Raw genomic sequence first — 55,663 nt, 5'->3', positions numbered from 1 at the left:
GTGCCGGACCTGCTGAGCGGCGGCCCGCAGGAAATAGAGCTGCCGGCCAAGCTGCCGAGCGCCGGCACCGTGATCCTGATGCTGCTGCTGCCACTGATTCTGATTTTCGGCAACACCGGGCTGGACCTGCTGACCAAAGCCGGCAGCGTGAATGGTGACGCCGAATGGGTCAAGTTCGTGCGGCTGCTGGGCAGCACGCCGGTCGCCCTGCTGATCTCGGTGCTGGCAGCATCTGTGGTGCTGGGGCTGCAGCGTGGCCGCGACAAGGTGACGGTCGAGAAGCTGCTGGATTCCGCCCTGCCGGGCATCGCCTCGGTGATTCTGATTACCGGCGCAGGCGGGATGTTCGGCGGAGTGCTGCGGGCCAGCGGCATCGGTGACGCCATCGAGAGCAGCCTGAGTGGGCTGGGTATTCCGGTGATTCTGGCGGCTTTCCTGGTGGCGGGCATCTTGCGGGTAGCGCAGGGCTCGGCCACGGTGGCGCTGCTCACAGCCGCCGCGCTGATTCAGCCGTCGGTCGCGGCGGGAGGCTTCAATGCCGGGCAAACGGCCGCCATCGTGCTGGCGACGGCCGCCGGCTCGGTGATCGCCTCGCACGTGAACGACTCGGGCTTCTGGCTGGTGGGCCGCCTGATGAACATGGACGTGCCCACCACCCTGCGCACCTGGACCGTGATGGAAACCCTGATCGGCGTGATCGGCTTCCTGTTCGCGGCCTTGCTGTTCCTGCTGTTCTGAGCGAGGCGGCTGGCGCGGCCGGGGCTAGCAATGCCCCCGGCCGCGCCGCTTCACTGCATGAGCGGTGGTCCCGCCCGGCAGTGTTACAGGCGCACCACGCTACAGGTGCAGCGGGCCAGGCTGGTGGTCTTGCCGCGCTCATCTTGAATCTCGATTTCCCAGACCATCATGCTGCGGCCGCGGTAAGCCAGCCGCGCCGTGCCGGTCACCAGGCCGCCGGTCACGCCGCGCACGTGGGTGGCACTGAGATCCACGCCCACCGCCACCTCGCGGCGCACGTCCAGATTCAGCCAGCTGCCCACCGAGGCCAGTTCTTCGGCCAGGGCCAGGCTGGCGCCACCATGCAGGCGCCCGGCCGGCTGCCGGTTGCCCTCCACCGGCATGGTGGCGGTCAGCTCGGTGCGGGTGGCCCGCAGCATCCGCAGGCCCAGCTTGCCTCCCAGCGTGCCGCTGAGGCCCTGACCATCCGGGCCGTTCAGGCGGACCGCCAGCTGCTCGGGGCTCAGGGCGTCGAATTCCTCGGGAGACGGCAGGTTGATATCAGGATGCAGGGTCATGCCTCTGAGCATAACCGAGCCTTAAGGCCGCTAAGCCAGAGCGCTTATGACGCCGGCGCCCGCAGCTGACAGACTGAGGGCCCTGGCCAGAGGGCCCCGTGCGGGCCTTTCTCGGACCTCCAGCACCACAGCCGGACAGGCAGACAAAGGATGAATACCTTGAACGGAAAGCACATCACCAAACTGGGTTTTGACGGCCGGGCCATAGGACTGGCCCAGCAGGCGGGCCGCCTGCGCGAACAGGCGGGCCTGAGCCGCCAGGACATTCTGGACGAACTGCGTGCCGTGCAGCAGGCGCCCGAGCAATATGCCGCCGGAGGCGTCTATGCCGAGCTGGCCGCCGAGATTTTGGCGCAGCGGGCCGCCGCGCAGCAGAACAGCACAGTTGCTTTGCGAGAAGCACCTCTCCCCTACGGCGTCTGGGGCGCCGAGCTGATCGACGCTGGCGCTGCCGAGCAGATGGACCTGGCGATGCGGCTGCCAGTATCGCGGGCCGGAGCGCTGATGCCCGACGCCCACATCGGCTACGGCCTGCCCATCGGCGGGGTGCTGGCCACCGAGAACGCCGTGATTCCGTATGGCGTAGGCGTGGACATCGGCTGCTCGATGATGCTGAGCGTGCTGCCGCTGCCGGCCGGCGACCTGGGCAGCGACGAGGCCCGCCGGCTGCTGCTCAAGCACACCCGTTTCGGTGCCGGCGTGAGCTTTGAAAAGCGCCAGCGTCTGGACCACGCCGTGCTGGACGAGAACACCTGGCAGGACCAGGGCATTCTGAAATACCTGCACAGCAAGGCCGCCGAACAGATCGGCACCTCGGGCAGCGGCAACCATTTCGCAGAATTCGGGCGGCTGTACGTGGCAGACACGCAGCTGGGGCTGGAGCCGGGCGAGTATCTGGCCCTGCTGAGCCATTCCGGCTCGCGCGGGTTCGGGGCACAGGTGGCCGGGCACTTTACCCGGCTGGCCGAGGACCGGCACAAACGGCTGGATCCGGCAGCCCGCCGGCTGGCCTGGCTGAGCCTGGACAGCGAGGAAGGCCATGCTTACTGGCAGGCCATGAACCTGGCTGGCCGCTACGCCCTGGCCAACCACGACCAGATTCATGCCCGGCTCAGTCAGGCGCTGGGCGTGCAGCCGCTGGCGCAGGTCAGCAACAGCCACAACCTGGCCTGGAAACAGCAGGTGAACGGCCAGGAGCTGATTGTGCACCGCAAGGGCGCCACCCCGGCAGAAAGCGGGCGCCTGGGCCTGATCCCGGGCAGCATGGCCGATCCCAGCTTCGTGGTGCGCGGCCGGGGCAACCCGGAGTCACTGAGCAGTTCCAGCCACGGCGCCGGCCGGCAGTTGGGCCGTAAGGCCGCCGAACGCAGCGTAAGCAAGGACCAGATGCAGAGCTACTTACAGGAGCGCGGCGTCACCCTGATCGGCGGCGGCCGCGACGAGGCACCGCAGGCCTACAAACGCATTGAGGAGGTGCTGGCCCGCCAGCGCGACCTGGTGGACGTGGTGGCCGAATTCACCCCGCAGGTGGTGCGGATGGACAGCGGCAAGCAGGACATCTAAGGCCGGAAATCAGAACGAAGCCGGGAGCCATCCATCTACATAGGCTCCCGGCTTCGCTTCGTTCTTCCGGTCAGGACCGCGCCGCGTGGGCGCGAACCTGCCTGACTCTTACTGCATCAGCCAGTTGAACAGCTGCCCGGTCAGGACATTGCGGTCCTGAGGCGAGAGGGCTTCCAGGCCAAAGCCCAGGTTGACCGTCTTGAAGGTGCCCGGACTGAACAGCACGATAGAGCCGTTCTCGGCCGACTGCGCGCGCACGGCCGGCCGGCCCTTGGCGCGGGCGCGGCGGGGGTCAGGGTCGCGCAGCACGCTCTGGGCGCTGCCGTGGCCGTCCCAGGTGCCGGCCACGGCAGCGCCACGGGTGGCAGCCAGCACGTCCGGATAAACCTGGTTGCCGGCGCTGCCGGGGGCATTCAGGCGGTAAGAAGCCGTGCCCAGCGGCGCGCTGGTCTTCAGCGACAGGGTGCCGCTGGAATCGCCCACAAAGCGGCTACCCAGGTACTGGTCATAAAAGGCGGTGTGGCCGATGTCGTAGCCGATGTCCTGGCCAGTCAGCAGCAGCCGGCCGCCGCCCTGCAGGTACTGGGCCAGCGTCTGCTGGTCCTGGGCGCTGAGGGTGTTCATGTAACTGTCGCCGGTGGCCCACACCACGATATCGGCGCGGCGCATTTCCGAAAGCGGCACCGAGCCACGGCGGGTATCCCACAGCAGGGCGCTGCCTTCCAGGGCGTTGGCCTTGACGGCGTCACGCAGGAAAGTGGTCACATCGTTGCGGCTGCCCATATCGTCGTCCACCAGCAGCACCCGGGGCTTGGCGGCCGAGCGGCCGGGAGCCGGCTGAGTCGGTGCCGGTTGAGCGGGGGCAGGCTGGGTTGGGGTGGGCTGAGTGGGGGCGGGCGCCGGAGCGCCGGGCAGATTCTTGATAAAGCAGCCCTTGGTCACGCCGGGCGCCGGGTCAACCCCCCATTCCTGCACGGTACACATGAAGCCGTCGGTGCCGGTGCCGTTTACATAGCGGCCAGCTGTACCGAAGTAGGCGTCGCGAACGCCAGTAAAGTCACACTTGCTGCCTTCCACCGCGCAGAGGCTGTAGCCAGAGGGGCCTGTCGGAGCCGGCTGGGCCGGTGCAGGCTGAGTGGGAGCGGGTTGAGAAGGTGCTGGCTGGGTCGGTGCGGGGGCAGGCGCAGGAGTCGGGGTGGGCGCAGGCGCGCCGGTGGTCGTAATGTTCAGCGTCACTTCCCGGGTGCGGGCCGGGGCCTCAGCGGTGGTGGCGGTCAGCGTGACCGTCTGCGCGCCGTCCGGGGCCGAGACGTTGGTTACGGTGATCACACCGCCATTGGCGGTGATCTGGAGACCATCCGCTGCCTTGACTGTAATGCCGACCGACATATTGGCCGACAGCTGCACCGCGCGCGACTGCCCACGGGCCAGTGAGAACTGGTTGGGGGTGGCCGCAAACGTCAGCTCAGACGCCGGAGCAGGAGTGGGCGCGGGGGTCGGAGCCGGCGCCGGGGCGGGGTGGGGTAGGGGCGGCGCAGGCGCCGGGGCTGGTTCAGGGCTTGACGTCGGGGCCGGAGTTGGCGTAGGCGTGGGGGCTGGGGCCGGCTGATTCAGGCTCACACCGAGCTTGCTCAGGGCACCGGGCAGGCTGATCTGGCCGAAGCCCACGTTGTTGTTCTTGGCACCGGCGTTGCTGGCGCTGGTAAACAGGGCATTCTTCACGGCGTCCACCGAGCTGCCGGGCTTGGCCTGCAGCATCAGGGCCACTGCGCCTGCGGCAATAGGGCTGGCCTGGGAGGAACCGCTCAGGGCGCCGTAGCCACCGCCGGGGAAAGCGCTGGTGATTTCCACGCCCGGCGCGGCAATATCCGGCTTGGTGACCTGCACGTTCTGACCGTTGATGTTCCAAATGGCCGGGCCACGGCTGCTGAAGGAAGCCACGTTGCCCGCGCTGTCCACAGCACCCACGCCGATCGCTTCGGGGAGGTTGCCGGGGCTGCCGGTGCTGCCGGCGGCCGGGCCATAGTTGCCGATGGCGAAGACCGGCACGATGCCGGCGTTCAGCATGTTGGTGACCGGTACCCGGAATTCGTTCCAGCTGCCGGGAATGCCCAGGCTCATGTTGACCACCTGCGCGCCGTCGTCGGTGGCTGGGTTGCCGTCGGGGTCAATTACGTACTGCATCCCGGCAATCACCTGCGCGAAGGTGCCGCTGTTGTTCGGCAGCACCAGGGCGCTGATCACCTTGGCATCGGGGGCCACGCCCACCGTCTTGCCCACCAGCAGCCCGGCGGTGTGGGTGCCGTGGTTGGTGGTGTCGTGCGGCGCAGCACCGTTCACGCGGTTGCCTTCGGCATCGAACTCGGCAAAGCTGTTGAGTTTGCCGGCCAGCTCAGGGTGCGAGGCGTCGATCCCGCTGTCCAGGTGCCCGATCCGGACGCCTGCGCCCTTGTAACCGGCCGCCCAGGCCTGTGGCGCCCCGATCTGCTGCAGGTGCGCCGGGGTGCCGGCCGGGGCCGACGCCGCACTCAGCGCCACGGCGCGGGGCACTTCCACCTGGAAGTTCTCGAACACTTCGCGGACGTTGGGCAGCGAGGCCAGCGCCAGTGCCTGCCGGGGGGTCAGCGGCAGGTAGACGCTCTGGTCCAGCCACAGTTCACTGCCCTGACCGCTGCGAATCGCCTCGTTCAGGATGCGGGCCGACGGGCCCAGGCCGCTGATGCTGCGGGCCAGCTGAGAGCGCAGCTGCCCCAGGTTCTGGCGACCACGCTCGTTGTTGGCAAACTCGAAGCGCACGATGACGCCGACAGGTTCCTGGTCACCAGCCTGGAGCTTTTTCTGCAGCCCAGGCGACAGTTTGAAGGTCTGGGCCTCAGCCTGTGTGCCCAGGCCCAGCATCAGGCCGGCGCTCAGCACCAGGGCCAGTGAAGTCAGACGGGTCCGTTTCATAGCCCCAGCCTAAAGGCCCCGGCTGTCCCTCCCCTGACGGTCGCGTGAGGAAGTCTTCAGACAAAGTCAGTTCCAGATCAGTCTGAAGCGGCCAGCCCCAGCTGCGCGGCCGACCTGACCGCCGCGGCCACTGCCCGGCCGGTCAGGTCGGCCAGCTGCAAAGGGTCAGCGGGCGGCTGGGTACCGCTGCTGAGCATAAACGCCGTATCGCCGTCCCAGCCGGTGTGGCTGGGAGCGATGACCCGAGCCAGTGCCGCGCAGGCGGTATCGGCCAGCCGTCGGCATTCCGCCTTGGTCAGCGCATGCTCGGTGACGACGGCCAGCAGGGTGGTGTTCTGCACCGGGGTGGCCGGGGCCTGCAGAAACGCCGGCCAGTCCGGGGCCTGTCCCAGCGGTTGCCCCTGTTCGTCCAGCACATCGCCCACCGGGTTGACCACCGCCAGCACGCCCACTCCGGTGCCACCCTCTTCCAGAAAAACACTGCCCAGGCCGCCGGGCCGGGTGCCGTCCGGACCACGCCATTTGCCGATGGTGGCGCCGGCGCCGGCTCCCACCCGGCCGCAGGGCACCGGGTCAGCGCTGGCCGCCAGCAGCGCGGCGCGGCCCGCTTCAGCGGTGGGGCGGGCCTGCGGGTCGCCGCAGCCCAGGTCGTAAATCACGGCCGCAGGCACGATCGGCACCCGCGCAAATCCTGTGTCCACTCCCCGGCCCCAGCTTTCCAGCTCGCGCATCACGCCGTCGGCGGCCGCCAGCCCAAAGGCACTGCCGCCGGCCGGTCAGCACTACGGCGTGCACCCGCTCTACCGCTTTTTCGGGCGCCAGCAGGACGCCCTCACGGGTGCCGGGGCTGGGACCCAGAAAACTGGCAGAGGCCACCGCGCCCTGCGGCGGGCAGAGAATCACCGTGCAGCCGGTGCGGCCCACCGGGTCGGTCCAGTGGCCCACCTGAAAACTGGGCAGCGCGGTCAGGGTGGTGTTGGCCCCGGAGGTCATCTCGGCAGTCTAGAGAAAACGCCTAGGGCGTCTTGAGGGCGTACCCGATGCCGCGCACCGTGCGAATCAGGCCGTAGCCGTCGAGGTCGCGCAGTTTGGAACGCATGTTGGCCATGTGAACGTCTACCACGTTGGAATTGCTGGGCAGGTCGCCGCTCCAGACCTCGCGCTCAATCTCGGCGCGGGAATAAACTCGGCCCGGCTGACGCGCCAGGAAAGTGAGCAGGTCGAACTCGCGGGGCGAGAGCCGCACCTCGTGGCCCTTGAAATAACACAGCCGCTTCTGGGGATGGATTTCCATATCGCCCACTCGGATCACGTCACCGTGTTGCTGATGGCGCAGCTGCACCTTGACCCGCGCCACCAGTTCCTCAGGGTAAAAGGGCTTGGTCAGGTAGTCGTCGGCACCGGCTTCCAGCAAGGCCACCTTGCGGTCCAGCGCGTCCATGGCGGTCAGGATAATGATGGGCATTGAGCTGTTCTTGCGCAGGCGGCGGGTCACCTCGGCACCGTCCAGATCGGGCAGACCCAGGTCCAGAATCACCAGATCGGGGTGCTCCTCGCGGGCCAGCGTCAGCCCACTGATGCCATCGGCCGCCGTCAGGGCCTCGAAACCGGCCTGCTCCAGTTCATACTGCACCACCCGGCTGATGTCGGGATTGTCCTCAATCACCAAAATGCACTGCTCCATGCCTACTCTCCCTCCGCGCTCCTACGGCCCTGCCGGCTGCCGGCCAGCGTCCGGACAGCCCGGGGACCGGCGTCACTCATGAAAATGTGAAATAAGTCTAACGAGGTCGGAACAAGAGTAACCACGCTCAGTTTTAAAGTCTCTTTATGCTGCTGCACGGTGCCCGGCGCCAGTGGCCGCCGGCTGCGTGAGCTCTCCCGGAAGCGCCGCACTCTAGACTGCCCGCATGACCGATTTCTTCGCAGATTCCGCGGCAGACGGCAGCACCGCAGTGCTCAACGGCGCCGAGCTCTATTTTGCCCAGCAGCCGGGCAACCCTGAGCGGCCCCCGGTGGTGTTCCTGCACGGCGGACCCGGCTACAACAGCTTTTCCTTTCAGGAGATTTTCGGTGAGCGGCTTGAGCAGCTGGACTGGCCGGCCATTTACCTGGACCAGCGCGGCTGTGGCCGCAGCGCCCCGCTGGAAGACACCGAACAGGGTGACCAGCTGGACCTCGATACCCTGGTCGAGGACCTTGAAGCCCTGCGCCAGCATCTGGAACTGGAGCAGATCATTCCGCTGGGCCACGGCTTTGGCGCCCTGATTGCCCTGGAATACGCCCGGCGCTACCCGCAGCACACGGCGCGGGTGGTGACGGTCAATCCCTGGGTACACTTTCCGCAGCTGGCCCTGACCCTGCTGGCCGAAGCCAGCGCCCTGAAAGATCAGCCGCTGAACGACCCGGCCGAAGAAATCCGCGCCCAGACTCCGGAGGACGAATACCCGGCGGTAGGCGGGGCGCGGGTACAGGCGGCTTTTGACCTGCTGAACGCCCGCGACCTGCTGAACGCCCTGCAGTTCCCCGACCCACAGGCCCGGATGCGGCTGGAGTTCGTGGACGCCGAGGGCCAGCTGACCGGCCGCGCCGAAGTGGGCGAGGCACTGGTGTATCAGGGCCTGTGGGAATTCGAGTACCCGCCCTTCTTGCAGGACATCACCCGGCCCATCTTTGTGATTGCCGGGGTACATGACCGCAGCTCATACCCTGAGCAGACCGACTGGCTGCAGGACCTCGGGGACGCCGACCTGACGGTGCTGGACAGCGGCCACTACCCCTGGCTGGATGATGAGGACGCTTTTGCTGAAGCGTTGCAGGAAGCGCTGACCCGCTGAGACCCTGAGCTATGCTGCCAGACATGAGCGACAAGCGCGACCCGGCCCAGCCCCCGACCGAACAGGGCGGCCTGCCCAACGAGTACGCTCCCCGGACCGGCACGCCGGTGGAGCAGGGCCGGCCCGAAGAAGGCCTGGACAACGGCAGCCTGCTGATCAGCGGCGTGAACACCGGCCCGCGCCGCGAGGAACGCGACAGCCGCTCTCCTACCGAGGAGCGCGCATACCTGAGCATCCGCACCGAAGAGCACGAGCCGGAGCTGAGTACCGAAGCCGACCCTGCAGCGCTGATTGACCGCGGCGACTGAACCTAGACCCAGACCCGCCAGAACACAGACCGGCGACGGCTCTCTGAAAGCCGCGCCGGTCTGCTTTTTGCTGTTCTCTGGTTTGTTGATCTCTGTTGAGCTGACTCCAGGCCTCAGCTCAGGAACTCGGTCAGCAGGTTGCTGACACGCACCGCTTCATCGCGCAGCACCCAGTGGGTGGCCTGCGGGAAACGCACCACCCGCAGGTCCGGCACCCAGGGTTCCAGACCCTCGGTCAGCTCGGGGACCAGAGCGGTGTCCTGCATACCCCACATCAGCAGCGTGGGCGCCTGCACCTGGGTGCCCCTGACATTGCCAAAGCGGATCAGCGCGCGGTAGTAGTTGATCATGGATGTGGCGGCGCCGGGCAGCGCCCAGGCCGCCTGATAACCGGCCAGGTCCGCCGGGCTGAAGCTGCCGGGCCGCGCACCTTCCAGAGCCTTACGGCCCAGCGAAGGCAGCACTTTTTCCGGCAGCCAGGGCAGCTGGAAAAAGCCCACGTACCAAGAGCGCTTCTTCTGCTTGAGGCCATGCAGCTCGCGGCGGGCGGCGGCCGGGTGCGGCGAGTTGAGAATCACCAGGCGGTCCACCACCTCGGGGTTGCGGATCGCCACGGCCCAGGCGACGATGCCGCCCCAGTCGTGCCCCACCACATGGGCGCGGTCATGGCCCAGCGAGTGAATCAGCGCCACCACATCATCAATCAGGTGATCGATCTGGTAGGCTTCCACCCCGGCCGGCTTGTCGCTAAGCTGATAGCCACGCATGTCGGGGGCCACCACCCGGAAGCCGGCGCGGGCCAGCGGGCCAATCTGATGTTTCCAGGCGCGGCTGTCCTCGGGAAAACCGTGCAGCAGTACCGTCAGCGGGCCATCTTCGGGACCGGCTTCCAGGCAGTGCAGCCGGACTCCGTTGGCGGTCCGCAGGCGTTCAGTCCAGGGCGGGGTTTGGCTGGTCATGCGGACATTCTGCACCCCGGGGCCGCCGGTAACAGCAACCTGCGACCCGCCCGCCCGCCGCGTTACAATGGGCCCCGCGTCCCACGGCCGCGCGCAGCTGTGCCGGGTTATGCAGCGCAGCTGTATCAGGCCCCAGGCCAGGCTGGGCAAAAAGCACACGGGGCCACGCGCGCGGCCGCCTTCACCTCAAGGAGCAAACTGAACAATGGCTGGTCACAACAAATGGTCTCAGATCAAGCGGAAAAAAGGCGCCAACGACAAGAAGCGCAGCGCCATCATCTCCAAGCACCTGCGTGCCATTACGGCGGCGGTGCGCTCGGGCGGCAGTGAAGATCCCAGCGGCAACCTGGCCCTGAAAAACGCTATTGCGGCGGCCAAGGCCGACACCGTGCCGGTGGACAACATCAACGGCGCCATCAAGCGCGCGGCCGGCAGCGCCGACTCGGCGCAGGACTTCAAGGAAGTGACCTACGAGGGCTACGGCCCCGGCGGCACCGCCATCTATATCGAAGCCCTGACCGACAACGTGAACCGCACGGTGGCCGACGTGCGCGCCGTGTTCAACAAGCGCGGCGGGTCGCTGGGCAACTCCGGCAGCGTGGCCTGGCAGTTCGAGAAAAAAGGTGTGATCGTGCTGCCTGACGCCTCGGAAGCCGCGCAGGAAGCCGCCATTGAACACGGCGCTGAGGACCTGCAGGTCTCTGACGACGGCCTGGAAATCACCACCGACCCCACCGAGCTGTATGCGGTGCAAGACGGCCTGGCCTCGGCGGGCTTCAGCACCGAGAACGCCTCGCTGAGCCGCATTCCCAGCAACACGGTGGCGGTCAGCAGCGAAGACGCCGCCAAGCTGCTGCGGATCGTGGACGCCCTGGAAGAGCTGGACGACGTACAGAACGTCTTTACCAACGCCGAGTGGCCCGACGACTTCGACCTGGAGTGATGGCTGGCATGTGGGGCTCAGGCAGAGGCCGGCGGCTACGGAAGCTGGGCACCCATGCCTGACCTCTCGCTGCTGCCCGGCGTCCCACTGACCCAGTTGCAGTCGGGGCTACGTATCTTCGACCTGCTGGGCACCCTGGCTTTTGCGATGTCGGGGGCGCTGCTGGCCGTGCGCAAGCGTTTCGATATTTTTGGGGTGCTGGTGCTGGGCGCGGTGACGGCGGTGGGCGGGGGCGCGGTGCGCGACACCCTGACCGGACAGACTCCGCCGCTTTTCCTACGCGATGAGCTGTATGCCTGGCTCTCGCTGGGCGGCGGCCTGCTGGCCTTCGCCTTCGGGGAGCGGCTGGCCCGCTTCGAGCGCACCATTCAGATTTTCGACTCGATCGGGCTGGCGGTGTTCGCCTCGTCCGGGGCGCTGGGTGCACTGGCGCTGGGCCTGGGGCCGCTGGGCGTGACCTTTGCGGGCATGCTGAGCGGGGTGGGCGGCGGCATCATCCGCGACCTGATCGCCAACGAGGTGCCGGAAGTGATGTACCGCCGTGACCAGCTGTATGCCACGGCGGCGGCGCTGGGCGCGGCGGCCGTGTACCTGACCGTGCCGCTGCTGGGTATGGTGGGTGCACAGCTGGCCGGCATCGCCACCGTGCTGCTGCTGCGAATCGTGTCGCGCCGGGGCTGGGTGCAGCTGCCGGTGCGCCGCCTGCCGGGCGAGTAAGCCGGGGGGAAGGGCGGCACCCCGTATGCTGGAAGGTGATGACGCCCGAACGTTACGCCAAGATCCTGCGTGTCCTGCGCCTGCGCCAGCCCACCCTCAGCGTGCTGATGGACGAGGTCAACAAGCCTCATAACCTCAGCGCCATCCTGCGCACCTGTGACGCGGTGGGGGCCATGACCGCCCACGCCGTGCCGCCCAAGAGCCTGAGCCTGGGGTCCTTTCGCTCGCGGATGTTTGAAGCCAGTTCCGGCAGCGCCCACAAGTGGGTGACTGTGCAGCAGCACGCCTCGGCGCTGGACGCCATCCGCGAGCTGCAGGGCCAGGGGGTGCAGGTGCTGGCCACCCACCTCTCGCAGCGCTCGGTGGACTACCGCGAGCCCGACTACACCCGCCCCACCTGCGTGCTGCTGGGGGCCGAGAAATTTGGCGTGAGCGACGCCGCTGCCGAGGCCGCCGACGCCAACATCGTGATTCCGATGATGGGAATGGTGCAGAGCCTCAACGTCTCGGTGGCCGCCGCCACCATCCTATTTGAGGCGCAGCGGCAGCGGCTGGAAGCCGGCATGTATGCCCAGCCACAGCTGAGCGAAGAGGACTTACGCCGGACCGCCTTTCAGTGGGCTTACCCGGACCTGGCCGAAACCTACGACGAACAGGGCCGCGCCTACCCCGAACTGGACGACCAGGGGCAGATGCTGGGGGCGAGCTAACCGCCGCCGCTCTCTGCTCCGGCATCACAAAAAACCACGGGGCAAACCCGTGGTCTTTTCCTTTGCGGCTGTGCCGGTGCTCAGGCCGGCAGGCGCAGCTCAGGCGCCGTATTTTTCCAGCTTCAGCGCGTTGGCCATCAGGAGTGGCATCAGTGCGGTGCCGTGGCGCAGGCCCAGGCTGCCCTTGGCGGCTTCCTTTTCGGTAAAGCGCAGGGCATCGTCGTTGCGGCCGTGCGAGCCGTGAATCAGCACAGGCACCGGGTGCCAGGAGTGGCTCTTGAGCTTGCTGGGGGTAGAGTGATCGCCCACCACGGCCAGCACGTCGGGATTCAGGGCCAGGATTTCAGGCAGGATGGAATCAAACAGCTCGATCTTCTTCACCTTAGCGTCAAAGTTGCCGTCCTCGCCGGTCGAGTCGGTCTTCTTGACGTGGAAGAAGAAAAAGTCGTAGTTGTCCCACTCGCGCTTGAGGGCTTCCAGCTTGCCTTCGGGGGCGTCTTCCACGCTTTCCACGTCCAGCACGTTCATGCCCACCAGGCTGGCCAGGCCCTTGTACATCGGGTAGGCGGCGATGCAGGCGGCAGTCAGCTTGTAGACGTCATTGAACTGCGGGAAGTGGGGCACGTCGCTGTAGCCGCGGAACAGCACACCGTTCACCTGTGGTTCGCCCTGCAGCGCAGCCTCGGCACGCTCCACAAACTGGTTGACCAGGTTAGCGGTCTTCTGGCTGGCTTCATCGTCGGCCTGGGCGATGCGGGGAGCCACGCCGGTCACCTGCGGGTCCACGTCGCTGATATTGGCGCCCAACGGCTCGGTGCCGGCACGGAACACCACCACGAAGCGGTGCTCGGATTCGGTGTAGATCTCCACCGGGGTGGCGTCGATCTCGGTGATGGCCGCCCGCAGCTTCGCCACGATTTCCTCGTTCTTCTCGGTCGAAGGCCGCCCGGCGCGGCGGTCCAGAATGATGCGGTCCGGGGCCAGGGTGGCGAAGTTGCCGCGCACGGCCACGTCGCCGGCATTCAGCTTCACGCCGATGCCCACCGCGCTCAGGGCGCCGCGCCCCACAGTGTACTGCAGCGGTTCATACCCGAACAGGCTGAGGTGCCCGGGGCCGCTGCCGGGGGTGATCCCGGGGCCCACCAGCTCCAGCTGACCCAGCTGGCTCTGCGCCGCCAGCGCGTCCAGGAAAGGGGTCTTGGCCGCTTCCAGTTCGGTGGGGCCACCGGGCGTCATGGGCAGGCCGCCCACGCCGTCCAGCACGACCAGCACGATCTTGGTATCGGTCTTTTTCGAGAGGTCACTGATGACTGGAATCAGGTCTGTCATGCGCTCACTGTAGCGCCGGACGCCAGCGGTGTGGCGGGCCGCCAGCCAGCAGCGGCGGTGCCCTCCTGCAAGAATTCTGCTCATGCGGCCTCTGTATAGTGGGCAGCAGAACTTCCCGCTCGTCCCTGGCCCGCTGCTCAGACCTGCTTTTACCCAAACGCCGCCCGCAGCCGGCCCTCAGACCGCCCAGAAAGGACCCCGCGCCACTCCCTTGAACTTCCTGCAAGAATTTCTGCCCTCGGTCGGCCTGCTGGATCTGGTCGACATCGCTCTGGTCACTTTCGTGCTGTATCAGGGGTACCGGCTGGTGGCCGGCACCCGCGCGGTGAACCTGGTGCGGGGCATTGCTGTGTTCCTGGTGGTGTGGTTCGTGGCGCAGCTGCTGGGGCTGGTGGCGCTCAGCAGCCTGCTGGGGCAAGTGGGGACCATCGGGATTTTCGCGCTGGTGGTGCTGTTTCAGCCGGAGCTGCGGGCCGCGCTGGAGCGCATCGGCCGCCCACGGGTGCGCGAGGACGACGGCAGCGGCGCAGTGCTGCAGGACATTTCGCGGGCCATGGAACGCCTGGCCGAGCGCAAAATCGGCGCCCTGATCGCCATTGAGCGCAGCACGCCGCTGGGCGAGACGGCCGCCAGCGGCGTGGAGCTGGACGCCCGGGTCAGCGTGCCGTTTCTGGAAGCCCTTTTTGCCCGCAACGCCCCGCTGCACGACGGCGGCGTGATTATTCGCGGCAGCCGGGTGGTGGCCGCCGGCTGCCTCTTTCCGCTGCAGGCCAGCGACGGCACCTACCGCCGCTACGGCACCCGGCACCGCGCCGCCATCGGCCTCTCGGAAGTCTCCGATGCCGTGGTGCTGGTGGTCAGTGAGGAACGCGGCTCTATGCGTATCGCGCTGTCGGGCCGGCTGGGCCCCGACCTGAACACCACCGAACTGCGCGAGCAACTACGGGTGCTGGTCTATGACCGCGAAGTGCAGTCGCTGAGCCACTTTGGCACCCCGCCTGAGGCGAGCACCGAGGCGGCCGGCAGCGAGCCTGCAGACGGCAACACAGCCACCATGCCCAGCACCGAGTCAGAAGTGGCGCCGGTTTCAGCCGCGCCGGAAAGTGCCGTGCCGGCAGTGCAGCCGGCCCCCCCTATCAACCGCCCCCCGACCCCAGCGGCCTCTGGCTCAGGTACAACGCCGCAGGCTGCTGACCCCGCGCCCACCTCCACACCCGCCAAGGAGCAGCCATGACCGCGCCCGGATCCGTGCCGCCGCCTGCGCCCGGCAGCCCACCAAACCGGCAGCAGGCCCGCGAGTCGCTGCGCCGCAGCCTGACCCGTGACTGGGGCGCCAAGCTGTTGGCCTTCGTGGCCGCCTGTGTGCTGTGGTACGCCGCTTCGGAGGACCGCCGCGCCATCATTGAGCAGACCTACGACGTGCCGGTCAACGTGCGCGACAATACGGGTGAGGGCGCCGGCGAGAAGCGGGCAGTCAGTGGCCTGTCGCCGAGCACCATCAAGGTGACCCTGAGCGGCCGCCCCGAACGGTTGCGGGAACTGCGCGGCGACCGGATCGAGGCGGTGACCGATGTGACCGGCCTGCCCGAAGGCACCTTCAACACCGCCGTGACGGTGGCCGCACCCGACAACACCACGGTGGTGCGCACCACGCCCGACCGGGTACAGGGCCTGGTGGACACCGTGCAGACCCGCACTCTGCCGGTCACGGTGACGGTATATGCGCCGGGCAGCACCCTGATGCCCAGCTATCAGGTGCAGCCGGCCGAGGTCACGGTCAGTGGCCCCAGCCGCACCGTAAACGAGATCGAACAGCTGAGTTACGCGCCGGTGAACCTGGAACCGGGCCAGAGCCGTACGGTCAATCTGCTGGCCCTCAACAGCGCTGGCCAACCGGTGCAGGACGTGACCCTCTCCCCGGCCACTGCCGAGCTGACCCGCCTGGACGCCGGGCAGCCACCGGCCCGCACCCTGCCGGTGCGGCTGACTGCGCCGCCCGCCGGGCTGCAGCTGGTATCGTCTGCCCTCAGCCCTGCGCAGGTGCGGGTGATCGGGCCGGGCAAGACGCTGGACACCCTGACCGAAATCTCCGGCACCCCTGACTATCACGCCGGCACCTACCAGACCGAGGTGCGGCTGCTGCCACCCGAAGGCGTCCAGGTGCTGGACCGGGTGACGGTCAAGCTGCAGGTGCGTGCCGCTGAAGCAGCTGAAGCAGCTTCACAGACGGCCACCTCCGGGACCAGCACGGCACCGGGAGGCACAGCCACCAGTGGGCCCTGAGTCGCCGAGTGGCAATCCTGCTGCCCGCCTTTGTGGGGTGCAGAAATCTTCGGAGCAGGCGGCGGCGTTATAGTGGCTGCCATGTTGCGGTTAGCGCCTCCCCCCCGCCCCTGCTCCACCGTGCCGACCTCTGCCCCGCGCCCTGATGGCTCCGCCCCCCACGCCGGATGATGCCTTTTTCCCTGCTGATCACGCAGCCTCAGGCACCTGAAGCAAGTCAGAGCGGAGAACTCCCGCTGTGCAGCGACCTGGGCGAACTGCCTCTACCGGATAACCTCGCCGGGCAGGTCACCACTCAGGGCGAAGCTCTTCCCGACTGGATGAGGGCCGACTGGCCCCGCTGGGCCCAGGAAGTGCAGTCGCGCGTTACCCCGGCCCGCTGGGCGCACGTCAAGCGGGTGGCGCTGCTTTCGGCGCAGATCGCTTACGCGGCGGGGCTGGACACCCGCCGGGCCTACGCCGCCGGCATCCTGCACGACCTGGCCCGTGACCTCAGCAACGACGACTTGCTGCGGCTGGCCCCGCCTGAGTGCGACCTGGACCGCCGCTGGCCGCTGGCCCTGCACGGCCGCGCCGCCCGCAACGTCCTCGAAGCGCTGAATTTCCCCGACCAGACAGTGCTGGAAGCTGTGGAAGACCACGTGACCGGCCCCCGCCCGGGCCATGCCATCGCCGCCTGCGTTTATATAGCCGATGTCTCTGAGCCCGGCCGGGGCGTCAACGGCGATATCCGCGAGCTGGCTTTCCGGGACCTGCCGGCAGCCCTGGCGCTGGCCATCAGTTCCAAGGTGCACTACCTACAGGGCAAGGGCACCGAGGTTCACCCCCGCACCCTGAAGCTGTACGACTGGCTGGAACACGAGGGCAGCGCCGCCTGGGCCAGGACAACCGCTCCGTGAAGCGGCCGCAGCGCCGCCCCCCTGTCCCGCCGGGCAGCGGCCGTACTCCCGCTGAGCGGCGCCGGTCATGGCTACGTGGCCTGCAAATCGGTGGGCTGGTGCTGGGCGCGCTGTCGTGGGGCGGGGCGGCCTGGCTGACTTTTGGCAGTAGCAGCGCGGTCAGCTATGAAACCGCCAAGCGCCCCGAATTTACTTTTCTGCTGGCCGGACGCGACGTGGCCTACTGCGGCTACTATCAGCGCTGCGAGGACCAGACCCAGCGCGAGAACCTGTTTCAGGAGATCAACACCGACACCATCATGTTGATCAAGGTCTCGGGTCCCCGGGTGGAAGTGCTGAACATCCCCCGCGACACCAACGTGGGCGACTATGACCCTGACCGCTCCGCCACCGACCAGAAAATCAACCACCAGTACTGGGCCGGCGGCCCGTACGCCCTGACCCGCGGGGTAGAGCGAATCACCGGCAGCCCGGTGGACGCTTATGTGATCGTGAACGAGGATTACGTGGCCGAGCTGATTGGGGCGCTGGGCGGCCTGGACGTAACGGTGCCGCCCGGCGGGATTCAGTGGGAAGACAAGGCCGCCGGCATTCACCTGGACCTGCCGCCCGGCGAGCAGCATTTGGACGGCCGCACCGCCGCGCTGTACCTGCGGGTCCGCAAGGGCGTGGGAGACGACTGGGGCCGCATTGACCACCAGAAGCAAGCACTCACCCAGCTGATCAATAAGCTGCGCTCACCGCAGGGACTGCGGCTGATTCCCACCCTGATTGCCGGGTTCGGCAAGAACATCGAGACCGACCTGAACCCCGACCGGCTGACCGGTCTGTTGCCGTACCTGTCGCAGCTGAACCTGACCTTTGCCACCCTGCCCACAGCGGCCATTCCCGGCAGCTACAACCTGGCGGTGGACCGCGCCGCGCTGAGCCGGGTCTGGGACAACCCCTCGCTGCAGGCCGAGCGCCAGGCCGCGCAGCAAGCAGAAGCCGCCTCCGGAACGACCGCGGCCGCCGAGGGGAATGAAACGTCCACAGAAACAGGAGAGGAGAACGCTGGCGCTGACCCGGACGGCGCCGCACTGGCCGAGGTGCCGGTGACCATCCACGACGGGTCCGGGGCCCTGATGGGCCCGGCGCTGGCCCGCAGCCTGTGGCAGGTGGGCTACAGCAACATTCAGTTGGTACTGGAACCGTCCGACCCCATGAGCAGCCAGGTGCTGACCCTTGACGCACCAGAAGAAGCCAGCGCCCTGGCCCAGCAGCTGGGGCTGCCCCGGTTACAGGGCGAGCGCTTCGAGCTGCGCAGCGGCGAGGTCGCCGTGTGGCTGGGCAACGACGCCCGCAGCCAGCTGGCCGCCCTGCTGCCCCTGCGCCGCCCCGGCGACGGCCGCCAGCTGGGCCTGAGCGACCACGACACCGCCGCGCTGCTGCAGGACAGCCCAGCGCCCTGAACCTCTGCCACCGCTAGGCCAGCTTTAAGCGAACGCTCAACCGTGCCGCAAAGCAGCCACGCCGGGCCTCTGCTATGGTCAGGACACTCCCTGGCCGCGCCGGCGCCCCAGTTTCTTAAGCCCCCGGCGCCGCCCCGCTTTACCCTGACCTCTTTGACCCTCTTTGTTTTCTTCTCCCCTAAGGAGTCACCATGACCAGACAAAAAACCCAGGACCGCCGCCAGCTGCAAGCGCTGGTCGAAGCCGCCCGTGAACGCCGCGCCGAAGACGTGCGCGTACTGGACCTGACCGACGTCAGCTCCTCGCTGGATTACTTCATCATCTGCACTGCCACGGCCGGGTTGCAGCTGAACGCCGTGCAGCAGAGCATCCGTGACCGCGCCGAGGAAGTGGGGCTGCCTGCGCCCAGCGTGGAAGGCCCCAGCGAACGCTGGCTGCTGCTGTCGTTCGGTGCGATCACCGTGCACATCATGACCAAAGAAGCCCGCGAATATTACGACCTTGAAGGGCTGTGGAGTGACGCCCAGGACATCGATTTCCCCGAGAAAGTGCCGGAACATCTGAGCTGATCCCGGCTCTGTTCTGCTCCAGCGGGCCCGTCTGCGTAGTGCAGTGGGCCCGCTTTCTCTGGACATACGGAGGCCGGACAGGCGCACCCGGCAGAGCTGACAAGACGCTGACGAAAAGAGCCGGCGGCTGGGGCACAATGACAGAAATGAATCATGTCGTCGTGATCGAAGACGAGGCCACCGTCCGGGAGGTGCTGCGTTTTCACCTGGAACGGGCTGGGCTGGCCGTGGACGCCTACCCCGCCGTCGCTGAAGCCGAAGAAGCGCTGAGCAGTGCCGACGCGCTGGTGCTCGACTGGATGCTGCCCGGCGAAAGCGGGCTGGGACTGCTGCTGCGGCTGCGCTCGGACCCGGAGCTGCGCCGGCTGCCGGTGCTGATGCTCACCGCCCGCGCCGCTGAGGCCGAGCGGGTCGAGGGCCTGGAAACCGGCGCCGACGACTACCTGACCAAACCGTTCGGGGCGGCGGAACTGGTGGCGCGAGTGCGGGCCCTGCTGCGCCGCACCCAGCCGGAGCAACCCCAGCACCTCAGCAACGGGCCGCTGCAGATTGACCTGGCGGCGGCCGACACCCGGCTCGCGGGCAAGCGGCTGAACCTGACCCGCCGCGAGTTCGACCTGCTCACCTTTCTGACCCAGAATGCCGGCTGGGTGTACTCGCGCACCGAGCTGCTGGACCGGGTCTGGGGCGCCGATTTTCTGGGCGGCGAACGCACGGTAGACCAGCACGTGACCCAGCTGCGGGCCCATCTGGGAGATGCCCCCGGCACCCCGGCTTTTCTGGAAACGGTGCGCGGCAAGGGCTACCGGATGCGCGCCTGGGAAGGCGAGGACTAAGCCATGACAGGAAATTACGAATATGATCCCGACTTCAGCGCCGCCGCGCCAGGCCCGGAGGCCGCTGTGAAGGGCGCGGCAGACGGGAACGCCCCAGCCTGGATCAACGCCCTGCCAGAAGCGGTGTTGCTGTACCGCCGCGAGCCGACTGAACTGGGCGAGATGCTGGTGGTCAGCGGGCTGAACCACGCCGCCAGCGAGCTGTGGGGAGTACCCGAGTGCCGCGCCCTGGGCCGGCCCCTGCTGGAAGTGGTGCGGCGGCACACCCTGGAAGCCCTGGCCGAACGCGGCGGCGAGCTGGAACTGGAAGTCAGCGGCCGGACACTGCGCTGTCAGGCGCGGCTGGAAGGCGAAGGCGGCGCCCTGATTCTGGAAGACCTCAGCGAGCACCGCCGCCGTGAGGCAGAACTGCGCGAGGCGACCGCCGTGCTCTCGCACGAGTTCCGCACGCCGGTCACGGCCATCCGCGGGGTGCTGGAAGCCCTGGAATACGACATGCCGCCCGAAATGCAGCAGAACTTTGTGGCCCAGGGCCTGCAGGAAACCGAGCGGCTGGCCCGGCTGGTGGAAGACCTGGCGGTGGGCTTCCGCCCCACCCGCGCCCGCACCCTGGCGCTCTCGGAAGCGTTTGGCCGGGCCGAGCGCCTGCTGGCCGCCGAATACGACCTGGGCACCACCAAGCTGGGCAGGGCTAAGCTGGGCAGCGCCAAGCCGCGCCGCAAGGCGGAAAGCCGCCGCCCGGCCGCCACGCCGCCGACTGCCCCACGCCGCGCCGCGCGGGTCGTTTTCGGGGAAGATCATCTGGTGCGCGCTGACCCCGACAAGCTGCTTCAGGTACTGCTCAACCTGATCGAAAATGCTCTGAAATACGGCCCTGAAGGCGAGCAAGTGGACGTACAGACCCGTCTAGGCAGTTCCGCCTGGGTCGAGGTGGCGGTGCTGGACCGGGGCACCCCCATCGCCGACACCGAAGGGCTGTTCCGGGCACATACCCGTGGCCGGCACGCCACCGGCCAGGGCAGTGGCATGGGCCTCTATATCGTGCGCAGCATCGTGCAGGGCTGGGGCGGGCAGGCCTGGGCCGAGCGCCACGGTGACCAGAACGCTTTTTGCTTCACGGTGCCCGGCATGGGCTGAGCGGGCAGCCCCAGGCCGGGGCTGCCCACCAGCTCAGAAGGTCTTGGGGACCAGCCGCAGCACCTGGATTTCCTTGGTGACCCCCAGGTTTTTCAGGCGGTCAGCGTCCAGGTCGCCGGCGCGGGCCAGCGCTTCGGCACGCCGCCGGTCAATGGTGGCGGCTTCCAGCGCGGCCGCGTCCCCGAACACCTCGCGGAAACGGTCCAGCGGATACTCCACCCGGCGCGAGACTTTCAGTTCGGCGCGGTAGAGGTCAGTTTCGGCCTGTTCACCGTTCGCCAGTGCCTGCTTGATCAGGGCGCCCAGTTCTTCTTTCTCGGCTTCCAGACCCTGTACCGTGTCGCGCAGCGTGGCGTAGCGCTCCAGCAACTGCGGCAGCGTCATCTGGTCGGGGGTCAGGTCCTGCGGCTCCTCTGCAAGGCTGAATTCGCTGCTGGGCAGCATGTCCGGCGTCGGGTCTTGGGTCATGCCCTAGCTTAGCGGGGCCAGGGTCCCTGCGGCGAAGCCGGGAAGCCGAATGTTGGATACTGATTCCCATGGCACAAGAACTGGAAGGCCCCTCCTCCGCTGCCCTCTCTGCCGAGGCCCTGGCCACGGAAGCACTGGCCGTAGACGCGCTGACCACTGAAGCAGTGGGCGAACCGCTCTCCGAGCAGCTTCTCAGCGCTGCGCTGGAGCGGCGACTGCTCAAGGCCATCCGGCGCGGCGCTTCGATGGAAGACATCGCCGGGCTGCGGCCCAACCGGGTGTCCACCCCCGAAGAAGCGATTCAGGCCCTGGAAGACGGCAACACCCGCTTTTTCTCGGGTCAGGCACGCCGCCCGGAAGTCAGCGCCAACGAGCGCCGCGCCCAGATTATCGGCCAGACGCCTTTTGCCGCCGTGCTGGCCTGCAGCGACAGCCGGGTGCCAGTCGAGCTGGTGTTCGATCAGGGCTTAGGTGACCTCTTCGTGGTGCGGGTGGCCGGCAACGTGGTCGGCGAGGCCGGGCTGGGCACGCTGGAATACGCCATCGCTCACTTGAAAGTGCAGCTGATTCTGGTGCTGGGCCATGAGGGATGCGGGGCCGTTACGGCGGCGATGCTGCCCCAGCAGGACATCGATCAGGAACCCGAGCACCTGCGGCGGCTGATCAGTCAAATTCAGCCCAGCGTGCGGGACCTGCCCCCCATCCGCGACCAGAAGGCCCGGATGCGCGAAGCGGTGATCAGCAACGTGCGCTCTCAGGTGCAGCAGCTGCGCCAGAACCCTCTGGTCAGCGAGGCCGAAGCCAGCGGGCGTATCCGGGTCATCGGCGGTTACTACGAGATCGGCTCGGGCGCCGTGGACCTGCTGACCGAGCCGGACGAACTGCGAGTCTAAAACGCCAGCTGCCGATTTCTAAAAAAAGCGGGGCTAGGCAGCCGGCACGGCGTCCCTGTAAGCTGGACAGGTGCATTCCCTTCAAAAAGCGGCCCGCGTCCTGAACGCTTTCGGCGCCGATCAGCCCGAGTGGGGTGTGCGGGCGCTGGCGGCCGAGCTGGAGATGCCGCGGGCTACCGTCCACGCTTATCTGGCCGGCCTGACCGAGGCTGGAATGCTGCGGCGCACGCCGGCCGGCCGCTACCGGCTGTCGTGGCGCCTGGCCGAGATGGGCGCGCAGCTGAACAGCGCGCTGCCCTGGTTCCTGGAAGCCCGGCAGCTAATCACCCACCTGGCGATGGACACCAAATCGGTGGCGTTCCTGTGCCTGCTGGAAGACACCGAGGTGGTCTGCGCCATCCGCGAGCGACACCCGGAAGCCGACATCGACATGCCGCTGGACATCTACCTGCCCAGCACCGCGACGGCCAGCGGCAAGGTGCTGTACGCCTACCTGGAGATTCAGCCCACCGAGTTCGCCATCTGCACGTCATCGTCCATTTCCACCGCCGACGAGTGGGAAACCGAGGTGGCGCGGGTCCGGCGGCTGGGCTACGCCTATTCCATTGAGGAATGGATTCCGGGACAGTGCACCCTGGCCGTGCCGTACTGGTCGGACGGTCAGGTGGTGGGCGCCGTGGGCTTTCAGATGACCGCCGCCCGCTACCTGCGCGAGGAACAGGACCTGCGCGATCAGGCCCGGCGGGTGCTGGGCGAGCACTGGCTGCCCGCCGCGCCCTGAGCTGGAGCCTGCCGAGTTTTACGCACCACTCACGGGACCAGCGGGTGCAGACAAAGCGTCTGTCGCTGCACCCCCGGCCTCTTCCGCCGGTAGGGCAGCCACCTGCCCCCGCAGCTCCTGCAAGCGGCCCTGCAATTCCTGCAAAGACGTTTCGGCGGCACTGAGGCGTTCTTCCTCCTGGGCGGTAAAGCGGGTGTAGGGGCTGATGGCGTCACGCAGGCGGGTGTCGGCACGCTCCTGTTCGCGTTCGTACTCGCGGCGCACAATCCGCTCCAGGACCTCCCGCAACTCGTCGATGCGGGCCCGCAGCTGCCGGTGGGCCGACAGGCGCTTGTTGGGCAGCACGAACAGGCCCAGGCTGCCCAGGGTCAAGCCGGCCAGAATGCCGCCGGTAAAGTCCAGCGCCGAGGCGCCCACCAGCGCCCCAATCCCCACGCCCAGGCCCATGCCGCCGGCCAGCCCACCGATCATGCCTTTCATGGCGTCCTCGGCGTCGCGCGAGAGGTCGCGGGCCAGTTGCTGCTCGGTGGTGGTTTCCAGATGTTCGCGGGCGCTGCCGCCAATGCCTTCCAGCAGGGCGGTGCGGTCATAGGAAAAGCGGGTCTGGCCCACGTCCTGCGAGGGCTGGCGCCGGATCAGGAACGCCTGCACGTCCTCCCAGAAGTGCAGGTTGACCTCCACGAAGCGGTCAATCATCTGCGAGAACTGCCGGTCAATCGCCTCAGGCAGCTCGGCCACCGCCTCGGTGCGGAACTGTTCTTCCAGCTCGCGGCCGTTCAGCAGACCGCGCACATTGCTGAAGCGTAGTTTTTGGTCAATGAATTTGTCGGCCCGCATCTCGAACTCGCTCAGCAAGCGGGCGACCCGGTTCAGCTGCCCGTCCAGCTCGCCCTGCATGGTTTCGCCGTGGCGCACCCGCTGCTCTTCCAGGTCCTTCAGGATGTCCAGGTCGGCGCTCAGGGTCTCGCGGGCGGCCTGGGTGCGGCTGGCCTCGCCCTGCAGCAGTTCGGCGGCGGTGCCCAGCGGTCCTTGCAGCTTGAGGCGGGTGCGCTCGGTTTCCGAGAGGCGCCGAATCAGCGACTCACGCAACTCTGCAAAGCCGGCGTCGCCGCCGCGCTGCTCGCCCCGAGCGCTGACCAGAAAAATGGGCGGGTTCAGCCCCAGCACGCCCCGCGCACCTTTTTCCACGTGCTCGCGCACCTGCTCACGCTGCTCGGAAGTTTCCAGCAGGTCGGCCTTGTTCACCACCATGATGACCGCGCGCCCCCAGCGGGCCGCCAGCGACAGGAACTGCCGTTCCGACTCGGTAAAAGGCCGGTCGGCGCTGGTCAGAAACAGCACCAGATCGGCCCGCGGCAAAAAGCCCTCGGTTAGCACCTGATGCTGGCGGATGATGGCGTTGGTGCCGGGCGTGTCCACCAGCGCCACCCCTTCCAGACCCGGCAGTGGCCATTCCAGCCGGCTCACAAAGGGGTCCTTGGTGGGCTGCAGCTCGCCAGCCTTGGGACCGTTGACCAGCACATAGATGCGGTCGGTGGTGGGCGTCACTCCTTCAGGCAGCACGCTCTGACCCAGCAGGGCGTTCATGAAGCTGCTCTTGCCGGCATTGAACTCGCCCACCACCACCAGCAGGAACGTTTCATCCAGGGCGGACAGCGCCTGACGGGCATGGGCCTGCGCCTCCAGCGGCGCACCACTGCGTGTCAGCAGGGCCTGGACATCGGCAAGCAAGGTGCGCTCCTGGATCAGCAGGTGCTGCACCTGGTCAGAGACCAAAGTGGACATGGGCCACAGTGTAGCGCCAGCCTCCTGACAGAAGGCTGGCGCGCAGACTGGCTAGTCTCTTTCGCTTTAACGGCGTCCCAGATTACCTGGGAAAGCCCTCAATTCGTAGAACCTGTTTTTGCCAGGCAACTGCACCGAGCGGCCCCGCACCTGCTGTACCGCAGCAATCCGGATCACCACCGATTGCAGGTTAACAGCCGGATGCACGTTATTGGAGGCCGGTTCCTGAACAAAAGAGAACATCGGCTGACTTGCCGTCATAGGTAGCAGGTTATCAGCCAGCAGATTCACCTGTCCGGTTCCTGGCGGAACCAACGGGGGCAAGTTTATGGCTGGACTATAGGAGTAATTGGCAGCTCCTGGAACAGAGTTAAGGGTACCAGCTCCCAGCGGTCTTGGCGCTCCTGGTAACGGTTGCGGTGGCAAGATAGCCGGCGCCCCAGGCGGATAATTGACTCTCATCTCAGCCAGCACCCAGGTGTTGGCATCGTTGTTTTTGGGGCCAGGATTATTGGCAGCGTCAGCAGCTGTACCGGCCACCCAGACCGAACGCCGCACCGGATAATAGGCATAAAAGCGAAAGCACCCCGTACCCACCGAACCGGTGCAGTTCGCCCCCGCCTGTTCAGGGGGCAGCACCATAGCTAGAATGTGACCGCCAGGAACGCCGCCGGTTACTGTGGTCAGTGACCAAGTCCCGTTGTTAGAAAGCGGATTTTGCCTGAGCTGCCCGCTCCCCAGATTGAGCTGCCCACGGTCTGGCGTATAAATATACCAGGCCTCACGGATACGACCAGCCAGCAACTGTTCGACATTAAGAATATCCTGTTGTAGTTCTGCTTGGCTATTTACCTGTACAGCACCTTTAGACGTACTGGTAAAAAAGGAAATAACCGCAGTCATTAATATAGCCAGAATGCCCATAGCAACCAGCAGTTCTGCCAGAGTTAGCCCCTCAGATCGGTTCTTATTCATAAAGGCCTCAACAGATCCAGGGCAAGGTTAGTAGTCTGATTATTCTGTGTAGTTGTGACCGTAACCCGGCGCATAGGAGGAGCCGGAAGTGTGCTGGTGTCTGCACTTGAAGCAGTCAATGTGGGGCAACCACTAGTCACCTGCGTTTTGGCGCCGCCCAAGGTCACTGGTTGAGCCCGGCTATCTAGAGACTGAATCGCAATGCGGTAATTGCTGTTAGGCAATCCATCAACACAGGCCAGATCATAATAGGCCTGCTGGTTCCAAGAAGATTTGACAGCTTCGAGAATGCGTTGAGCATCGGTGGTAGTGCTCAGACGCTGCTGACTGTTGCCAGTTTTACCGAAGAGACCTACAATTGTGGAAGAAATTACGGCGGCCAGGACGGCAAAAAGGGCCATGGCGACCAGAAGTTCAACCAGAGTAAAACCACCTGCTTTTCTGTTCATCAGTTGCTTCCTCTGACCACACTGACCTTACCGGTCACCCCCACCACCCGGACTTCTATAGGGGTGATGCCGTTATAGGGGCTGTTCATCTGATATACCCGCCCCAGAGCCCCATTGAGCGTAGCAAAAGGAGCTTGGTACGTCAGGTTGCCTGTGCAATTCTTGATGCACTGCATAGTGACTCTATTTCCCAGCATTCGCTGAGTTCCCTGAGCGCCGGCTGGGCCCAACGTGTATCGATCGGCTGAAAACGTCAGAGTCATATCGCGACTCTCGCGCTGCGATACCGAGCGAGCAAAGTTCAGGTCGCGGGCCACCTGATTGGCCTGCTCAAGTAACTGATTGGCCCGAATAGCCCGCATATAACTGACCCAGCCAATACTCAAGAGCACGCTGATAATGCTGAGGACCAAGAGCAACTCAATGACAGTCAGGCCCTGCGTCCGCCGTATTGCCTGCCTCACTAGAAATCCCCCGCAGTTCCCTGCTGTACAGTGACATCTTCCAAACGTGCCCTCTCCCGGGCATCGGCGGAGGACCAAGAGGGTGAGACCGGCCAGTAAGGTGGTGCGTTACCTTCCCGGAAGCGCCGGTCATAAGTGAAATTACGGCCATAACCACTGATGTCCGTATTGTTATTGGGGTTAAAAGTACCAAAGGCCCCATACCAATTCTCAACCAGAGAACCACGTAAGTGGACTCGGCCACGCTGGGAAATAGCATCGTAGCCGTTGACATTCACTTCGCCCTTACTGCTCATCAGCGCAGCATGGATTTTGATGTCGGCTGGGCCATTCCCAGCAATACTGACATTGCCTTCCTGCGAAAAGATTCCTAGCATGTTGGCCGGGTAAGGATACTTTTTGCAGTCTGTATCTTCTTGACGGCAAGGAGCATCGGACATGGTCAGGTCGCTGCCGATGCCTACGGACTTTTGTGCAGCTATGGTTATTTTGGAAAAGGAAGCCAGTGCAGGAGGGGCGTTGTTCAGTACCTCTTGCCCTGTGGGATTAGAAATATTACTGAGCCGGGGTGGACCCATGACTGTAGAGATGGTGTCTCCGAAAATTACGCCGTTGAATTTTCGCCCAGTGGAAGACCATGAGGTGCCCGATTTCTTAAAAAGATTGCCTTGACTATCTACCCGGTATTCCACCACCGGGGTATCCCCTAGATTAGAGTCACATACCACAGGGCGACGGTAGTAATTATGATAATCTCTAGTTCTATAGGCAGACGGCGTCTTGTAATAAGTAGTATGGTCAGTCTTTTCCCACCCGACTGTCCCATAAATGCATTGTTCTTGCGTGGGGTAAAAACGGATATACTGATAAGTGTTTGAAGGCTCATTCCAGCGAGTTTTGCTGCTGTCATAGCTGGTTAAAGCATTTCCATTGGCATCACCAGCGAAAAGCTGTAACCCAGTAGCATTGGTAGGTACAGTAATACCGCCTTCTATTGCTTTAGCCTTTTGATCATTAGCGTTATCTGGCAATGCAATATAGTCCGCTGCAAAATTGACATTGTTTGGGGCATAGTCCGCTTCAGGAACCGGATCATCAATACTAGCAGTAGTATTACTTTTTAAATCAGCATTAAGAGCATTGTTAGCCTGCCGGTCAGACATACTGGCGGGGGCTGTTCTTATATTGCCTGCCAGGTAATATCCGCGCATCTGATTGCATGACCAGTTACTTGTGGAAGTTGAAGAGGTAGGAGCATCTGCCAAGTTAGTACAACCAGCACTACTCAGAGGACCATTAAAAGACGCAGTTGCATTGTTGGCAAACACAAATTTCTCATTAGTGTGCACAGGACCATTGAAGACCTGGCTAGTAAAATTGATATTTGGCGTGGCAGCGCCTTGTGAACGGTGAAAGTTAGTCTGCAAAACATTCTTTAGCAAGCTAGACAGTTTAATCTCAAAATACCAAGTCTGCCGGTCCGAAGTATTATTGGTGGACTTCAAAAAGCGGGCGGCATTTCCTTGAACACCCCGGGCACTTAGATTACGGGTGCGGATGACAAATCGGTAGGCAACTCCACCCGTCCGCGGAACATATTTGATGATCTGAACCAAGTCGAGCTGCAAACGGCTGCCGTTACGGGTAAATTTATTGTTGGTGCCTGTAAAGAGGCTTTGCCAGAAGGCGGTCCGTCCTGCCACAGTCATTAGATTGTCTGGACGTTCATTGGCAGGGAGGGCAACCGAATAAGCTTCTGGTAGAATATAAGTGCCCAGCAAAGCGAATTGATTAGTCTGCCCGTTGGGTTCGATCCGGCCGCTTGGTCCCTGACAAACCCGGGCATAGTTGTCAGTATAGACCTGCCCGTTAGTCATTTTTTCACCCGGTTTCGGCTGAAATCCTGGCAACGTGGACCAATTGTCAATAGGTGTATTAGTACCACACAATTGCTGAATCAAACTTTCAACGTCATTAACAGGCGTTCCCAACTTGATCTGGATAGACGGAATTTCACCATTAGGCGTTTTGAACTTAGGGGACAGCAACTGACTGAGACTCCTGAGCTGACTGCGGGCCACATTGAGGTTGCTTTCAGCCACATACTGAGCGCTCAAAGCTCCACGCTGATCTGTTGTTGTTCTGGCAGCCGAAAGAGAAAGCTGCGTAGAAGCGTACAGAATTGCCGCCAGCAGCAGCATGGTAAACAGGACGATGACAATCATCGCTGCTCCTGCCGAGGCCCGTGATCTCAACATGACCCTATTATTCCTGCGACTCTGTCACAGAACTACACCCTCCTGGGGGCACTAGAAGTAGCCCCGGGCGGCATTGTGACGCTTTCGTCACTTTCACTGCCTTAAAATTAGGTCATGTCCTGGACCTCTGACCTGCCCCATACCCTCAGTGACTGGATGGACGACGCTCCGGAGCACCTCGGCAGCTGGGCCGAGACGCAGGAGAGTGACCGCAGCTTTCCCTGGCTGCCTTTGCTGCTGGCCGGCGCGGCTGCGGCAGGGGCCATCTGGCTGGCCCGCAACCGCCGTGAGGAACTTACTGACCTGGCCGTGCGCCGCATGGTGGAGCAACCCGCCGAAGGCCAGAGCTTTCTGAGCCTGGAAGAGAGCCTGCAGAGCAGCGGCGAGCAGCTGGCGGCGCGGGCCGCCAAGGCCAGCGACACTGAGCGCAACCGTGAGCGGCTGCGGCATATTATCGGGATTGAGCGCTGGGGCCGGGCCCGCGTGCAAAGCGCTGTGCTGCACCGTCCCTGGGTGATGGATGAACACCACGACTATAAGCCGCCCAAGGAGATGTCCATGACCGAGCTGACTGAGATCTTTGCCGAACAGCGCCGCCGCACCGCCGCGCTGGCCCACAGCCTGCATGAGCAGCCCCCCCGTCTGAACGACAAGGTGATGCACAATGAATTCGGCCCCTTGAGTGTGCGTGGCTGGCTACGCTACCTGCAGCTGCATGCCGAGATGGAAGGCCGTCGGCTACTCTGAATTGGGAGGCGGGCTTGCCGTCCCGTTGCACTGTGAAGACTGGCTGCCTGCCCGAACATACCTGGCAGGCAGTCTTTTTTGCTCTAGCGCTTGCTAGTCTGCTCCGGCTGCTTGCCGCTGCCAAAGTCGCTCAGAGCTGTCCGGAACACCTCGGCCGGGGTGCGGCCCTGGTTGAGTGGGGCCTGAAAAGCCGACTTGGCCGCCTGCTCCGCTGCCCGGCCGGGCAATTTGTCCAGCGCCCCGGCGGGTGGGTCCGGCAAAGGTGCCTGGTTCCAGATTTCCGGCACCTCCGTCCCAGCAGACGCGTGAAAGCGGCCATGCATCCGCGCCCGGAACAGGCCAGGGGGCTCCTGGGTCACCGCCGGAGTGCCGGTTGCCGGTCGGCAGACCCGCGAAATGACGCGAGAACTCCAGCTCATCCAGCAGCTGCACCTGCAAGGTAGCCGGGCCCAGTTCACGCAACAGGCGGTCAATCACCTCAAAGACCTGCGCCGCGTAGTTCTCGACTTCCTCGCGGCGTGGCAGGGCGCCGCGGTGAATCACGGCGTTGCGGAACTCGCTGCCCAGCACCTGCGGTTTCAGGAAATCGGGCGGGCGGCCTTCGCGCAGCAGGTACGCCAGGGCCAGCATGCCCAGCTGCCGCTCACTCTGCCGGTCGGCCAGTTTCCAGGTGGCTTCCAGCGCCGCCTGTGCCTCTTCCAGGCTGAGACCACGACTGGCGGCCTGCTCCAGCGCGAAAGCCCACACATAGAACTCGAAGCAGCGTTCCAGCGCCGCCGCAAAGCTGGACACCGCTTCACGGGCGTAGCCGGCCAGCAACGCTTCAGTACCCAGCTCGAACAGCACCTCGAACTTCTGCCGGCGCACGAACAGGCAAAAGGCACCGCCGCAGTGGCGACAGATCAGGTCGTAGATCAGGCGGTCGGCGTACTCGACCGGCACCGCCCGGACACAGTGCGGACAGGCCACGCTGAAAGCGGTACTCATCGCCTCCCCGCTCCGTCCCGCGTCTAGCGGCCGCCGGCCGTCAGGGTCAGCGCTGCGCCGGGGTTCAGCACCTGCACATCCACCCCTTTGTCGCGGCCCAGCCGGGCAAATTCCTGCGGGTCGCCCACCAGCGGCGGAAAAGTGCCGTAGTGCATCGGCACGGCCACGCGGGGCTTCAGCCAGTCCAGGCAGCGGGCCGCTTCGGCCGGGCCCATGGTGAAGTGGTCGCCCACCGGCAGCAGGGCCGCGTCCAGGCCACGCTCCCCGATCAGCGCCATGTCGGAAAAGGCGCAGGTGTCGCCGGCGTGGTAGAGGGTCACGCCGTCCATTTCCACGATCAATCCGCAGGGCATGCCGCCGTAGGTGCCGTCGGGAAAAGAGCTGGAATGAAACGCCGGGGTAAAGGTTACGCTGCCCCACTCGTCGCGCACCGTGCCGCCGATATTGGCTCCGATGGCCTGCTCGGCGCCGTGCGCCTGGGCATAGTCACCGATTTCCGCCGTGGCGATAATCGGCACGCCCCGCCGCCCGAAATCCAGCGCATTGCCCCAGTGGTCCCCGTGGGCGTGGCTGATCAGCACCGCGTCCAGCGGCCAGCTCAGTGCTTCTGCGGGCGTGACCGGGCTGGTGGGCCCTTCCAGAAATGGGTCGATCAGCACGCGGTGCTGCGCCGTTTCCAGCAGAAAAGTGCTGTGGCCGAGATAGTTGAGCTGCATAGGAAAAACCTCCAGGGCAAGAGAACCAGAGCAAGAGAAAAGCTCAAAGAGCGTACGTCTGAACCAGTCTAGCGGGCGCGGCCGGGTCGGCCCAGGCGGCCACGCAGCAGCAACAGCAGGATAAACATGGCCGTGTTGACCAGCACCACTGTGGCGCCGGCGGCCGTGCCCAGGTGATAGCTGAGGTAGAGCCCGGCGGTGCCGCCCAGCATGCCGAACAGCGCGGCAAACACCATCATCTGCCCCAGGCTGCGTGCGTAGAGCCGCGCCGCCGCCGCCCCCGTGATCAGCAGGCTGACGCTGAGGGTGGTGCCCACCAGCCCGACCACCAGCACCACCACCAAGCCGATCAGGATCAGCAGCAGCTGCTCCAGCCGCCGTACCGGCAGGCCGATGGCCCTCGCCTCGGTGGGGTCGAAGGACGCCAGCAGCAGTTCTTTTTGCAGCCCCAGCAGTAGGCCGCCCACCCCCAGCGCCGCGCCGGCCGTGATCCACAGGTCGGCCGGCGTCACCCCCAGCGGGTTGCCAATCAGAAAATGGCTCAGGTCGCTGGTGAAGGTGGGGGTGCGCGACAGCAGCACGATGCCCAGCGCGAACATGCCCACGAAGACGATGTAAGTGGCGCTGTCCTGCTTGAGGCCCGAGCGGGCCTGCACGGCATTCATACCCAGGGCCGCCAGCACCGCCGCCAGCGCCGCGCCCAGCAGGACATTCCCGCCGGCCAGAAAGGCCCCCACGATGCCCGGCAGCACCGCGTGGCTCATGGCGTCGCCCACATAGCTCAGGCCACGCAGCACCACCCAGGTGCCCACCACCGCGCACAGCAGACTGACCAGCAGCAACGCCAGCAACGCCCGCACGAAAAAACCGTAGGCCAGAGGATCGGTCAGCCAGCTCAGCATGATGGAGCCTCCTGCGGCGGAAGCGCCGCCTGCGGGGGCCGCGCCGCGCTGAAGGTGGCCTCGATATTGGCGGGCGTGTAGACCTGCTCCGGCGGCCCGGCCGCCACAATCCGGCGATTGACAAACACCAGATGATCACACCAGTGCGCGGCCTGTTCCAGATCGTGGGTGACGATCACCACCGCGCGGCCGGCGTCTGCCTGAGCGCGCAGCAGCTGCAGTACCCCCTGCGAGGTGGTGGTGTCCACCCCGGTCAGCGGTTCATCCAGCAGCAGCACGGCCGCGTCACGCACCAGCATCCGGGCCAGCAGCGCCCGCTGCCGCTGCCCGCCGCTCAGCTCGGCGATGTGCCGGGTGCGCAGGTCCCACAGTTCGGTCTGACGCAGGGCCTGCTCGGCGCGGGCCCGGTCGTCCGGCCCTGGCCGGTGCCACCAGCCCAGCCGGCCGGTGCGGCCCATCATCGCCACGTCCCAGACGGTCACCGGAAAAGCCCAGTCCAGCGTCTGCTGCTGCGGCACATAGGCGGCGTGGGGTTGCAGGTCGGCACTGCCGCCGTAATCCACCTCTCCCCCGCTCAGCGGCACCAGGCCCAGCAACGCTTTGAGCAGGCTGCTCTTGCCGGCGCCGTTGGGCCCAATCACCGCGCTGAATTCACCCAGCCGGAATTCTACGCTGGCGTCCTGTAGGGCCACGCGGCCACCGTACTGCACGGTCAGGTGCCGGGCTTGCAGGGCAGCCGGCCGGTAGCAGTGGGGGTCGCAGGACAGATGGGTCATGGGTCAGATGTGGAAAGGCAGGAGAAGCCGGAGTCAGTGGGCGGCAGCCTGCTTCAGGGCCGCCACGATGGTGTCTATGTTATGCCGCAGCGCACCCGGAAAGGTCTCGCCGGGGCTGCCGGCCGGGCCCAGAGCGTCGGTATAGATGGGCGGCGCCACCACCGCGCCGGTTTCGGCTGCCAGCGCCTGGGCCAGTCGGTCGCTGCCGGCCACGACATTCTCGGTCAGGATGACGTGGACATTCTGCTCACGCATTCGTGTGGCCAGCGCCGCCAGATCCTGTGCGCTAGGCTCACGTTCGGTGCTCAAGCCGGGAATCACGGTGCCGACCAGTTCCAGGCCGTAGCGCTCTGCAAAGTAGTTCAGGCCGCCGTGGGTGGCCGCCACCCGGCGCTGCTCCGGCGGCAGGGCCGCGAACTGCTGCTGTCCGTACTCGTCCACCGACCGGATTTCGGCAGCGTAAGCTCTGGCATTCTGCCGGTAAGTCTCCGCACCGGCCGGGTCCAGCTGGCTCAGGGTGGCGGCAATTTCGTCCAGATAAGCGGCGGCCAGGTCGGCGTCCCACCAGGCGTGGGGGTCGTGGTCGCCGTGGGTGTGGTCGCCGCCGCCCGCTTCAGTTTCTGACGTATGCAGCGGCAATTGCTCGGCCAGTCGGTAGGCCGGCACGTCCGGCGCTGCCGCCGACGCCTGATCCAGCCAGCCTTCCAGCCCGGCGCCGTTGGCAAACAGCGCCCGGCTCTGCGCCAGAGTGCGGATGCTGCCGGGGCTGGGAGAAAAGGTATGGGCGTCGCTGCCGGCCGGCACCAGCGTCTGTACCGTGACCCGGTCCCCGCCCACCGCCCACACGAAATCACCGATAACCGAGGTGGTGGCGGTCACACTCAGTGCGCCGGCCGGCACAGCCGCAGCGTCGCTGGCTGCTGCCACGCTGGCCGCCTGTGTTTCCTGAGTCTGGGCCTGGCCCTCTTGGGGCGCGGGGCCGCAGGCCAGCAGGCTCAGGCTCAGCAAGGTTGCTGTCTGCAGCAAAGAGGCACGCGTCATAACAGACAATTGTGGCACATCCTCAGGCAACTGGGCCCGATGGGGTCAAGGCCGCAGCGAGGTGCAGGCACCTGTCAGCATAGAGTTCGGGGCCGCGGCGGGAGTGCTCCCACTGCGGCCCCGGGGGGTCTTTCGCCAGATGGTTCCGGCTCAGATCAGTTCGATGCCGTTCACGGGACCGCGGTTCAGCATCCGGATGGCCTTGGCGCTCAGCCAGACCTGGCGGGTTTCGCCGCCTTCGAGAATGGTTTTCTTCTGCAGGTTGGGCTTCTGCACACGCTTGGTGATGCCGGTGGTCTTACGGCCGACCCCGCCCTGGGCACGGGCCTTACCGCGGCGAACCACCGAGTTCACCACCAGGTTCTTCTTACCGGTCAAATAGCACACTCTAGACATAGCCTTCTATCCTTATCACGAGAAATGGGGAGAAACTGTAGACCGGCCCCTAAGTTGAGGCCGCTCTGCCGGTGCGCTGCCCCGGGAAAGGGCACCTCCCGCTTTCAGCGCTGCGGGGGGTTGTTCTGCCGGCCATGGGAGGCCTGCCGGCGTCGTTCCGGCCCGTGCCAGACGGGCTGAACAGTAGAACTCGGCCGGGGCCACCGGCGGCCGCCTGACTGCTTTGTCGCGGTACTCGGGGGCACTCGGGGCAAAGAGGCCGGAGTTTCACAAGACGAAACCCTGGCAGGCGGGGCCAGCTGCGCTCGGGGCAGTTTATCAGACCGGGCGCGGCGAGGGAGCCCTTTAGGCAGCCTGTTCCAGAGACTGCCGGCGGTGCAGATCGTGCAGGCTCTGCTCGTACAGCTGCTGCGGCACTTCCGGCAGGAAAGCCAGCATCTGCGCGGCTTCCTGTAGACTGCCATGCTCGCTGATATGCCGCCAGCCGGGCCCCTCGGCCATCAGCTGCGCCCCGTGGTCAGTCAGCAGGAACCTCACGCGACCCACCTCCATTCGCGTGTCACTGTAATGGCGTACTAGAGTCATGTTCCTAGCATAATAGCTGGCCATGAGGCAGGCCACAGCGTGGATGACTCCGCCTTCATCCTCGGCCTTCATTCTTGGGGGGTATCCAACCCAGCTCAGCACACCCGGCATGAGGAAACCTCAACTGCCGCTCACGCCCACTTCACCGCCGGGCCGGGGCAGCCGCTCACAATGTCAGGCCATGAACACCCGTATTGCCGGCAAGACGGTCCTGACCATCATTCTGGCGGGAGGCAAGGGCAGCCGCCTGGCGCCACTCACCGATCAGCTTGCCAAGCCGGCGGTGCCGTTTCTGGGCACCTACCGGCTAATTGATTTTGCCCTCTCCAACGTGGTCCACAGTGGCCTGCAGGACGTATGGATCATCGAGCAATACCTGCCCCACAGCCTGAACGCCCACCTGGCCGGCGGCCGGCCCTGGGACCTGGACCGCACCCGCGGCGGCCTGGAAGTGAGCCGCCCTTTTCCGGCCCGGAAAGCAGCGACGGCGGCTTTGCCGAGGGCAACGCACAGGCACTCGCCCTGCACGCTGGCCTGATTCGCGACACTGGCGCCGAAGTGGTACTGGTCCTGAGTGCCGACCATATCTACAAACTGGACTACGCTCCGGTGATTGAGCAGCACCTCAAGACCGGCGCCAGTGTCACGCTGGTCACCACCGAGATTCAGGACGAAAGCGAAGCCACCCGCTTCAGCAATGTCCGCGCCGACCGGCAGGGCAAGGTGACCGAATTTGCCTACAAGCCTGAGCAACCGCTGGGCCGCACGGTGGCCTGCGAGGTGTTCGTGTATGACGCCCAATTGCTGCTGTCCACCCTGGAACAGCTGGAGCAGGAAGGCCACCTAGGCGACTACGGCGAGTACCTGCTGCCCCGGCTGGTGGACCGCGGCGATGCCTACACCTATCCCCTAGGCGGCTACTGGCTGGACGTGGGCACCCTGAGCGCCTATCACCAGGCGCACCGCGATTTTCTGGACGGCAGCGGCCTGGAACTGGACGATCCCAGCTGGCCGTTTATCACTTCGGCCATCACCCAGCCGCCGGCCCGGATTCAGCCACAAGGGGAGGTGGCCGGGTCGTTTATTTGCGGCGGCGCAGAAATTGCCGGCACGGTGGTCCGCAGTCTGATCGGCCCCGGCGCCGTGGTGGAGCGGGGCGCCGAGGTCCGCGACTCTGTGGTGCAGGGCGGAGCCCGGATCCGGGCCGGCGCGCAGGTCAGCCGCACCGTGGTGGACCGGGACGCCGAGATCGGTGAAAAGGCCGTGGTGGGCGGACAAGCGGCCAACGCCCGGCTCAGCGTGGTGGGCGCTGGCGCCCGGGTCGCAGGCGGAGCCCACCTGGGCCCGGGGCTGCAAGTGCCACCCCAGAAACACCTCCGCGCCGGAGCCGAGGACCAGACCGCCGAGGAACTGAGCGGCGAGAGCTGACTCTTGCCTTGACAGCCTGGCAGTTGGGAGTTATCTTATTCGGGCTAACGGGTCGTTAGCTCAATTGGCAGAGCAGCTGACTCTTAATCAGCGGGTTGTAGGTTCGATTCCTACACGACCCACCAATCAACCCCCGCCTTCATCGGTGGGGGTTTTTTATGGCCTGAAGGCTAGTGCGGGAGAGCAGGTCCAGGCAAGAAAAAGTGCATTGCCCGGCAAACAGCAAGAACCTGGTCCTCCGCACCGGGCCTCCTGCCGCTTCAGCCGCGCAGCAGCTTGACTGCCCGCACCACGTCTGCCGGGGTCACGGCCTCGCCGGGGCGGGCGCGGCAGCCGCTGGCGTACTGTTCCAGCATCACGTCGCCAGCAGCGTCCAGCGCACTGCGCACCCCCGAAAGCTGGGTCAGCACGTCCGGGCAGTCACGGCCTTCTTCGATCATGCGCTGCAGACCACGCACCTGCCCTTCGATGCGCCTTAAGCGGGTCAGAATCTTCCGGTCGGTTTCGGAAAGCGGCAGGGCAGTGGCGTCAGAGGCAGCCTCTTTGCTCATACCCCTTCCCCCTTTACCGAGCCGCCGAGAAGCTGGCCTGGAAACCTTTCTGGCGCGCCACCAGCAGGCTGGGACGAACAGCAGGACGATTCTGTCTTTGGATACATGTTGAAGTCCTTTCAGGAAAAAGAAAAAAGGCCAGAGCGTGCGCCACTGCGCAACAGCGATCAGAGAAGGGGGCCATATCGCCAAAACCGATATCCCTTATACCCCCTCCCGGTACTTGACACTATACCCCCGGGGGGTTAGCTTGGCAATCAACGACCACCCTGCCTCGCGCCCTTTTCTCCCTCTGCAAAGGAGAGCCCCTGATGTTCTTTAAGCGCTTTTACGACGACGATCTGGCCCAGGCTTCCTACATGGTGGGCTGCCAGCAGACCGGCGAATGCCTGGTGATTGACCCTATCCGCGATATTCGGCAGTACCTGGACGAAGCCCAGGCGCAGCGCCTGCGGGTAACCCATGTCACCGAAACCCACATTCACGCCGACTATCTCAGCGGCGGACGCGAGCTGGCGGAAGCGACCGGCGCCCGGCTGCTGCTGTCGGCCGAGGGCGGCCCCGACTGGCAGTACACCTACGCCACGCCGAAGATGGAACAGCTGCACCACGGCGACAGTTTCATGGTGGGTAACGTGCGGCTGGACGTGCGGCATACCCCTGGTCATACCCCCGAAAGCCTGTCGTTCCTGCTGACCGATACCCCCCGGGGTGAGGTGCCCAGCCTGTATTTCAGCGGCGATTTCGTCTTCGTGGGCGACCTGGGCCGGCCTGACCTGCTGGACGAGGCCGCCGGCGGCCAGGACACCCGCTTTCAGGGCGCCCGGGAGATGTTCCGCAGCCTGCAAGAGCAGTTTCTGACCCTGCCCGACCATGTGCAGGTGTGGCCCGCCCACGGGTCCGGCAGCGCCTGCGGCAAGGCGCTGGGCGCGGTGCCTTCTACTACCGTGGGGTATGAGCGGGCGCTCAGCTGGTGGGCGCCCTATGTGGAAAAGGGCGACGAGCAGGGCTTTATGGACGAGCTGCTGGCCGGCCAGCCCGACGCCCCGCTGTACTACGGCCGCATGAAGACCCAGAACCGCGACGGCGTGCCCCTGCTGGGCCACATGGAGCCGCTGCCCGAGCTGAGCGCTGAAGAGGCGCAGGCCCGGCTGAACGCCGGCGCGCTGCTGATCGACACCCGCCCCAAGGAGGAATACCATCAAGCGGCGCCGGCGCATTCGGTGAACCTGCCGCAGGCGAACAAGGTGGAAACCTGGGCCGGCTGGCTGCTGCGCCCCGAAAACCACGATTTCGTGCTGCTGGCCCAGGGTGCCGAAGCCGCCGAGCAACTGCGCCGCCGGCTGTGGATGGTGGGGCTGGACAATGTGGTGGGCTACACCCGTAGCGCGGCCGAGCTGAACACCCGCGCCGTGCCGCCGATCACCCCGGCCGAGCTGGGTGCGTACGCCGGCGCCCTGATTCTGGATGTGCGGGCCCGCTCCGAGTACGAGGCTGGCCATATCCCCGGCGCCCGGCAGCTGCATGCCGGCCGCCTGCCCTGGAAGCTGGACGAACTGCCGCGTGACCGCACCATCATCGTGCACTGCCAGTCGGGGGCCCGCAGCGCCGCCGCCGCCAGCCTGCTGGGCAGCGAAGGTTTCGACGTGCTGGAACTGGCCGGCGGCTTCGAGGCCTGGCAGCGAAGCCATCCGGACGACGTGCAAAAGGGCCTGGAAACACCTGAAAGCCAGTCGGCACAGTGACGCTGAACCGGCCCTCCCTGTTTCCCGCGCCCGCCCAGCCGGCGCCGAGCAGCTCCAGAGGAAACGCATGAGTCCACTGGCCTGGATTGGCGCCCTGCTGATCGGCCTGAGCCTGGGCCTGCTCGGCTCGGGTGGCTCGATTCTGACGGTGCCGGCGCTGGTGTATCTGGCCGGCGCAGACGAGAAACTGGCGATCACGCAAAGCCTGGCCATCGTAGGTGCCATCAGTCTGGTCGGGCTGCTGCCGTATGCCGCCAGAGGGCTGGTGGACTGGCGGCGCTTTGCCCTATTCGGGCTTCCCGGCGTGGTGGGAACTGCGCTTGGCGCGCGGCTGAGCCAGTTTCTCAGCGGGCAGACGCAACTGCTGATTTTTGCGGTGGTGATGCTGCTGGCGGCTACTCTGATGTTTCGCCCGCCCGTGCAGGACGGCGCCGCCGCACAAGCAGACGACTCAGGTACGATGCCTACGCCCTTGGGAACCGCACTGCAGGGCCTGGGTGTTGGGACCCTGACCGGGGTGGTCGGCGTGGGCGGCGGATTTCTGATCGTGCCAGCGCTGGTGCTGCTGGGCCGGCTGCCCATGCGGTACGCGGTCGGCACCAGCTTGGCCATCATCACCCTGAACAGCCTGACCGGCTTTCTGGAGCACCTGTCCCAGCCGCATGCTCCGCTGGACTGGAGACTGATCGGCCTGTTTGCCGGGGTCGGCATTCTGGGCAGCCTGCTGGGGTCTACCGTAGGCAAGCGGGTGGGTGTCCGGCCCGGCGCTGCGGCGGGGCTTCGCCAGCGTGCTGGTCCTGATGGGAGCTTACGTGCTGACGGCCAACCTCTCGCAGGTGATCTGACCGGCTCACGTCGCCCAGGGGGTCGGTGTTCGCTCTGCTGGGTATTTACCTGTAGGGCATGCTGAGGGACCGGCTGCTGCACCGAGGGAACGGAGCAGACATCACAGCTTCTCCACCCCAGCTGCCCGGCCGCCTTCCAGATGTAGATGGTGCGTGATGCCTGCCGGGACATCCTGCGGGCGGTGGGCCACCAGAAGAATATGGGTGCCGCCCGCCGTCAGTTCTGGGAGCAGCTGCAAGAACAGAATGCGGCTACGGGCGTCCACGAAATCCAGACCCTCGTCCAGCAGCAATAAGCGCGGGCGGTGCAGCACGGCGCGGGCCAGCAACAGCCGGCGCAGTTGCCCCTGCGAGAGGGTGCGGGCGTCGCGGTCCAACAGGTCCTGCAGCTCCAGCCGGGCGGCCAGCTCCTGCAGCTGCGTGGACTGGGCAGAAGTGAGTGGCTCCATAAAGCCCTCGGTGCCGGCAAAGGCGCTGCCCAGAATCTGGCTGCCGGTCCAGCCGCGCCGCTGGCGAATGCCCAGCTCGGCCCCCACCAGCCCGAAGGCCCGCCGCCGCTCGGAAATCACGTCACGCGGCAGAAACGGCCGGCTGACCGTGCCCCCCAGCGCCGGCTGGAACTCGCCGTAAATCAGCCGGGTCAGGGTGCTTTTGCCCGATCCGTTCTCGCCGGTCACCAGCCAGTGCTGCCCACCATGCCACTCCCAGCTGAGCGGCCCCAGCGCCCGCACGTTCCCGCGGTACACCTCGGCGTCCTGCAGGCGGACCAGCAGGGCAGGCGGGTCGGCCGGCGCTGCCAGGTGCACGCCTGCCAGTGGTCCAGGCACGGCTACCGGCTCTGGCAGGGCCGGCGGCGCGGCCGAAACCTGCCCGCCGGCCACCTGCAGCACCCGCCAGCCCAGGTCCGGCGCCTCGTCCGGGCGGTGAGACGCCAGCACCACAGCCGTGCCCGATGAGTGCAGCCCGCGCAAGACGGCGCCCAGTTCGGCGCGGGCCGCCGGGCTGAGGCCGTCGGTGAATTCATCCAGCAGCAGCAGTTCGGGGCCCGGCATCAGGGCGCGGGCCAGCGACACCCGCCGGCGCTGCCCGTGGCTGAGGGTCCGGAAATCGCGCTCCAGCAGGTCTTCTAATCCGGTCAGGCGGGCCACTTCGGCCAGCCGGGCCGCTTGCGCTGCGGCCTGATGCGCCCAGCGGTCCTCCTGCAGCGCCGAAAGCAGCACTCCGGCCACCGGCTGCGGCCAGTCGCGGCGCAACAGGGCCGCTTCACTGTCCGGGCCCACCACATTCAGCCGTTGCCGCGCCCGCACGGCGCTGGTCTGCCGCTCGCCGGCCAGCAGCCGCAGCAGCGTGGTCTTGCCGCTGCCACCCGCACCCTGGAGCAGCAGCGCTTCGCCGGGATGCACCGTCAGGGTGACGTCTCGCAGCAGGGACCGGCCCCCGGCAGACACCGTCACATCTTGCAGTTCGGCGGGGAGCAGGCTCATGGGCCGATTCTAAAGAGGAAGCGGCGGCCCCGGTCCCGGCCTGAGCCGCACCGCAAAAGCACCCTCTGCGCCGGAAGATTTGGGCGTCATTCTCCCGCTGAATATGGTCAGATGGCGTTATGAATAGGCGAAATTTCATCTTTACCCTGCTGGCGCTGGGGTCCAGCACGGCAGCTTTGGCCCAGACGCCGATCATGCAGAGCGGCGGCTCCATCATGCAGACTGGATTTTGCAAACTGTACGGCTGTCAGTGGCTGGGCAAAGAAGAGCTGCTTGACCAGGGCCAGCCCAGTGGCTTCACCGAATACACCTATAGCCTGACCAAAGTGCCCCACGCCGGGGTGGTCCTCTGGCGTGAGAAAAGCAGCAACTCTATCAGCCACGCCATTTTGTTTTTCCGGCCGGTGAGCCGCCAGGTCACGCCCGGTACCTCGCCCGTCAAAATCGCGGCCCAATTCACGCGTGACCTCACTGGCTTTTATGACTGGGACACCGTTCCTACGCAGCTACTGGCTTTCTGCGGTCCAAAAGTCAAGCCCCGGGAAGTTCAGGACGTTTTCTCCACCCCCCTGGCCAAAGCAACCTGCAGCTGGAGCCCCGAAGCCTACGGCGCAGGCGGTAAAAACGTGGGCCCTCAGCTCACGCTGATGCTGGACCCGAACCTTTAAGCATCCAGGCTCAGGCCGGCTCGGGTGGGCGCGCTGCGGGGCACTGTGGACTGCCGCACCTGCCGCTGGCCGGGAACAGGGTAGCATCGGTCCACAGCTGGCTCCGGCTTTTCTGGCGCCTGCTTCGCTGTTTCGCCGCCGTCCCCGTCCCCGTTTCAAGGAGCACTCTGCCTGATGCCTCACTCTGCTGCCCCCCTTCCGCCTTCCGCCGGCCACTGCTCCGTCCGGAGCCAGCGGTGAGTGGCCTGATTGCCCTGCTGGACGACGTGGCCGCCATTGCCAAGGCAGCGGCCGCCTCGGTGGACGACGTGGGCGTGGTGGCCGGCCGGGCCAGCGCCAAAGCAGTTGGCGTGGTGGTGGACGATACCGCCGTGGCCCCCCGCTACGTGACCGGCTTTGCCCCCGACCGCGAACTGCCGGTCATCTGGCGCATCGCCAAGGGGTCGCTGCGCAACAAGGTGATTTTTATTCTGCCGGCGGTGTTGCTGCTCAATTATTTCCTGCCGGGGGCGCTCTCGCCGCTGCTGATGCTGGGCGGCGCTTACCTGTCGTACGAGGGCGCCGAAAAAGTGATCGGAGCACTGAGCGGCCAGAGTGACGAAGCGGCAGACGACGCGGCCAACGCGCAGCTTTCCAGCCAGGAGCAGGAAGACCAGATGGTGTCGGGCGCCATTCGCACCGACTTTATTCTCTCGACCGAAATCATGGTGATCTCGCTGGCCGAGGTGGCCGCTCAGCCGCTGCTGACCCAGACCCTGTCGCTGATCGTGGTGGCGCTGGTCATCACGGCGCTGGTGTACGGCGTGGTGGCGGTCATCGTGAAGCTGGACGATGTGGGACTGAATCTCTCGCACCGGCACCCGGGCACCACCCGCGCGCTGGGCCGGTTGCTGGTACGCGCCATGCCGGTCGTGATGTCGGTGCTCTCGGTGGTCGGCACAGCAGCGATGCTATGGGTGGGCGGCCATATCCTGGCAACCCGGCTGGAAGAGTACGGCATCACCGCTCCCGAACACCTGATCCGGCAGCTGGCCGAAGCCGCCGAAGCCGCCGTGCCGTTTGCTGCGGGCGCAGCCAGCTGGCTGGGCGAAACTGCCGGCTCGGCCATTTTGGGCCTGCTGGTGGGCAGCGTGATCGCCGGGGTGGTACTGCTGTTTCGCCGTCTGCGCCGGCCAGCGTCGCCCCAGGCCAGCTGACAGAACTCGGCCGCCCCGGCCTGTGAAAGCAAAGGCGGAGAGCCGGCGCCCTTCTTGCCCTCCCCACGGCTTTGCTGGCCCGCTGCCGCTGGGCTGCCGGGTGCTGGTGCCCTGGCGCGGCGAGCCGCTGGTCGGCCTGGTGGTGGGCAGCGGTCAGGAGCGGCAGAGCCACCGCCTGCGCGAAGCCCTGCAACTGCTGGACGACCCAGCGGCGCCCTGGGTGCTCCCGGCCACGGTAGAGGCGGTGGGCCACTGGAGCGCGGCGGCCAGCCTGCCGCTGGGGCTGGTCTGGGACGACCTGCTGGGCGTGGGCTGGCAGCCGGCGCTGGCGCATCAGGTGCGGGCGGTGCCCGGCGCCGACCTGAGTGCTTTTGCCGAGAATGCCGCCCCCGCCGCCGTGCCGGGCAATCACTGGACGGACGGGGCCGGTTATCTGCCTGCCCTGCTAGACGCCGTGCGTGAGCAAGGCCTGCTGGAAGAGGAATTCACCCTGCGGCGCCCCACCCTGACGCGGGTGTTTGCAGCCGATCTGGGTCAGGGCCCGCTGACCCCCAAGCAGCGGGAAGCTGCCGAGTGGCTGGCCGAGTACCCCGGGCAGGCGTCACTGAGCAGCTGGGCACGGGGCGCAGGGGTCAGCAGCAGTGTGGTGGCCGCCGTGCTGGCCAAGGGCCACGCCGAACTGCGCGAGGAAGCGGCGCTCCCGCCGGCCCTGCCGGCTGCCGCCGAACCCTGGAGCAGTGACGCCCCCGACCGCCTGCCGACCGGCGGTGACGGCTGGCGACTGAACGGCGGCAAGTTTGCCGGCCGGGCGCAGGCCCTGGCGCCCCGCATTCAGGCGCAGCTGCGGGCCGGGCGCAGCGTGCTGGTGCTGGCCCCGGAACATGCCACCCTGGACCGGGCCTGGGCGGCGCTGAGTGGGCTGGCGGCCCCCTGCGGCACCGCTGCGGCGCTGTTCAGCGGCCTGCTGTCCCCAGAGCAGCGCGAACACAGCTGGGAGCAGATTCGCAGCGGCGCAGCGCGGCTGGTGGTGGGGTCATACCTGGCCCTCACGGCACCGCTGCAGGACCTGGGCCTATTGCTGCTGCTGGACGAGGGCAGTGACGCCTACAAGTTGCCTAGCGGGTCCCGCGCCTGGATTCCCGACGTGGCGCAGGCGGTGGCGCGTGCGCACGGCGCGGGTCTGGGGGCCGCCGGGGTGGCGCCGGCCGTAGAAACAGTGGCCTGGCCTGCCCTGGAACTGCCGGCCCCGCGTCTGCGGCTGCACACCGTGGACTACAGCGCCGCTCCCCAGCAGCCGGAACTGGGGCCGCTGTCCATGCCGGCGCAGGCCCAGAGCAGCCTGGGTTACCCGCTCAGCCACGACCTGCGGGCGGTGCTGCGGCAGGTGCAGGAGCGTGGCCGGCAGGCAGCATTGCTGGCGCCCCGGCGCGGCTACTCGGCGCTGCTGCGCTGCCCGCGCTGCGAACATACCCCGCAATGCCCCAACTGTGACGTGGCCCTGCGGTATCACCAGGGCGCCCATCAGCTCAGCTGTCATCAGTGCGGGCACCGGCAGAACGTGCCGCAAACCTGCGAGAACTGCGGCGAGGCCCTGTGGCAGACCAAAGGCCCCGGCACCGAGTGGATCGCGCAGGAGGTGGCGCAGCTGCTGCCCGGCACGCCGGTTTACCGGATAGATAAGGACCATCAGGACGACCTCTCGGCGCTGTATGCCGGCCAGAGCGGCGTGGTGGTGGGCACCCAGCTGCTGCTCTCGCAGCCGGCCCCGCCGGAGCTGGCGCTGGTGGCCGTGACCCTGGCCGACACCTGGCTGAATGTGCCGGATTTCCGCGCCTCGGAGCGGTATCACGCCCTGCTGTGGGAACTGGCCGAGTGGCACCCCGCCCGCGCCCCGCTGCTGCTGGTGCAGACGTTTCAGGGACAGCATCCGGCACTGGAAGCAGTCCGCAGCGGACAGAGTGTGAGCGCCTATCCCCGCCAAGAATGGGAACTGCGCCAGGCCCTGGGTTACCCGCCGCACGCCTGCCTGGCCCAGGTGGAAGTCGCCGCCCGCGACCGTGACCGCGCCTCGGCCGCCGCCGAGCAGCTGGCCGCCGCGCTCTACGGCGCCGGCGCCACCGCGCAGGAGGTGCTGGGCCCGGCACCCGCGCCGATTGCCCGGGTGCGGGGGGTCTACCCCTATCACCTGCTGCTGCGGGCCCGCAGCAGTGACCGTCTGCAGGACCTGCTGGCTGCGGTGGGCGGCGCGCGGGCCGGGGGCCGGGTGCGGGTGGATGTCAGCCCGCGCAACCTCAGCTGAAGCCCGTCAGAGACGATAAGCCAGCTTTTAAGAAACACTAAAATGAGAGCAGGGTAGGGTGCGCTATGGCTTTCTCTCCTCCTCTACTGGCGCTCAGCCTGGACGAGCGCATCAATCAGGCGGTGCGGCCCATCGGCGAGTGGGTCAGCAGCGTCATCTTCTACTCGGTTCCGGTGGGCGGCACTGAACTGCCACTGATCGTGGCCTGGCTGGTGCTGGCCAGCCTGGTCTGCACTGTGGCACTGGGCTTCGTGAACCTGCGCGGCTTCGGGCACGCCCTCAGAATCGTGCGTGGCGATTCGCCGTTCAGCACCCCCAGCAGCCCCGGCACCATCACCCACTTTCAGGCGCTCTCGACTGCCGTTAGCGGCACGGTGGGTATCGGTAATATGTCGGGGGTCGCGGTGGCCGTGGCAGCCGGCGGGCCCGGTGCCACCTTCTGGATGATTCTGGCCGGCCTGCTGGGCATGAGTGCCAAGTTCGTGGAATGCACCCTGGGCGTCAAATACCGCCGCGTGAACCCCGACGGCACCGTGTCGGGCGGGCCGATGCACTACCTCTCGCGCGGTCTGGCAGACCTGGGGCTGAGCGGCCTGGGGAAAGCTATGGCGGCCGTGTACGCACTCTTTCTGGCCCTGGGCGCGCTGGGCATCGGCAACATGTTTCAGAGCAACCAAGCCTACGCCATCGCCCAGACGGTGACCGGCGGCGACGCCAGCTTTCTGAACGGCTACGCCTGGGCTTACGGTCTGGTCTTTGCGGCGCTGGGCGGGGCCGTCATCATCGGCGGGATCGGCAACATTGCGCGGGTCACTGCCCGGCTGGTGCCGTTCATGGCCGGGCTGTATCTGATCATGGCGCTGGTGGTCATCGGGGTGCATTTCAGCGGGCTGCCGGCCGCCATCGGCGCCATCGTGCAGGGCGCCTTTACGCCCGAAGGCGTGGCCGGCGGCGCCCTGGGCGCCCTGATTCAGGGCTTCCGGCGGGCCACCTTTTCCAACGAGGCGGGCCTGGGGTCGTCCTCTATCGCCCACTCGGCGGTGCGCACCGACCAGCCGGCCACCGAAGGCTACGTCGCCATGCTGGAGCCTTTTATCGACACGGTGGTGGTCTGCACCCTCAGCGCCCTGGTGATCATTCTGACCGGCGCCTATCACCTGGAGGGTCTCAGCGGCATCGCCATGACCAGCGCCGCTTTTGCCAGCGTGGCGCCCTGGCTGGTGTGGCCGCTGGCACTGGCCGCCACGCTGTTCGCCTTTTCCACCCTGATCAGCTGGAGCTACTACGGCACCAAGGCCGCCGCCTATCTGCTGGGCGACTCGCGCGCGGTGCAGCTGGGCTACAGCGTGCTGTTCCTGATCGCCACCGTGATCGGGGCCTCGCTGGACCTGAGCGACCTGATTGACCTGAGCGACGCCCTGATCTTTGCGGTGTGCATTCCCAACGTGATCGGCATTTACCTGCTGCTGCCCACCGCCCGCCGCGAGATGCAGCGTTACCGCGCTGCCTACGCGGCCCAGCGCCGGGGCCGGGTGGCCGGCGACTGACCCCAGCAGACATAAGGGCGGCCCCGGCGGCTGTCCCCGCTTCCGGGACTGCACCCGGCCCAGAGACAGCCGCCGGCCGCGCCTGAGCGTTAAGATGAGGAGCAACACCCTATTTCCTTTTTCGGAGGTATTCCTATGAAAGAACCCGTACGTGTAGCAGTGACCGGCGCGGCCGGCCAGATTGGTTACAGCCTGCTGTTCCGCATCGCCGCCGGCGACATGCTGGGCAAGGACCAGCCCGTGATTCTGCAGCTGCTGGAAATTACTCCGGCGCTCAAGGCCCTCGAGGGCGTCGTGATGGAGCTGCGTGACGGCGCGTTCCCCCTGCTGGCCGACGTGATCACCAGCGACGACCCAATGGTGGCCTTCAAGGACGCCGACTACGCCCTGCTGGTGGGCGCCATGCCCCGCAAGGCCGGCATGGAACGCGGTGACCTGCTGAGCGCCAACGGCGGCATCTTCAAGCCGCAGGGCGAAGCCCTGAACAAGGTCGCCAGCCGGAACGTCAAGGTGCTGGTGGTGGGCAACCCCGCCAACACCAACGCGCTGATCGCCCAGCAGAACGCTCCTGATCTGGACCCCAAGTGCTTTACCGCCATGGTTCGCCTGGACCACAACCGCGCCATCAGCCAGCTGGCCGAAAAGACCGGCAAGCCGGTGACCGAGATCAAGAACATCACCATCTGGGGCAACCACTCCTCCACCCAGTACCCCGACCTGTCGCGGGCGACCGTGGCCGGCGAAAAGGCGCTGGATCTGGTGGACCAGGACTGGTACGAAAACGAGTACATTCCCACCGTCGCCAAGCGCGGCGCCGCGATCATCGAAGCGCGTGGTCTGTCCTCGGCGGCTTCGGCTGCTTCGGCCGCCATTGATCACATGCGCAACTGGGCGCTGGGCACCCCTGAAGGCGAATGGGTCAGCATGGGCATTCCCAGTGACGGCTCCTACGGCATTCCTGAAGGCCTGATCTACGGCTTCCCCGTGACCGTCAAGGACGGCAAGTACGAAATCGTGCAGGGCCTGGACATCAGCGACTTCAGCCGCGGCAAGATGGACGCCACCGCCAAGGAACTGGAAGAAGAGCGCGACGAAGTGCGCAAGCTCGGCCTGGTGAAGTAAACCCACCAGGAAGCCGGCAGCCGGGCCGGCCCGGGGCGGGGAATGAAGGAAAACTTCATTCCCCGCTTTTGCTTTGGGGGAGGGCAGCTGCCTATGCTGCGGCCACGACCTCTGACCATATGCCGCTGCGCAGCGCCGAGCCCCAGCCTGCTGCCGAGCCGCCCAGCCTCTGGACCCATACCATGCAGGAGGTGCTGGACGCTGCCGGCGCCCGCCGCAGTGTGCCTACCGGCGGTTCGGTGGTGGCGGTCAGCGGCGCCTTCGGCGTCTCGCTGCTGATTCTGGCGGTGAATCTGACCCTCACCAAAGCGGACCCGCCTGCCGAACTGACTGCCCTGAACGATAAGCTGCGTTCCCTGCAGGCGCGTATTCAGGCGCTGGGCGACGCCGACGCCACGCTGTTTGCCGCATTTATGAAACAGGCCCGCCAGCCGGACACTCCCGCAGCTGAGGAAGACGAACTGCGGCAGCAGACCCGCGAGGTGCCACTGCAACTGGCCCGCGAACTGCAGACTGGCCTGGCGCTGGCCCAGCAACTGCGGCCGTTGGTCCACACTTCGGTAGTCAGCGATATCCAGGCAGGCGGGGCCATTCTGCATGGCGCCCTGCAAGCGGCCCTGTTCACTCTGGCCAACAACCTCAGCAGCGCCGATGCGGCGCAGACCGGCGAGTTCCAGGTACAGCGGCAACAACTGGAACAGGCACGGCTGACCGCGCAGGAATGGCTGGAAGAAGAGCAGAGTATTAAGGATGGGTAAAGACCGTTTACCAGTCTCAACCGAGCTTAAAGCAATGTTTAAATTTGCTTTCCGGACGACTGAACACTCCGGCCCCTCCGGATAGAACAGAGTCCAGCAGCAGACTGCTGGCGAGCCGGAGGCTGCGAAGCCGGCAAGGTCTCTTTTAAACTTGCATCCTGTTTTTTAAATTGCCAATTCCTGCTTCGATATCCTCGTTTATTTGTCTGACAAGGCTGACTGTTCCATGACTTGGGCGGGACTTTTGCCTGACGGTTTGGGCCGAAACTGGGACTCATGAAAGCGTTCAGACTCCCCATGCTCCGAACTATGGCTGGTGCCTGGCGCCGCCTCGAAACCTCGCGCCGCACTCACGGCTACGGCTCTTACGAGGACCGCCTGTCCAGCGACGCCCATCTGGTGACCGAGCGCGAACTGCGCCTGCGCCGCCTGCGCGCCGAACAACCTGCCTACCAGCGTTACGCCGACTGAGCGTTTCGCTCCTCCACGTTTCCAGTACCGGCCAAAGTGGCCCGGTTGCTGGCTTTTTTTTGCCAGGGACTTGTTTGCCGGGAACCCGGGAGCCGGCCGCCGCGTAACCCTACTGTTATGGGGAAGCCGCCTGCTTTGAATCAAGACCGCCGGGATCTGCTGCACCGGGCAGCCGATCAGACGGCTGGCTGGGATGAGGAACCTCTGACCTCAGCCGAACAGGCAGAACTGGCACAGCTGTCCCCCGAAGTGCAGCAGGCGCTGCTGGCAGAATGGGCCAGTCTGAGCGATCTGCTGCGTCCTTTGCCAGCTTTACCCAGGTCGCAGGCAGCAGCCACCGCCAGCGATATTGCCCTGGCGGCCCGGCTGAGTCAGCCTGTCCCAGAGCTTTCGATGCCAGACGCCAACGTTTTGGCCGGGCAGATTGCCGCCGAGATCGCTCTGGGCGCCCAGCTGCGGCCCGCCCAGGTGAAGCTCCCGCGTTCGCAAGCTGCTGAAATTGCCGCCGGCATCCGGCTGTCGGCGCAGCTCCAGCAGCTGCCCTCTCCGCCCCGGGCCAGCATAGACGCAGCTGAGCTGGCGGCCCGCATCGCCCGGGAAGCCCAGGCCGCTCTCCCCCATCCCCCGGCTGTGGCCAAAGAAGCTGCTCGCCCAGCCGGAATCACAGAACTCTACCCCCCTCACCCAGACGTGCGGCGGGGCAGCCGGGCCGCGCCCCTGGCTCTGGTCGGTAGTCTGATTGCCGGCCTGCTGGTCCTGGCGGTCAGTTCGACCTGGTCGGGACTCAGGGCCGGCGCGGCCGTGCTGCACGACCTATTGACCAGCCTGCCGCCCACGTTCGGGCTGGGGCTGGTCCTGCTGCTGGCGACCAGTCTGCTGATCGTCCGCCACCCGGCACCCCGCTGGCAGGGGCTGGGCGGCGCTGCTTTCGGCTTGGCGGCCCTGCTGACTTTTCCCACCCTGTATGACGCCCTGGACAGCAACGGTATCAGCTTCGGGCACGATCTGGTCATCGAAGGGCAGCACAGCGGCCCAGTCATTGCGGTGGGCAGCAATATCCATCTGCGCTCCGGCAGCGTGGTTGATGGACAGGTGCTGACCCTGCTGGGCGATATCCAGCAGGATCCCGGCGCGGCCGTACAGGGTCAGGTCACAGCACTGCTGGGGCAGGGGCCAGCCAGCGCCACGCCGCAGCCGGCCAGTTCGCTGGGGGCCCTACAACTAGCCAGCGCCACCGCCATCCGGCCGCTGCTGGGCTGGCTGGGCAGCACCGCCTGGGCCGCGCTGTTCTGGGTACTGACCAGCGCGGTCACCCTGGTGCTGGTCAGCAGTGGTGCCGGCGACCAGCTGGCCCGGCGGCAAAGCCGGGCTCCTCTCCAGACCCTGGCCCTGGGTGTCCTGGCCCTGGCCGCGCTGCTGGTGCCGGCCACGCTGCTCTCTTTCGCCGGCTGGCTGGCGCCAGGGCTGGCTCTCAGCCTGCTGCTGGTGCTGCTGCTGGCGCTGGGGCTAGGGGTCAGTGCCCTGGATGTGGGCCAGCAGTTGGCCGGCCGCCTGAAAGTCAACCTGCCGGATATCGCTGGTGTGGCCACCGCGCTGGCGCTGCTGGCCGTCAGCCTGGTCTGGCCGGCGCTGACCCTGGCCGTCGTCCTGATCGGCGGGGCCTGGGGCAGCGGCACCCTGCTGCTGGTTCGCCAGGGCCGCCGCGAGACGCCCGGCCGCGAACCGGCCAGCAGCGCCTGAACCTCACGCGCCATCCTTTACAGCCATCTCTTGCCACAGCCAGCACAGAAAAAAGCACGGTTCTAGACAGAGAACAGCGCCCACCCAGGAACTTGCCCGGGCGGACGCTGTCATAAAACGGGAAAGCCGCAGCTCAGTCCAGAATGCGCTTGAGGTGCAGGTAGATCTCGTACCAGTCCTGCTTGCCTTCGGGGCGTTTGCCGCGCAGCTCGATACGCGACAGGGTTCTTACCCAGTCGGGGGTCAGCTGGGCACCCAGAACCGGATCGGCCATCAGGTCGGCCAGGCCTCTGGGCAGGGCACCCTCGCCCGACTCACCGTAGAACTCGACGCCTTCCAGCAGATCGTGTACCGAAATGCTATAAGCGGCAGCCAGGGTCTGGAGGGTATCCAGGCTGGGGTTGGTCCGGCCACGTTCCAGATCACTCAGATAGGGCACGCTGATTTCCGCGACCTCCGAGACATCCTTCAGGCGCAATTTGCGCTCACTGCGCAGCTCACGCAGACGTTCATGCAGTTTCATCTCTCACCTCCTTCGGGCAGCAATGGATTGGGGAAGTCTTGCCGGCACACCGGCGCAGACCATTTGGCTGGGAGCGAAAAAACATTCCCTCAATCGGATTGTAACAGCGCCTCTCTGTACGGTCAATACAGAATAGGGGGCCAGACTTCTTGTCAGGCCCAAGGTGCTCTGTTAGAATCAGAATCAACAAGTCGGCAACGTTGCTGACATATCCCGGCGCTCTCGGCCCTTCTCTGTGACCGGGCCGCAGCCGGCCAGAACTGCTCTTTTCCCCCAAGGAGACCACTGCCTATGAAAGCACTGACCGTCATGGCCGACAGCCTGCGCGCCGGCTACATCCACCCGACTGCCGTCCTCAATACCCTGATCGAGCTGGAAAATGCCGGCGGCGCTCCCGCGCTGCGCGATTTTGAAGTTCAGCTGACCGGCGCTCAGCAGGCGCTGGAGGAACGTCAGCACCCCCACGCCCGGCTGGCGGCGGCCTGGGTTCAGGCCACCCGCTCTTACCTGCAGGCGTGCACCCGGCAGGGCGCCGCCTGATTCACGCCAGGCGGCCTGCCCGCACCCTAACTCTTATTGCCAGCGCTCACGCGCTTCGGCGCCTTCTTCCAGCAGCAGGCCCCGCACTTCTCCAATCAGGTACAGACTGCCGCACACCACTATGGGTGCGGCCTGTTTTGTTCCGGCAGCTGCCAGCGCCAGCGCTTCGGCAGGCGATGCAGCCTCGCGTACCGGCACGCCCTGGGCTTCCCAGGCAGGCCGTAGCTGCGCCTGGTCAGCGGCGCGTGGGCTCCAGCGTGCCTGGGTCAGGACCACGTCACTGGCTACCGGCCCTAGAATCTGAACCATCTCTGTCACTGCCTTATCGGCAGATGCGCCGAAAACCAGGCGGACCGGCCGCAGCCCCAGGGTGCCCAGCGTATCGGCCAGCGCCTGAGCCCCGTCGGGATTATGGGCCCCGTCTAGCAGCCAGCCCTGCCCGCGTGCCTCCAGGTATTCCAGCCGGCCGGGCCAGCGGGTGGCAATCAGGCCCCGCTGCACCGCCTCACTGCCCACTCCCAGCCGCAGTGCCGCTGCAGCCGCCAGAGCCGCATTGCTGGCGCCGTGCGCACCCAGCAGTGGGGTCCGGAGGGTCAGGGCTGGCAGATCATGTTGCAACCAGTGCAGCCGCAAGGCTGTCCCAGTCAGCTTCAGAGACTCCACCTCAAAAACGAAGTCCCGGCCCAGCGCCCAGAGGTCCGCGCCTTTTTGCTCCAGCACTGGCCACAGCGACGGCGCCACTCCCGTGACAGCGGGGCGGCCAGGGCGAAGAATGCCAGCTTTCTCACCGGCGATGGCATCCAGCGTATCGCCCAGAATCTCGGTGTGATCCAGCCCCACATTGGTAATCACACTCAGCTCTGGCGACAGAGTATTGGTGGCGTCCAGGCGGCCGCCCAGTCCCACTTCCATCACGGCCCAGTTCACGCCAGCCCGGGCAAACAGCAGACACCCCAGCGCCGTGACAACCTCAAAGAAAGTGGCCTCTACCGCCTCGGCATGAGGGCGCACCTCTTCCAGAGCCGTCAGCAACTCGCTCCCAGCAACCGGCTCGCCGTCTATACGGAACCGTTCGGCAAAATGGGTGAGGTGTGGACTGGTAAACAGGCCGGTCGAGTGCCCGGCCGCCTGCAACACCGACGCCAGCGAAGCAGCCACCGAGCCTTTGCCGTTGGTCCCGCCCACCAGCACGCTGCGGAAGCGCCGCTCCGGGTGCCCCAATCGGGCCAGCAACGCTTCGATGCGCTCCAGACCCGGCCGAACGCCGAAGCGCTGAATTCCATAAAGCCAGTCCAGCTGGCGCTCCAGCGTCATTTCTTCTCGCGACATTCCCGGTTGCTGCGGCTCAGTGCTGCTGGGCAAAATAATCTTCCAGCGCCGGAACCAGTTGCTTTTTGCGGCTGATCCGGCTGCCCAGATCGGCCCGGCCATCTGCTACCTGCACACCAAAAGCCCCCTGAAGCGCCGCCGCCTCGGTACCAGATGCCACCAGCGTTTCGTTGTGTTCCTCCAGAATATCCACCACCGACAGGATCATGCCCTGCAACCCATGCTGCTGCTTGAGATCGCGCATGGCTGTTAGCAGTTCTTCCTGGCGGCCCAGCACATAGCCGGGATTGGTCGTCTCGGTCACGCCCACACCCCAGCGCTGGGCAGCGTCACCCTCGCCAAAAGTAAACTCCTTGTAGTCCATCTGCAGCAGCTGTTCGGCAGGCGTGTCGCCCAGGTCGCTCTTGGCGGCAAACATCTGCATAGCATAGTCGGTCACGTCCTCAATCCCGGCCACCGGAGCCAGGAAGTCCACCGCTTCACGGTCGGCATCGGTCGTGGTCGGGCTGCGGAAGTGCAGGGTATCGCTCAGAATGCCGCTCAGCATCAGCCGGGCTTCCAGGGGTTCCACCGTCAGGTTGGCTTCACGGTGCAGTTTCAGCAAAATGGTGCCGCAGGAGCCCACCGGCTCGAAGCGCAGCAGGGCCGGGGAGCTGGTCTGCAGGTCACCCAGCTTATGGTGGTCCACCACATAAGACACAGACAGCTCGGCCAGATTAGGCGCCGACTGCGTAGATTCATTGTGGTCGACCAGCGCCACTGTGGTTCCGGCTTCCTGTTCGGGCAGCATAGCCGGAGCTTCAATGCCAGCTTCACGCAGAACGAAGGGGGTCTCGAAGTTCAGCTCACCCAGGCGGTAAGCCGTAGCAGGCGTTCCGGTCCGGGTCAGGAAAGATGCATAGACCAGTGCAGCTGTAATGGCGTCAGTGTCGGGATTTTGGTGTCCAAATACGGGAAGCATGCTCCTACTATACCGAGCAGGAAGCAAAAAAAGAGAGACCCTCAGCGGGGCCTCTCCTTTTGCAGTGAGATGAGGTTTTAGGTTTAGAACTTCACGCCGTAGGTGACCTTGAAGCCCTGGGCGATGTTGGTGTCACCCTGCTGCACGTGGTTGCTGTCGTAGTTGTTATTGGAGAACACACCGTAGTTGAACTTCAGAGCGTCATTCCAAGACAGCTGGGTAAAGATACCCTGGGTGGTGTTGTAGTTGCCGTCGGTCACAGTCACAGGAGCAGCATAGGTACCGCCAAAGCGGAAGTCGGTCACGTCGGCAGGCAGCGTGCTCTTCACGTTGACATTGTCACGCAGACCGTTCACCTGGCGGTAGCCGTAGCCCAGGCTCAGCTTGGTGGCCGGGGAGAAGAACTCGTTAAGGGTCACTTCAGCCGAGCCGCCCCACTGGTTGCCGGTTGCAGCAGCGCGTGCGGTGTTGTTGGCCGTGTTGGCCGCATCAACAGCGCCGGTGGTGTAGGAAGCAGCACCGATGCCAGCCTTGAACTGAGGCTTGAACGCGTAGTTCAGCGGCTGGGTCGCCACACGAACGCCACCCTGGACGCGGTTGTTGTCGGCGGCGCCTTCACGGTTGGCTGCATTCTGCTGGTACATGGAAGCGCCCACGAAAGGAGTCACGGTGAAGGTGCTGTTGGGCTTGAAGTTGTAAGCACCAAAGCCAGCCACGTAGTAGTCGGAGCTGTTGTAGTTGTAGATGCCGGTGGCCGCCAGGTCAAGGTTGGGGACCAGGGGGTTGGCGGCACTGCCGTCATGGGTCACCAGAGCGCCCACGCCAGTGGTGTAGCGGTACAGGTCAGTCACCTTGCCAGGAGCAAAGATGGTGTTGCTGCGGTCGCTGCTCATGGAGCGCACGCTGGTCACGCCGGGGTGAGCATCAACCTGGGGCACGTAGCGCACGGTAGTGTCGCCAGCAGCAGCGTAACCGGAGTCCTGACCAGCCAGTCCGTTGGCGGTGGTTCCAGGAACGCGCTGATCCATCGCCTGGCTACCGAAGCCCACGACGCGCAGAGCGCCCAGGTTGGTGCCTACATGACCACCGAAGGTGGAACGGCGGTTGTTCCAGTCCTGATCGGTGTAGTTGGTGAAGGTATCGCCAGCCACGCCGATTTCAGCGTTGCCGACGCGGGTCGACACCGAAGCGCCATAGCCCACTTCATCGTAGAAACCAGCCGAGTTGTCGTCGTCTTTGTTCACGTCCATGTTGGCTTTGCCATCTTTAAAGCCAGGAGAAACGGCACGGAAGTCACCCTTAGCGCCCAGGTTGAAGAAGTTAGCTTCACCCGAAACCACAGCAGCGAACGAAGCTTCACGGCCAGCCAGACGGGCGGTGAAAGCGTCAGGCATGCTGGCAACGTAAGTGCCCTTCACGCCGTACAGCACATCGGTCGAATCGGGCTT

The 55,663-nt window shown here is 65.8% G+C and carries 53 protein-coding genes, 1 tRNA gene and 2 pseudogenes (2 of these 56 only partly in view); 31 read left to right on the top strand and 25 right to left on the bottom strand.

Annotated features, from left to right (window positions below):
* On the top strand, positions 1–738 hold the 3' portion of the coding sequence (locus OCI36_RS00310; protein WP_261663087.1) for a GntP family permease. The gene continues 645 nt to the left of window position 1, outside the view; 738 of the gene's 1,383 nt are visible here — the last part of the coding sequence; its start codon lies off the left edge, out of view; the stop codon is at positions 736–738.
* An 83-nt stretch (positions 739–821) separates the two neighbouring features.
* Here the strand turns inward: OCI36_RS00310 and OCI36_RS00305 are convergent, their stop codons facing one another.
* Complete coding sequence (locus tag OCI36_RS00305; protein ID WP_261663086.1) at positions 822–1,295, bottom strand: PaaI family thioesterase; 474 nt, start codon at positions 1,293–1,295, stop codon at positions 822–824.
* 159 nt (positions 1,296–1,454) lie between these two features.
* Between OCI36_RS00305 and OCI36_RS00300 the strand changes: the two genes are divergently transcribed.
* The gene (locus OCI36_RS00300) at positions 1,455–2,858 is read left to right on the top strand and encodes an RtcB family protein (RefSeq protein ID WP_261663400.1); all 1,404 of its coding nucleotides are present in this window, start codon (positions 1,455–1,457) and stop codon (positions 2,856–2,858) included.
* A gap of 108 nt (positions 2,859–2,966) precedes the next feature.
* Here the strand turns inward: OCI36_RS00300 and OCI36_RS00295 are convergent, their stop codons facing one another.
* The 3 genes and pseudogenes from OCI36_RS00295 to OCI36_RS00285 form a co-directional block, all read right to left on the bottom strand.
* Positions 2,967–5,807 carry a S8 family peptidase gene (locus tag OCI36_RS00295; protein ID WP_261663085.1) on the bottom strand — a complete coding sequence of 947 codons (2,841 nt, stop codon included), beginning with the start codon at positions 5,805–5,807 and terminating at the stop codon, positions 2,967–2,969.
* Positions 5,808–5,884: 77 nt separating this feature from the next.
* Positions 5,885–6,800 (bottom strand): annotated as a pseudogene (locus tag OCI36_RS00290) (P1 family peptidase).
* Positions 6,801–6,822: 22 nt separating this feature from the next.
* The gene (locus tag OCI36_RS00285; protein ID WP_261663084.1) at positions 6,823–7,491 is read right to left on the bottom strand and encodes a response regulator transcription factor; all 669 of its coding nucleotides are present in this window, start codon (positions 7,489–7,491) and stop codon (positions 6,823–6,825) included.
* A 226-nt stretch (positions 7,492–7,717) separates the two neighbouring features.
* Between OCI36_RS00285 and OCI36_RS00280 the strand changes: the two genes are divergently transcribed.
* Both OCI36_RS00280 and OCI36_RS00275 read left to right on the top strand, forming a co-directional pair.
* Positions 7,718–8,644, top strand: a complete 927-nt coding sequence (locus OCI36_RS00280) for an alpha/beta fold hydrolase (protein ID WP_261663083.1) — start codon at positions 7,718–7,720, stop codon at positions 8,642–8,644.
* Between the two features lie 23 nt (positions 8,645–8,667).
* Positions 8,668–8,952 carry a hypothetical protein gene (locus OCI36_RS00275; protein ID WP_261663082.1) on the top strand — a complete coding sequence of 95 codons (285 nt, stop codon included), beginning with the start codon at positions 8,668–8,670 and terminating at the stop codon, positions 8,950–8,952.
* A 113-nt stretch (positions 8,953–9,065) separates the two neighbouring features.
* Here the strand turns inward: OCI36_RS00275 and OCI36_RS00270 are convergent, their stop codons facing one another.
* Positions 9,066–9,911: an alpha/beta fold hydrolase gene (locus OCI36_RS00270; RefSeq protein ID WP_261663081.1), complete on the bottom strand. Its 846-nt coding sequence runs from the start codon at positions 9,909–9,911 to the stop codon at positions 9,066–9,068.
* 205 nt (positions 9,912–10,116) lie between these two features.
* Between OCI36_RS00270 and OCI36_RS00265 the strand changes: the two genes are divergently transcribed.
* The 3 genes from OCI36_RS00265 to trmH are packed head-to-tail and all read left to right on the top strand — an operon-like array spanning position 10,117 to position 12,281.
* Positions 10,117–10,854, top strand: a complete 738-nt coding sequence (locus OCI36_RS00265) for a YebC/PmpR family DNA-binding transcriptional regulator (protein WP_261663080.1) — start codon at positions 10,117–10,119, stop codon at positions 10,852–10,854.
* 54 nt (positions 10,855–10,908) lie between these two features.
* Positions 10,909–11,571, top strand: coding sequence for a trimeric intracellular cation channel family protein (locus tag OCI36_RS00260; protein WP_261663079.1), 663 nt, complete (start codon positions 10,909–10,911; stop codon positions 11,569–11,571).
* Positions 11,572–11,609: 38 nt separating this feature from the next.
* Positions 11,610–12,281, top strand: a complete 672-nt coding sequence (gene trmH / locus OCI36_RS00255; protein ID WP_261663078.1) for a tRNA (guanosine(18)-2'-O)-methyltransferase TrmH — start codon at positions 11,610–11,612, stop codon at positions 12,279–12,281.
* A 99-nt stretch (positions 12,282–12,380) separates the two neighbouring features.
* Here trmH and OCI36_RS00250 read toward each other — a convergent pair whose 3' ends face one another.
* Positions 12,381–13,610: a 2,3-bisphosphoglycerate-independent phosphoglycerate mutase gene (locus tag OCI36_RS00250; protein WP_261663399.1), complete on the bottom strand. Its 1,230-nt coding sequence runs from the start codon at positions 13,608–13,610 to the stop codon at positions 12,381–12,383.
* Positions 13,611–13,821: 211 nt separating this feature from the next.
* Here OCI36_RS00250 and cdaA point away from each other — a divergent pair, with 211 nt between their 5' ends.
* From cdaA to OCI36_RS00215, 7 genes are all read left to right on the top strand, one after another.
* Positions 13,822–14,844, top strand: coding sequence for a diadenylate cyclase CdaA (cdaA, locus tag OCI36_RS00245; protein WP_409996701.1), 1,023 nt, complete (start codon positions 13,822–13,824; stop codon positions 14,842–14,844).
* Complete coding sequence (locus tag OCI36_RS00240) at positions 14,841–15,893, top strand: YbbR-like domain-containing protein (RefSeq protein ID WP_261663077.1); 1,053 nt, start codon at positions 14,841–14,843, stop codon at positions 15,891–15,893. Before cdaA ends, OCI36_RS00240 begins: the two co-directional genes overlap by 4 nt.
* 167 nt (positions 15,894–16,060) lie before the next feature.
* Complete coding sequence (gene yqeK / locus OCI36_RS00235; RefSeq protein WP_315941221.1) at positions 16,061–16,792, top strand: bis(5'-nucleosyl)-tetraphosphatase (symmetrical) YqeK; 732 nt, start codon at positions 16,061–16,063, stop codon at positions 16,790–16,792.
* Positions 16,789–18,243, top strand: coding sequence for an LCP family protein (locus OCI36_RS00230; protein WP_261663076.1), 1,455 nt, complete (start codon positions 16,789–16,791; stop codon positions 18,241–18,243). The genes yqeK and OCI36_RS00230 overlap by 4 nt, the downstream gene beginning before the upstream one ends.
* A gap of 191 nt (positions 18,244–18,434) precedes the next feature.
* Positions 18,435–18,812: a ribosome silencing factor gene (gene rsfS / locus OCI36_RS00225; RefSeq protein WP_261663075.1), complete on the top strand. Its 378-nt coding sequence runs from the start codon at positions 18,435–18,437 to the stop codon at positions 18,810–18,812.
* A 146-nt stretch (positions 18,813–18,958) separates the two neighbouring features.
* Positions 18,959–19,648, top strand: coding sequence for a winged helix-turn-helix domain-containing protein (locus OCI36_RS00220; RefSeq protein ID WP_261663074.1), 690 nt, complete (start codon positions 18,959–18,961; stop codon positions 19,646–19,648).
* Positions 19,649–19,651: 3 nt separating this feature from the next.
* The gene (locus tag OCI36_RS00215; protein ID WP_261663073.1) at positions 19,652–20,785 is read left to right on the top strand and encodes a sensor histidine kinase; all 1,134 of its coding nucleotides are present in this window, start codon (positions 19,652–19,654) and stop codon (positions 20,783–20,785) included.
* A gap of 33 nt (positions 20,786–20,818) precedes the next feature.
* Here OCI36_RS00215 and OCI36_RS00210 read toward each other — a convergent pair whose 3' ends face one another.
* Positions 20,819–21,253, bottom strand: coding sequence for a hypothetical protein (locus OCI36_RS00210; RefSeq protein ID WP_409996700.1), 435 nt, complete (start codon positions 21,251–21,253; stop codon positions 20,819–20,821).
* 68 nt (positions 21,254–21,321) lie between these two features.
* On the opposite strand from OCI36_RS00210, the gene OCI36_RS00205 reads away from it, so the two are divergent.
* Positions 21,322–22,146, top strand: coding sequence for a carbonic anhydrase (locus OCI36_RS00205; protein ID WP_409996699.1), 825 nt, complete (start codon positions 21,322–21,324; stop codon positions 22,144–22,146).
* Between the two features lie 70 nt (positions 22,147–22,216).
* On the top strand, positions 22,217–22,927 hold the full coding sequence (locus OCI36_RS00200) for an IclR family transcriptional regulator (RefSeq protein ID WP_261663072.1): 711 nt from the start codon (positions 22,217–22,219) through the stop codon (positions 22,925–22,927).
* Positions 22,928–22,945: 18 nt separating this feature from the next.
* Here the strand turns inward: OCI36_RS00200 and OCI36_RS00195 are convergent, their stop codons facing one another.
* The 5 genes and pseudogenes from OCI36_RS00195 to OCI36_RS00180 form a co-directional block, all read right to left on the bottom strand.
* Positions 22,946–24,712 (bottom strand): dynamin family protein, encoded by a 1,767-nt coding sequence (locus OCI36_RS00195; RefSeq protein ID WP_261663071.1) that lies wholly within the window; start codon positions 24,710–24,712, stop codon positions 22,946–22,948.
* Positions 24,713–24,778: 66 nt separating this feature from the next.
* Positions 24,779–25,687 (bottom strand): PilW family protein, encoded by a 909-nt coding sequence (locus OCI36_RS00190; protein ID WP_261663070.1) that lies wholly within the window; start codon positions 25,685–25,687, stop codon positions 24,779–24,781.
* Positions 25,684–26,136, bottom strand: a complete 453-nt coding sequence (locus tag OCI36_RS00185; RefSeq protein ID WP_261663069.1) for a type II secretion system protein — start codon at positions 26,134–26,136, stop codon at positions 25,684–25,686. Before OCI36_RS00185 ends, OCI36_RS00190 begins: the two co-directional genes overlap by 4 nt.
* 380 nt (positions 26,137–26,516) lie before the next feature.
* Positions 26,517–26,600, bottom strand: a pseudogene (locus tag OCI36_RS13385) (prepilin-type N-terminal cleavage/methylation domain-containing protein); the annotation flags it as partial.
* On the bottom strand, positions 26,600–28,825 hold the full coding sequence (locus tag OCI36_RS00180; protein ID WP_261663068.1) for a hypothetical protein: 2,226 nt from the start codon (positions 28,823–28,825) through the stop codon (positions 26,600–26,602). The pseudogene OCI36_RS13385 and the gene OCI36_RS00180, both read right to left, overlap by 1 nt.
* A 147-nt stretch (positions 28,826–28,972) precedes the next feature.
* On the opposite strand from OCI36_RS00180, the gene OCI36_RS00175 reads away from it, so the two are divergent.
* Positions 28,973–29,605 carry a DinB family protein gene (locus OCI36_RS00175; RefSeq protein ID WP_261663067.1) on the top strand — a complete coding sequence of 211 codons (633 nt, stop codon included), beginning with the start codon at positions 28,973–28,975 and terminating at the stop codon, positions 29,603–29,605.
* Positions 29,606–29,698: 93 nt separating this feature from the next.
* Here the strand turns inward: OCI36_RS00175 and OCI36_RS00170 are convergent, their stop codons facing one another.
* The 7 genes from OCI36_RS00170 to OCI36_RS00140 all read right to left on the bottom strand — a co-directional run bounded on the left by OCI36_RS00170 (position 29,699) and on the right by OCI36_RS00140 (position 35,008).
* Positions 29,699–30,592, bottom strand: a complete 894-nt coding sequence (locus OCI36_RS00170) for a hypothetical protein (RefSeq protein WP_315941220.1) — start codon at positions 30,590–30,592, stop codon at positions 29,699–29,701.
* A 23-nt stretch (positions 30,593–30,615) separates the two neighbouring features.
* On the bottom strand, positions 30,616–31,308 hold the full coding sequence (locus OCI36_RS00165) for a metal-dependent hydrolase (RefSeq protein WP_261663066.1): 693 nt from the start codon (positions 31,306–31,308) through the stop codon (positions 30,616–30,618).
* A 68-nt stretch (positions 31,309–31,376) separates the two neighbouring features.
* Positions 31,377–32,207 carry a metal ABC transporter permease gene (locus tag OCI36_RS00160; RefSeq protein WP_261663395.1) on the bottom strand — a complete coding sequence of 277 codons (831 nt, stop codon included), beginning with the start codon at positions 32,205–32,207 and terminating at the stop codon, positions 31,377–31,379.
* On the bottom strand, positions 32,204–32,986 hold the full coding sequence (locus OCI36_RS00155) for a metal ABC transporter ATP-binding protein (RefSeq protein ID WP_261663065.1): 783 nt from the start codon (positions 32,984–32,986) through the stop codon (positions 32,204–32,206). Before OCI36_RS00155 ends, OCI36_RS00160 begins: the two co-directional genes overlap by 4 nt.
* A 33-nt stretch (positions 32,987–33,019) precedes the next feature.
* Entirely contained in the window at positions 33,020–34,027 is a 1,008-nt protein-coding gene (locus OCI36_RS00150; RefSeq protein WP_261663064.1) for a metal ABC transporter substrate-binding protein, read from the bottom strand.
* Positions 34,028–34,177: 150 nt separating this feature from the next.
* Positions 34,178–34,423 (bottom strand): 50S ribosomal protein L28, encoded by a 246-nt coding sequence (gene rpmB, locus OCI36_RS00145; RefSeq protein WP_261663063.1) that lies wholly within the window; start codon positions 34,421–34,423, stop codon positions 34,178–34,180.
* Between the two features lie 345 nt (positions 34,424–34,768).
* Positions 34,769–35,008, bottom strand: coding sequence for a hypothetical protein (locus OCI36_RS00140; protein ID WP_261663062.1), 240 nt, complete (start codon positions 35,006–35,008; stop codon positions 34,769–34,771).
* A 181-nt stretch (positions 35,009–35,189) separates the two neighbouring features.
* Between OCI36_RS00140 and OCI36_RS13280 the strand changes: the two genes are divergently transcribed.
* The 3 genes from OCI36_RS13280 (at position 35,190) to OCI36_RS00130 (ending at position 36,561) form a co-directional block, all read left to right on the top strand.
* Entirely contained in the window at positions 35,190–35,546 is a 357-nt protein-coding gene (locus OCI36_RS13280; protein ID WP_315941219.1) for a sugar phosphate nucleotidyltransferase, read from the top strand.
* Between the two features lie 20 nt (positions 35,547–35,566).
* Positions 35,567–36,436 (top strand): sugar phosphate nucleotidyltransferase, encoded by an 870-nt coding sequence (locus tag OCI36_RS00135; RefSeq protein WP_315941218.1) that lies wholly within the window; start codon positions 35,567–35,569, stop codon positions 36,434–36,436.
* Positions 36,437–36,485: 49 nt separating this feature from the next.
* A tRNA-Lys gene (locus OCI36_RS00130) sits at positions 36,486–36,561 on the top strand.
* Between the two features lie 135 nt (positions 36,562–36,696).
* Here the strand turns inward: OCI36_RS00130 and OCI36_RS00125 are convergent.
* Positions 36,697–36,987, bottom strand: coding sequence for a metal-sensitive transcriptional regulator (locus OCI36_RS00125; protein ID WP_261663061.1), 291 nt, complete (start codon positions 36,985–36,987; stop codon positions 36,697–36,699).
* A gap of 311 nt (positions 36,988–37,298) precedes the next feature.
* Here OCI36_RS00125 and OCI36_RS00120 point away from each other — a divergent pair, with 311 nt between their 5' ends.
* Positions 37,299–38,732 carry an MBL fold metallo-hydrolase gene (locus tag OCI36_RS00120; protein WP_261663060.1) on the top strand — a complete coding sequence of 478 codons (1,434 nt, stop codon included), beginning with the start codon at positions 37,299–37,301 and terminating at the stop codon, positions 38,730–38,732.
* A 67-nt stretch (positions 38,733–38,799) separates the two neighbouring features.
* Positions 38,800–39,642 (top strand): sulfite exporter TauE/SafE family protein, encoded by an 843-nt coding sequence (locus OCI36_RS00115; RefSeq protein WP_261663059.1) that lies wholly within the window; start codon positions 38,800–38,802, stop codon positions 39,640–39,642.
* Between the two features lie 36 nt (positions 39,643–39,678).
* Here the strand turns inward: OCI36_RS00115 and OCI36_RS00110 are convergent, their stop codons facing one another.
* A complete protein-coding gene (locus tag OCI36_RS00110) occupies positions 39,679–41,061 on the bottom strand; it encodes an ATP-binding cassette domain-containing protein (protein ID WP_261663058.1) in 1,383 nt (460 codons plus the stop codon).
* 119 nt (positions 41,062–41,180) lie between these two features.
* Here OCI36_RS00110 and OCI36_RS00105 point away from each other — a divergent pair, with 119 nt between their 5' ends.
* The 8 genes from OCI36_RS00105 (at position 41,181) to OCI36_RS00070 (ending at position 50,862) form a co-directional block, all read left to right on the top strand.
* Complete coding sequence (locus tag OCI36_RS00105; protein WP_261663057.1) at positions 41,181–41,729, top strand: hypothetical protein; 549 nt, start codon at positions 41,181–41,183, stop codon at positions 41,727–41,729.
* A 236-nt stretch (positions 41,730–41,965) separates the two neighbouring features.
* Entirely contained in the window at positions 41,966–42,925 is a 960-nt protein-coding gene (locus OCI36_RS00100; protein WP_261663056.1) for a DUF808 domain-containing protein, read from the top strand.
* 22 nt (positions 42,926–42,947) lie between these two features.
* Positions 42,948–45,224: a primosomal protein N' gene (gene priA / locus OCI36_RS00095; RefSeq protein WP_261663055.1), complete on the top strand. Its 2,277-nt coding sequence runs from the start codon at positions 42,948–42,950 to the stop codon at positions 45,222–45,224.
* Between the two features lie 65 nt (positions 45,225–45,289).
* On the top strand, positions 45,290–46,771 hold the full coding sequence (locus OCI36_RS00090) for an alanine/glycine:cation symporter family protein (RefSeq protein WP_261663054.1): 1,482 nt from the start codon (positions 45,290–45,292) through the stop codon (positions 46,769–46,771).
* A 135-nt stretch (positions 46,772–46,906) separates the two neighbouring features.
* Positions 46,907–47,893: a malate dehydrogenase gene (locus OCI36_RS00085; protein WP_409996698.1), complete on the top strand. Its 987-nt coding sequence runs from the start codon at positions 46,907–46,909 to the stop codon at positions 47,891–47,893.
* A gap of 119 nt (positions 47,894–48,012) precedes the next feature.
* Complete coding sequence (locus OCI36_RS00080) at positions 48,013–48,651, top strand: cyclodeaminase/cyclohydrolase family protein (RefSeq protein ID WP_261663053.1); 639 nt, start codon at positions 48,013–48,015, stop codon at positions 48,649–48,651.
* Positions 48,652–48,960: 309 nt separating this feature from the next.
* Positions 48,961–49,122 carry a hypothetical protein gene (locus OCI36_RS00075; RefSeq protein ID WP_261663052.1) on the top strand — a complete coding sequence of 54 codons (162 nt, stop codon included), beginning with the start codon at positions 48,961–48,963 and terminating at the stop codon, positions 49,120–49,122.
* Between the two features lie 135 nt (positions 49,123–49,257).
* On the top strand, positions 49,258–50,862 hold the full coding sequence (locus OCI36_RS00070) for a polymer-forming cytoskeletal protein (protein WP_261663051.1): 1,605 nt from the start codon (positions 49,258–49,260) through the stop codon (positions 50,860–50,862).
* 133 nt (positions 50,863–50,995) lie between these two features.
* On the opposite strand, the gene OCI36_RS00065 is transcribed toward OCI36_RS00070, so the two are convergent.
* Positions 50,996–51,385: a helix-turn-helix domain-containing protein gene (locus OCI36_RS00065; protein ID WP_013613877.1), complete on the bottom strand. Its 390-nt coding sequence runs from the start codon at positions 51,383–51,385 to the stop codon at positions 50,996–50,998.
* 291 nt (positions 51,386–51,676) lie between these two features.
* Between OCI36_RS00065 and OCI36_RS00060 the strand changes: the two genes are divergently transcribed.
* Positions 51,677–51,925: a hypothetical protein gene (locus tag OCI36_RS00060; RefSeq protein WP_261663050.1), complete on the top strand. Its 249-nt coding sequence runs from the start codon at positions 51,677–51,679 to the stop codon at positions 51,923–51,925.
* 33 nt (positions 51,926–51,958) lie between these two features.
* Here OCI36_RS00060 and OCI36_RS00055 read toward each other — a convergent pair whose 3' ends face one another.
* The 3 genes from OCI36_RS00055 to OCI36_RS00045 all read right to left on the bottom strand — a co-directional run.
* Positions 51,959–53,254, bottom strand: a complete 1,296-nt coding sequence (locus tag OCI36_RS00055) for a bifunctional folylpolyglutamate synthase/dihydrofolate synthase (RefSeq protein ID WP_261663049.1) — start codon at positions 53,252–53,254, stop codon at positions 51,959–51,961.
* A 16-nt stretch (positions 53,255–53,270) separates the two neighbouring features.
* Positions 53,271–54,215, bottom strand: coding sequence for a manganese-dependent inorganic pyrophosphatase (locus OCI36_RS00050; RefSeq protein ID WP_261663048.1), 945 nt, complete (start codon positions 54,213–54,215; stop codon positions 53,271–53,273).
* A gap of 83 nt (positions 54,216–54,298) precedes the next feature.
* On the bottom strand, positions 54,299–55,663 hold the 3' portion of the coding sequence (locus OCI36_RS00045; RefSeq protein ID WP_261663047.1) for an S-layer homology domain-containing protein. Its footprint extends 1,401 nt past the window's final position; the window shows 1,365 of its 2,766 coding nt (coding positions 1,402–2,766); its start codon lies off the right edge, out of view — the gene reads right to left on this strand; the stop codon is at positions 54,299–54,301.

The organism is Deinococcus sp. Marseille-Q6407 (assembly GCF_946848805.1).
Lineage (GTDB): Bacteria > Deinococcota > Deinococci > Deinococcales > Deinococcaceae > Deinococcus.
Note: the sequence above shows the minus strand (reverse complement) of the source record. Positions and strands in the feature narration are given on the sequence as shown.

Excerpts from the sequence above, each read along its gene's own strand:
- OCI36_RS00265 (WP_261663080.1), top strand. The coding sequence starts at position 10,117 with ATGGCTGGTCACAACAAATGGTCTCAGATCAAGCGGAAAAAAGGCGCC.
- OCI36_RS00050 (WP_261663048.1), bottom strand. The coding sequence starts at position 54,215 with ATGCTTCCCGTATTTGGACACCAAAATCCCGACACTGACGCCATTACA.
- OCI36_RS00105 (WP_261663057.1), top strand. The coding sequence starts at position 41,181 with ATGAATAGGCGAAATTTCATCTTTACCCTGCTGGCGCTGGGGTCCAGC.
- rsfS (WP_261663075.1), top strand. The coding sequence starts at position 18,435 with ATGACCAGACAAAAAACCCAGGACCGCCGCCAGCTGCAAGCGCTGGTC.
- OCI36_RS00150 (WP_261663064.1), bottom strand. The coding sequence starts at position 34,027 with ATGACGCGTGCCTCTTTGCTGCAGACAGCAACCTTGCTGAGCCTGAGC.
- OCI36_RS00205 (WP_409996699.1), top strand. The coding sequence starts at position 21,322 with ATGGCACAAGAACTGGAAGGCCCCTCCTCCGCTGCCCTCTCTGCCGAG.
- OCI36_RS00275 (WP_261663082.1), top strand. The coding sequence starts at position 8,668 with ATGAGCGACAAGCGCGACCCGGCCCAGCCCCCGACCGAACAGGGCGGC.
- OCI36_RS00175 (WP_261663067.1), top strand. The coding sequence starts at position 28,973 with ATGTCCTGGACCTCTGACCTGCCCCATACCCTCAGTGACTGGATGGAC.
- yqeK (WP_315941221.1), top strand. The coding sequence starts at position 16,061 with ATGATGCCTTTTTCCCTGCTGATCACGCAGCCTCAGGCACCTGAAGCA.
- OCI36_RS00060 (WP_261663050.1), top strand. The coding sequence starts at position 51,677 with ATGAAAGCACTGACCGTCATGGCCGACAGCCTGCGCGCCGGCTACATC.
- OCI36_RS00085 (WP_409996698.1), top strand. The coding sequence starts at position 46,907 with ATGAAAGAACCCGTACGTGTAGCAGTGACCGGCGCGGCCGGCCAGATT.
- OCI36_RS00140 (WP_261663062.1), bottom strand. The coding sequence starts at position 35,008 with ATGACTCTAGTACGCCATTACAGTGACACGCGAATGGAGGTGGGTCGC.
- OCI36_RS00270 (WP_261663081.1), bottom strand. The coding sequence starts at position 9,911 with ATGACCAGCCAAACCCCGCCCTGGACTGAACGCCTGCGGACCGCCAAC.
- OCI36_RS00170 (WP_315941220.1), bottom strand. The coding sequence starts at position 30,592 with ATGAGTACCGCTTTCAGCGTGGCCTGTCCGCACTGTGTCCGGGCGGTG.
- OCI36_RS00065 (WP_013613877.1), bottom strand. The coding sequence starts at position 51,385 with ATGAAACTGCATGAACGTCTGCGTGAGCTGCGCAGTGAGCGCAAATTG.
- OCI36_RS00055 (WP_261663049.1), bottom strand. The coding sequence starts at position 53,254 with ATGTCGCGAGAAGAAATGACGCTGGAGCGCCAGCTGGACTGGCTTTAT.
- OCI36_RS00260 (WP_261663079.1), top strand. The coding sequence starts at position 10,909 with ATGCCTGACCTCTCGCTGCTGCCCGGCGTCCCACTGACCCAGTTGCAG.
- OCI36_RS00305 (WP_261663086.1), bottom strand. The coding sequence starts at position 1,295 with ATGACCCTGCATCCTGATATCAACCTGCCGTCTCCCGAGGAATTCGAC.
- rpmB (WP_261663063.1), bottom strand. The coding sequence starts at position 34,423 with ATGTCTAGAGTGTGCTATTTGACCGGTAAGAAGAACCTGGTGGTGAAC.
- OCI36_RS00110 (WP_261663058.1), bottom strand. The coding sequence starts at position 41,061 with ATGAGCCTGCTCCCCGCCGAACTGCAAGATGTGACGGTGTCTGCCGGG.
- OCI36_RS00165 (WP_261663066.1), bottom strand. The coding sequence starts at position 31,308 with ATGCAGCTCAACTATCTCGGCCACAGCACTTTTCTGCTGGAAACGGCG.
- OCI36_RS00195 (WP_261663071.1), bottom strand. The coding sequence starts at position 24,712 with ATGTCCACTTTGGTCTCTGACCAGGTGCAGCACCTGCTGATCCAGGAG.
- OCI36_RS00090 (WP_261663054.1), top strand. The coding sequence starts at position 45,290 with ATGGCTTTCTCTCCTCCTCTACTGGCGCTCAGCCTGGACGAGCGCATC.
- OCI36_RS00080 (WP_261663053.1), top strand. The coding sequence starts at position 48,013 with ATGCCGCTGCGCAGCGCCGAGCCCCAGCCTGCTGCCGAGCCGCCCAGC.
- trmH (WP_261663078.1), top strand. The coding sequence starts at position 11,610 with ATGACGCCCGAACGTTACGCCAAGATCCTGCGTGTCCTGCGCCTGCGC.
- OCI36_RS00215 (WP_261663073.1), top strand. The coding sequence starts at position 19,652 with ATGACAGGAAATTACGAATATGATCCCGACTTCAGCGCCGCCGCGCCA.
- OCI36_RS00295 (WP_261663085.1), bottom strand. The coding sequence starts at position 5,807 with ATGAAACGGACCCGTCTGACTTCACTGGCCCTGGTGCTGAGCGCCGGC.
- OCI36_RS00210 (WP_409996700.1), bottom strand. The coding sequence starts at position 21,253 with ATGACCCAAGACCCGACGCCGGACATGCTGCCCAGCAGCGAATTCAGC.
- OCI36_RS00155 (WP_261663065.1), bottom strand. The coding sequence starts at position 32,986 with ATGACCCATCTGTCCTGCGACCCCCACTGCTACCGGCCGGCTGCCCTG.
- OCI36_RS00285 (WP_261663084.1), bottom strand. The coding sequence starts at position 7,491 with ATGGAGCAGTGCATTTTGGTGATTGAGGACAATCCCGACATCAGCCGG.
- OCI36_RS00250 (WP_261663399.1), bottom strand. The coding sequence starts at position 13,610 with ATGACAGACCTGATTCCAGTCATCAGTGACCTCTCGAAAAAGACCGAT.
- OCI36_RS00240 (WP_261663077.1), top strand. The coding sequence starts at position 14,841 with ATGACCGCGCCCGGATCCGTGCCGCCGCCTGCGCCCGGCAGCCCACCA.
- OCI36_RS00075 (WP_261663052.1), top strand. The coding sequence starts at position 48,961 with ATGGCTGGTGCCTGGCGCCGCCTCGAAACCTCGCGCCGCACTCACGGC.
- OCI36_RS00190 (WP_261663070.1), bottom strand. The coding sequence starts at position 25,687 with ATGAATAAGAACCGATCTGAGGGGCTAACTCTGGCAGAACTGCTGGTT.
- OCI36_RS00180 (WP_261663068.1), bottom strand. The coding sequence starts at position 28,825 with ATGATTGTCATCGTCCTGTTTACCATGCTGCTGCTGGCGGCAATTCTG.
- OCI36_RS00125 (WP_261663061.1), bottom strand. The coding sequence starts at position 36,987 with ATGAGCAAAGAGGCTGCCTCTGACGCCACTGCCCTGCCGCTTTCCGAA.
- OCI36_RS00120 (WP_261663060.1), top strand. The coding sequence starts at position 37,299 with ATGTTCTTTAAGCGCTTTTACGACGACGATCTGGCCCAGGCTTCCTAC.
- OCI36_RS13280 (WP_315941219.1), top strand. The coding sequence starts at position 35,190 with ATGAACACCCGTATTGCCGGCAAGACGGTCCTGACCATCATTCTGGCG.
- OCI36_RS00185 (WP_261663069.1), bottom strand. The coding sequence starts at position 26,136 with ATGAACAGAAAAGCAGGTGGTTTTACTCTGGTTGAACTTCTGGTCGCC.
- OCI36_RS00115 (WP_261663059.1), top strand. The coding sequence starts at position 38,800 with ATGAGTCCACTGGCCTGGATTGGCGCCCTGCTGATCGGCCTGAGCCTG.
- OCI36_RS00280 (WP_261663083.1), top strand. The coding sequence starts at position 7,718 with ATGACCGATTTCTTCGCAGATTCCGCGGCAGACGGCAGCACCGCAGTG.
- OCI36_RS00220 (WP_261663074.1), top strand. The coding sequence starts at position 18,959 with ATGAATCATGTCGTCGTGATCGAAGACGAGGCCACCGTCCGGGAGGTG.